We start from the raw sequence: 54,538 nt of genomic DNA on the forward strand, positions 1-54,538 counted from the left end.
TCGGGCTCATGCTCGCGTTCGAGCCCAAGGAGCCCGGGATCATGGCCCGGCCGCCCCGGGCACCGGACCGCCCGCTCCTGACCGGTCCGCTGCTGCGGCGCACGGCCCTCGTCTCGGCGCTCCTGCTCGGGGCGACGTGGGCGGCGTTCCACTGGTCGCTCGGCCAGGGCGCGTCCGAGGCCGAGGCCAGGACGCTCGCGGTGAACCTCTTCGTGGCGGTCGAGGCCGTGTACCTGTTCGGGTGCCGGTCGCTGCGGGGGCCGGGGCAGCCGGGCGGGCTGTTCGGGAACCGCTGGCTCATCCTCGGGGTGGGGATCCAGGCTCTCGCCCAGCTCGTGCTCACCTATGTCCCGGCGATGAACCACGTCTTCGAGACCGCGCCCCTCAGCGGAGCCGAGTGGCTCGTGGTCCTAGCCGCCGCCGCCGCGGCCGGCCTCCTCGTCGCGGCGGACAAGAGGCTGGGCTCCACGGCGTTCTGAGGCGTGCGCCGCCAACGCTTGAACCTTCATCCATCGGCGTCTAGTATTGGTTGAAGCTTCAATCAATTTGGCGGACCGGACGGTCCGCCCCCACCGTCCAGCACTGGAGGGACCATGAACACTCCGGCCACCGTCCGCACCAGGGTCCGCGTGCCGCTGCGCTTCCCCGACGGCTACGAGACCACCGCGGACGTCTTCACGTTCCACGGCCTCGCCGACGGCCGCGAGCACCTCCTGCTCGGCCTCGGCGACTGGGAGCAGGCGCCGGCGGGCCAGCGCGATGCCGGCCAGCGCGGCCGCGTGCCGCTCGTCCGACCGCACAGCGAGTGCCTCACGGGGGACGTGTTCGGCTCCCAGCGCTGCGACTGCGGCCCCCAGCTCCGCGAGGCCGCCGAGCGGATCACCGAAGCCGGCGGCTTCCTCCTCTACCTGCGCCAGGAGGGCCGCGGGATCGGCCTCTACGCCAAGCTGGACGCCTACGCGCTCCAGGACGCGGGCCTGGACACCTACGAGGCCAACACGGCCCTCGGCCACGGCGAGGACGAACGCGACTACACGCCCGCCGCGCAGATGCTCGCCGCGCTCGGAGTGGACCGGATCCGGCTCCTGAGCAACAACCCGGACAAGGCCGCACAGCTCGAGGGCCTCGGCGTCTCGGTCGCCGAGCGCGTCCCGACCGGCGTGCACGCCTCGCCCGCGAACATCCGCTACGTCGAGGCCAAACGTGACCGCACCGCCCACAGCATCGATCTCGACGCTGTGCATGCCAGTTCCTCCGAGGGCCCGGCCGCCGCATCCCGCGGCGGCGCGCTTTCCCTGGCGGTGACGGCGTGACGGAGGTCCTTGCCGCTCCCGCTGAGACTGTTCGCGCCGACTCCGTGCACGCCGAACCCCCGACCGCCGGCGGGCCGACCACCGCCGCGGCCCTCGGCGTCGTGCGCTACACCGCACCTGAGGCGATGCGCCGCGCCCTCGCGCTCGCTGCGACCCCCGGCGTGCCGCTGGGGCCGAACCCGCGCGTGGGCTGCGTGATCCTCGCGGACGACGGCGGGCTGGTCGCCGAGGGCTTCCATCGCGGCGCCGGGACCGCGCACGCCGAGGTGGACGCGCTCGCCCGTGCCGGGGACGCCGCGCGGGGAATGACAGCGTTCGTGACGCTCGAGCCGTGCAACCACACCGGGCGGGCCGGACCATGCGCGCAGGCGCTCATTGCGGCCGAGGTGCGGCGGGTGGTGTACGCGCTCGCGGACCCCAACCCGCTCGCGCGCGGCGGTGCGGAGACGCTGCGCGAGGCCGGGATCGAGGTCGAGGGCGGGCTGCTCGAGGCCGAGGCCCGCGAGCTCAATGCCGGCTGGCTTGCGGGGATCCGCGGGACTGCAGCCGTCGCGCCGCAGCCCGCATAGGGGTTCTGGCCGTTCCTATGGGGGGTGGCCAGACTCGAGGACGGCCGGACCCTTCGCCGGCAGTCCACAGGCCTGGCTGGCGCCTCTGGGGGGAGCGGCCATCCATGGGGGAGATGGGGCCGCCCGGCCGGTGGCAGGGCGGCCCGATCTCTGTGGCCCGCAGGGCGTTCGATGCCGCAGCCCGCGCGCCCAGGTGATGCCGTGCCGGGTGAGTCCGATCAGTGGTGGGTGGGTTCTTCGAGGAGCCGGAGGGCAAGCGCGCAGGTCGCCAGAGCCTCTCCATCCGTGAGGTCGAGTCCGAGGGCCTGCTCAATCCGCCTCAGGCGGTACGAGAGCGTGTTCCTGTGGATGTAGAGCTCCTCGCAGACCGCTCGAGTGCTGCCCGCGTGGCGGAGGTATGACCGGAAGGTGGGCAGGAGAGCGCCGTTCGAATCATTGGGGCCGAGGGGGGCGAGGAGTTTGCGCGCCATGGCAGTCAGGCCTGCGCTGGGAAGGCCTTGGACGATTGCGGTCAGATCGACCGCCGGCGCGGAAAGCACGCCTGGGGGCCCGATCTGGCGTCTCGCGACTTTGAGGGAGAGCGGGAGCTCGTCCATCTCGCCGGATTCGGCCACGACGATCGAAAGCTCGTCGGTGTTCGGGAAGAGGGACCGGGCCACGTCCAGGAGCGGCGCTTCGCCGAGGGGGGACTGCACGAGCAGGGTCGTGAGATCCGGCTCTTCGAGGAACCGCACCGTTTCGAACGAGTCCTCCAGCCGGACCCGCGCACGCCATGCCAGGGCGCGCAGGGTGAAGCGGTCGATGCCCCCGATCCTGTGCAGCAGGAGGGCTCCCCAGGGCGCCGCGGGGTCGAACCCGGTCTCGGCGGCCAACCGCTCCAAGACGGCCGTCGGCGCGGGGCGTTCTTCGTAGAGGGCGTCCATGAACCGGGCGGCCTCCCGGGAGTGCATCGGGCTCCGCGATCCCAGCGTGTAGCTCAGCTGAACCGCGAGCACAGCGCCGACCGGACCGAGCAGGGGCTGCAGGAGGACGTCGCTCCCGACTCCCTGCACTTGGAGGCGGAAGGAACGGGCACCGCCGCTAGGGAGCCGCAGCGTCGATCGGGCACTGGCCGCTGGGGCTGTCCCTGCATAGACGAGCTCGAACCCGCTCTCGTCCAGTACGGCGACCCGTGCCCGGATCGTCTCGGCGACCTTGGCGAGGACACTGTGCAGCGAGCGCCCTTCGGTCGCGAGCCGTGTGCATTCGTCTGCGAGATCCCACCCGCGCCGGAGCTCGTCGTAGCGTTCGGCGGCGAGGCTCTGCTCCACCTGGCGCATGACGAGCACGAAAGGAATGTCCGGCGGGAGCTCGAAGAGGGGAAGACCGTGGTGCTCACAGGCCCGCAGGAGCCCCTCGGGGAGTTCGCGGTGGGCGCTCCCGGTGCTGAACACGAGACCCGCCACGGGCACGTCGACGAGCCGCTCCACATAGGCGTCCCAGATCCGGTAGTCCCGGACGTTCAGGCCCATTCCGCTGGTGAGGACGAGGGCGTTCACGCTCAGGAAGGGGCTCGGATCCATGTGCTCGGTGGGGGCGCACCACGCGATGGGACGGTTCAGGCGTTCGGGAGGTCCGGGCACCCGCAGGCGCAGGTCTACTCCCGGGAGGGCGGTCAGGTCGTGAAGTCGCATGCGGGCCTTGCTCATCGCGGAGACAGTGCACTCAGCATAGTCACCGCCGTTCGATTTGGCGGGATGCACGATTCCGAGGGGGCAATCGATTGGTCTAGCGTGATCGGCATGACAGAGACTGTGACCCGAAGCACTCGATCCCGTGTGCTTCTGAACTCGGATATGGGTGAGGGCGTGGGCCTTCACGAGTTCGGCAACGACGTTGAGCTGATGCGCTTGATCGACGTCGCGAACGTCGCCTGCGGCTACCACGCGGGGGATCCGGACGTCATGAACCGCACGGTCGGACTGGCCGCCGAACACGGGGTCGCAGTAGGCGCTCACCCAGGGCTTCCGGACCCGGTCGGCTTCGGCCGCCGCCGCATGGCACTCCAGCCGGAGGAAGTGGAGTCGATCATCCTGTACCAGGTGGGCGCGCTCACAGCGTTCCTGGCCAAGCACGGCCTCGAGCTGAACCACATCAAGCCCCACGGCGCCCTCTACGGCATGCTCGCCGGCGACGAGGAGCTCATGGCGGCTGCGGCGTCGACTGCGAAGCAGTTCGGGGTTCCGTTCTACGGCCTCGCCGGCACCCAGCACGAAGCGGTCTGCCGGGACCTCGGCGTCGAATTCGTCCCCGAGCTCTACGTCGACCTCAACTACGGTCCTGAGGGCCAGCTCCTCATCCAGCGCCGGCCGGAGCCCACGGATCCGGCCTCCGCCGCGGAAAGGGTAAGGCGAGCCGTCGCCGGGCAGCCCGTCCTCGCCGTCGACGGCACCGAACTGGACATCACCTTCGCGAGCATCTGCGTCCACTCGGATGCGCCGAACTCCGTCGCGGTGGCCTCCGCCGTCCGCGACGTCCTCACCGACCGCTGATCCACACAGCAGGAAGCAGGAAGCACAGACCCATGGGAAACGTCATCTCGCCGCTCCCCGGCATCTTCTACCGCAAGCCGGGACCGGGCAAGGAACCCTTCGCCGAGGTCGGCGACCCCGTCGAGGCGGGCCAGACGATCGGCATCGTCGAGATCATGAAGCAGTTCACCGAGGTCCAGTCCGATGTGGCTGGAACGATCGCCTCCTTCGAGGTGGCCGACGGGGACATGGTGAACCCCGGCGACACACTCGTCGTCGTCAGCGAGGTATGAGCATGAGGAAGCTCTTCATCGCGAACCGCGGCGAGATCGCGGTCCGAATCATCAGGACCGCCCGGGAGATGGGCATCGGGACCGTTGTGGGGATCAGCGAGGCCGACCGCGGTTCGCTCGCCGCCAGCGCAGCGGACGGGTTCGCCGTGCTGGGGCCCGCCCCCGCGCCGGCCAGCTACCTCAACCAGGAGGCCGTCATTGCCGCCGCGCTCGAGCACGGGTGCGATGCCGTCCATCCGGGCTACGGCTTCCTCTCCGAGAACGCCACCTTCGCCCGCAAGGTCGCCGAGGCGGGCCTCATCTGGGTAGGACCGGCTGCCGAGGCCATCGACATGATGGGCAACAAGTCGCTTGCCCGTGAGTCCGCCCGCCGTGCCGGAGTCCCGGTGCTCAAGGGCACGGACGGGCCTCTGGCCCCGGAGGCCGACGCCCTCGCCCTGGCCCGGGAGATCGGCTACCCGCTCGTGGTCAAGGCGTCGGCCGGGGGCGGCGGCCGCGGCATCCGGTTCGTGCACGAAGAGTCCGAGCTGCTGTCCACCATCGAGATGGCGCGCGGGGAAGCCGGCGCGGTCTTCGGGGACTCGACCGTCTATCTCGAGCGCTTCGTGGATCACGCACGGCATGTCGAGGTGCAGATCCTCGGTGACGGCGTCAACTTCATCCACCTCGGGGACCGCGACTGCTCGATGCAGCGCCGCTCCCAGAAGGTCATCGAGGAGGCGCCCGCGCCGGACCTGCCTGATGCGGTGCGCAGAGAGATCCGCGAGTCCTCGGTCGAACTGGCACGCCAATGCGGCTATCGGGGCGCCGGCACGGTGGAGTTCCTCTATGACCCGGACCGGCACGAGGCCGCCTTCATCGAGATGAACACCCGTATCCAGGTCGAGCACCCCATCACTGAGCAGATCACCGGCGTCGATCTGGTCCGGGAACAGCTGCTGATCGCCTACGAGGGCGCCATGTCCGTCAGCCAGGAGGACGTGGCCTTCACCGGTCACGCGATCGAGTGCCGCATCAACGCAGAGGACCCCGACAACAACTTCTTCCCCAGCCCCGGCCGCCTCACCCGGCTCGTCTGGCCGGAGGGCGAGGGAGTGCGGATCGACAGCGGCGTCGACGAAGGCTCCGTGGTCACTCCCTACTACGACTCGATGCTGGCCAAGCTCATCGTCCATGCGCCCGACCGTGCCGCAGCCATCGAGGGGACACTCCGGGCTCTGGAAGCGATCGAGGTCGAAGGCGTCAAGACCACCATCCCGATGCACCGGATGCTCCTGTCCCGGCCCGAGTTCGCCGACGTCGCCCACCATTCAAAGTTCATCGAAACGGTTCCTGACCTCCTGGAGGCTCCATGAGTACGTCTGCCCCCGAGCTCGGAGAAGCCCGCTACACGTGGGGCGGCGACGAGTTCCTGTTCGTCGAAGTCGACGAGGCCATGAGCCTCGCGGCCAATTTCAAGGTCATGACCCTTGCGTCCCGGCTCGCCGAGGCCAGACTCGACGGCGTCGTCGACATCTGCCCAGCCAACGCCTCTCTCCTGATCCGGTTCGATCCGGACATCGTTGCGCCGGGCGTGCTGGAGTCCACCGTGCGGCGGCTGGAACAGGAGGCCTCCAGTGCCGGCGCGGACACGCTCGAGACCCGCATCATCGAGGTGCCCGTCTGGTACGACGACCCGTTCACCGCCGAGGTCGCCGAGCGCTTCCGTGAGGGCTTCCACCAGCAGCCGGAGGGCACCGACCTGGACTACGCGGCCAGGGTCAATGGCCTCCAGGACGCCGCGGAATTCATCCGCCGGCACCACGAGCAGCCGTGGCTGGTCTCCATGGTGGGCTTCGTCGCCGGGCTTCCCTTCCTGTTCCAGCTCGTGGACAGGGAGAAGCAGCTCGAGGTGCCGAAGTACCTCAGCCCGCGGACGGACACCCCGAAGCTGACGGTAGGGCACGGCGGCTGCTTCGGCGCCATCTACTCAGTGCGGGGAGCGGGCGGATACCAGATGTTCGGCGTCGCCGCCGCGCCGATCTACGACCCGCAGCAGTCCCTGGCGGACTTCGCTGACTTCATGGTCTTCTTCCGGCCGGGCGACGTTGTGAAGTTCCGGCCCGTCGACGAGCGGGAGTACAACGCGATCCAGGAACAGGTCGAGGACGGGACCTTCCGCTACAGGCAGGCGCCTGTCGTCTTCGAGCTGCACCGGGCGCTCGAGGATCCCGAGCGCTACAACCGAGAACTCATGGAGGCCCTCAATGGCATTTGAGGTCAAGAGCCCTGGCCTGTCCACCACGGTCCAGGACCGTGGGCGTGTCGGGCACTACAACGTGGGGATCCCGCAGAGCGGATCCATGGACCAGTACTCCGCAGAGATGGCGAATGCCCTTGTCGGCAACGCGCCCGACCTGGCAGTGCTTGAGTGCACCTACCTCGGCCCGGTCCTGGTGGCTTCCGAGGCCACCCAGATCGCGGTGACCGGGGCGCCGGTCACCGTGAAGGTCAACGGTGAGCCCCGCCCGGAGTGGGCCCGTCTGGACCTTGCGGCGGGCGACGAGCTGAGCTTCGGCCCGCTCCAGGGCGGCACCCGCTTCTACATCGCGGTGGCGGGCGGGATCGACGTGCCCTCGGTGTTGGGCAGCCGGTCCACATACCTCCTGGGCGGAATCGGGGGGCTGAACGGGCGCAAGCTCGAGTCAGGCGACATCGTCCCCGTTGGTGCGGCCGTGGACGGCGCCAGCGGAGGGATCGGTCGGGAGCTCCCCGAGGAGTTCCGGCCGGAGTTCAGCCGGGAGCAGAGCGTCCGAGTGGTCCTCGGCCTGTATGACCACCGGCTCACCGAGGCGGGGTTGGACAGCCTCCTGAACGGCGAGTGGAAGGTCACTCCTGTGGCAGACCGCATGGGCATCCGCTATTCCGGCCCCGGAGTCGAGTGGAAGGAGCGGCAGCAGCCGTTCGGCGCGGGCTCGGACCCGTCCAACATCGTTGACGCCGGATACGCCGTCGGCTCGATCCAGATCCCGGGTGGCACCCAGCCGATCATCCTCCACCGGGACGCCGTCTCCGGCGGTGGGTATGCGATGGTCGCGACGGTCATCAGCGCGGACATGGACCTCCTGGCCCGTGCGGCCCCAGGGACCTCCACGCGGTTCGTGGCCGTGACCCAGGAGGAGGCTCTGGCTGCGCGCAAGGAGAGAGCGGCCTTCCTGGGCAGGGCGCTGGCCTCCCTCCAGGCCTAGTCCGCGCTCCGCCGCCGCGGTGCGAGGAGGCGCGGTGGCGGCGGGGCCGGAGGACCGGAGCCTCAGGCGCTGCTCTCGCGGACCTGGAGGGTCGGCTGGAGCAGGACGGGCTCGACCGTCTCTCCACGGAGCACCCGCGTGAGCAGCCGGACGGCAACCCGCCCTATCTCGGCCATGGGTGAACGCACCGAGGAGAGCGGGATGGGGAGCTCGGCTGCCAAGGAGGTGTCGTTGAAGCCGACCACCGCGCAGTCCTGTCCCGCGGTCATCCCGCGGGAGCGCAGGGCGCCCATGGCGCCGATGGCAGCGAAGTCATTGACGGCGAACAGCGCGGTGGGGTCTACGCCGGAGGCGAGGATCTTCTCCGCGGCTTCCCGGCCTCCTTGGGTGTCGAAGCGGGACCACACGATCGCCTCCTCCGGCATCGAACCTCCGAGGGCTCGCCATCGCTCGGAGAACCCGCTGGTCCGGTCGACGGCGGTGCTCGCGTAGGGTTCGCCGGCGATCACTGCGACCTTGCGGTGTCCCTGCGCCCACAGGTGTTCGGCCACGAGCTCACCGCCTCGCACGTCGTCGCACGTGGCGGAGGGAAACCCGGGATGCCGGCGGTTCATGAGGACGAACGGAATGGCTCTGCGATGCAGTTCTGGAAGGAGGTCTCCATCGAGATGGGAGTCGCCGATGATCAGTCCGTCGACACGGCGGGCCAGCATGAGCTCGACCTTCCGGCGCTGCTCGCCCGCATCGTCGCGGGAGTTGGTGACGAAGGCGGAATAGCCGATCCCGGCCGCTTCCTGCTCGACACCCTCGTACATGATGGCGAGCACCAGGTCGGAGAGGCGCGGCACGACGACGCCGAGGAGATGCGTCCGGCGGGTCCGCAGGCTCGTTGCCTGGGGATCCGGCGAATAGCCGAGCTCTGCGGCGAGTTCGCGCACGCGCCTGGCGGTCGACTCCGATGCTGCTCCGCGGGCGACCACGGGGTCCGAATGGAGCACTCGGGAGACCGTCGAGGGATGGATGCCCAACTGGCGTGCCAGGTCCTTGAGGGTCACCGCCCTCTCGCTCGTGTGATTGTCCATCGGCTCTTCCTCCCCTTGCGGAATCCCATTCTGCACCGTCCGACCGCAATGTCCGACAAGGAGGGTTGACGGTGATTCAGACCACACCCTAGAGTTTCCACCAACCAACCCAATCGATTGGGTTGGTGTGGCCGGAAGATGCTGGACGCAGTCCTGGACCGTAACCGGCCGGAAGCCGAAACTCGCCCTTCCTTGAAACGCAGCCCGCTTACGCTCGGGCTACCCAATCGATTGGGCGCCGCCCGTCGAAGACGTCAGGAGCAAGACATGACCACGAGCCACAGGGAGCCGCACGTTGTGCTGCTCGCGACCGGTGGCACCATCTCGTCCCGGGCACGGCCTGACCTCGGTGGGGCTGCCCTGGCCTCCGATGGAGCCTCAGAGCTGCTCGAGAGCAGCGGCGCATCAGCGTTCCCTGTGCGGGTCATCGACGTGCTCAAGGCCGGCTCCTACGCCCTGCGCTTCGAGGACATGCTGCTCGTCTGCGCACGGATCCGGCAGGCGCTCGCGGACCCAGCGGTCCTCGGAGTCGTTGTCACCCACGGCACGGACACGATGGAGGAGACCGCCTTCCTCGCAGACCTCGTCCATGACGACCGCAGACCGGTGGTCTTCACGGGTGCCCAGAGGTCTGCGGACGCTGCCGATCCGGACGGTCCGGACAACCTCGGCCGCGCCATCGCCCTGGCAGGCGACCCGGCGGCCGCCGGCCGTGGTGTCCTGCTCTGCTTCGCCGGTGATGTGCTCCCGGCCCGCGGCGTGCGGAAGACCGAGACGGAGCGCCAGCAGGCCTTCGGGAACCCCGACTTCGGCGTCGTCGGCGCTGTGGCCGCCGACGGGGTCGTAGCGCTCTCGGATGACCGGCCGTCCCGGGCTGAGCCGCTCCCGCTTCCCGAGCCGCTCCAGGACGCTGGCTGCAGGGTCGACCTCGTGGCCTCGTATCCCGGTGCCGACGCCGCTCTCCTGCACGCCTCCCTCAAGGCCGGGGCCGCAGGCATCGTGCTGCAGGGCACCGGGATCGGCAATGCGAACCCCGCGCTGTGCGCAGCCGTCGCCGAGGCAACCGAGCTGGGCGCCGTCGTCGTCACGAGCACGCGGGTGCACGCCGGCCCAGTCGTCCCGGTCTACGGAGCCGGCGGTGGCGCAGACCTCCTCACGGCCGGTGCAATCCCCTCCGGGCTGCTGCGTCCCTCGCAGTCCCTGATCCTGCTCTCCCTCCTCCTGCGGCTCGGCAGAACCCGTTCCGAGATCTCCGAGAGCTTCGCAGCGAGAGGGGGCTGCCCCTGACCTTCCTCCCGCAGCACCTCCGTTCCCCCAACCCCAGAAAGGCACAGAAAATGACGAAAGACATCCAGGTCGCCTTCGGCGTCGACGTCGACGCCGTGGCCGGCATGCTCGGCTCCTACGGCGGCGAGGACTCGCCGTGTGACATCTCGCGCGGCCTCTTCGCCGGCGAGGTGGGCGGCCCACGGCTGCTCCGCCTGTTCGAGAAGTACTCGCTTCCCTCGACGTGGTTCGTCCCTGGCCACTCGATCGAGACCTTCCCCGACCTCACCCGGATGATCGTGGACGCCGGGCACGAGATCGGCGTGCACGGCTACTCGCACGAGAACCCGATTGCCATGACCCGCAAGCAGGAGACTGCGATCCTCGACCGGTCCATCGACCTCATCGAGAAGGTCTCGGGCAAGCGTCCCACTGGCTACGTCGCACCGTGGTGGGAGTTCTCCCCGGTGACCAACGAGATCCTCCTCGAGCGGGGGATCAAGTACGACCACTCGCTCATGCACCGCGACTTCGAGCCCTACTACGTCCGCGTCGGCGACAGCTGGAAGAAGATCGACTACAGCGAGCCGGCCGAGACCTGGATGGAGCCCTTGGTCCGCGGCGAGGAGACCGACCTCGTCGAGATCCCCGCCAACTGGTACCTCGACGACCTGCCTCCCATGATGTTCATCAAGGCAGCGCCCAACTCCCACGGCTTCGTCAGCCCACGGGACATCGAGCAGATGTGGCGGGACCAGTTCGACTGGGTCTACCGCGAAATGGACCAGGCCGTCTTCACCATGACCATCCATCCCGACGTCTCGGGACGCCCGCAGGTCCTCCTCATGCTCGAGCGCCTGATCGAGCACATCAACAGCCACGAAGGCGTCACCTGGATGCAGTTCGACCAGATCGCCGACTCGTTCCTCGCCCGCAACCCCCGGAAGGACAGCAAGTGAGCACTCACCCGACGAGCGTCGACCTCTCGACGCCGGATACCAACGAGAAGCGGCGCTTCCCGCAGTTCAGCAAGCGGGACACCCGCGTGGCGACAGTGCTCGCACTTCTCGCGTGGACCGTCGCGGTCTTCGACTACGGCCTGTTCGGCACCCTGCTGCCGGCCATGCAGGAGTCCTTCGGATGGACCGAGTCTGAGGCCTACGCGATCAACACATGGATCGCCGTCGGCACAGCAGTGGTCTGCTTCGGCATCGGTCCAATCATCGACCGCCTCGGTCGCCGCAAGGGCATGATGACGACCATTGGCGGCACGGCAGTCGTCTCAGGCCTCACCGCCATCCTCCCGGCCGGGCTGGGTGCCATCAGCAACGGCCTGATGGTGGCTGTGCGCTCGTTCGGCGGTCTGGGCTTCTCCGAGCAGGCCGTGAACGCCACCTACATGAACGAGGTCTACCAGGTCACCGAGGACGAGGAGAAGCGCAGGCGCCCCGGGTTCCACTACTCCTTCATCCAGGGCGGCTGGCCGCTCGGCTTCCTGCTCGCCAGCGCACTCGCCCTGGCATTCCTGCCCACCTTCGGCTGGCGCGCGCTCTACGTCATGGCTGCCGTTCCCGCGGCGATCATCGTCTGGCTCATCGCCAAGAAGCTCAGGGAGACGCCTCAGTTCGAGCTCCACGCCAAGCTCACCCAGCTCGAGAAGCACGGCAGGCCCGAGGAGGCACACGCACTGGCCGCCTCCTACGGCGTCGAGCACTCCTCCGCCGCGCCGCTCAAGCGCATCTGGGAGTCCCACCTGCGGCGCAACACCATCGTCTTCTCGCTCGCATGGATCGTGAACTTCTTCGGCATCATGATCTTCAGCGTCCTGGGCAGCTCGGTGCTGAAGAACGCCAAGGGTGTGGAGCTCTCCGATGCCTTCTGGATGCTGATCGTCATCAACCTGCTCGCGTACTTCGGCTACGTCTTCCACGGCTGGATGGGCGACCGGATCGGCCGCAAGAAGACCATCATCGGCGGCTGGATCATCTCCGGCATCTCCTTCGCGATCATGCTCAGCCCCCTGGCGCAGACCCCGTTCCTCATCATCCTCACCTACGGTGCGGGCCTCTTCTTCCTCGTGGGTCCCTACGCGGCGATCCAGTACTTCATGGCCGAGTGCTACCCGGTGAGCTGCCGCGCAACGGGCACCACCTTCATCGGTGCGATGAGCCAGCCGGGCGTGATCCTCGGCGGCGCGCTCTTCACGGCAGTGGCCGCCAACGCGGGCACGGGCACCGCGGCTCTCTGGATCGGTGCCCTCGGGACTCTCGTGTCGGGACTGCTGATGATCGCCGCCAAGCCCCCCGTCGAAGCACTCCTGGAGGACCACCCCCGTGCCTGAGTTCGAAGTCGCCATCGTCACCGGCGCTGCGAGCGGGATCGGCCGGGCGCTCTCTGTCCACTACGCCCAGCGCGGCGTGCGGACAGTCATCGGCACCTTCCCCGGCGACCCCCATGACCCCGAGGAGACCCTCCGTCGGGTCAAGGACGCAGGCGGAGCCGGCGTGATCCACGAGGTCGACGTCCGGAGCACCGAGTCTGTCGATGCCTTCGCCCGCCGGGCGGTCGACGAGTACGGTCGCCTGGACTACGCCGTCGCCAACGCGGGCATCCTCCGCAACGCTCCGCTGCACGAGCTCTTCGACGAGCGGTGGAACGACATGCTCGACGTGGACCTCACCGGCGTCCTCCGCACGCTCCGTGCAGGTGCCGCCCACATGTCGGAAGGTGGATCCATGGTCGCGGTGTCATCCATCGCCGGAGGAGTCTACGGCTGGGAGGAGCACGCCCACTACGCGGCAGCCAAGGCCGGGGTCCTCGGCCTGGTCCGGAGCGTCGCCGTGGAGCTCGGCCCGCGGCAGGTCCGCGCGAACGCCGTGATCCCCGGTCTGATCGAGACGCCGCAGTCCCTGGACCCGGTCAACTCACTCGGCCCAGAGGGCCTCGAGCGGGCCGGCCGGGACATTCCGTGGGGCCGCGTCGGGCGGCCGGAGGAGGTAGCGGAGGTCATCGGCTTCCTCACCTCTCCGGCTGCGAACTACGTCACCGGGCAGGCGCTGGTGGTCGACGGCGGCCTGACGGTCAAGATGCGGGCATAGGAGGCTGACGACGTGAGCACGAGCAGCGAGCGCAGATGGGCGACCGCGAGGACGATCGCGGTGACCGGCGGCGCCAGCGGCATAGGCCGCGCCATCGCCGAGGCGTTCCGGGACAACGGGGACAAGGTGGTGGTGCTCGACCGTGCCGACGGGCCGGACGTGATCGGCGTCGACGTGGCCGTCGAGGAGAGCGTCCGGCGGGCCTTCGGGACTGTCCGTCAGCAGTTCGGCACGGTCGACGTCCTCGTCAACTCGGCAGGACTGCTGACCGAGTCGGCAGTGGAGGACATGAGCCTTGAGCAGTGGAACGAGACGGTCAATGTGGACCTGACCGGCGTGTTCCTCTGCTGCCGCGAGGTGATCGGGCCGATGCGTGCCCAGCGGTGGGGGAGGATCATCAATGTGGCCTCCCAGCTGGGGATCAAGGGCGGTCTGGGGCTCGGGCACTACAGTGCGGCCAAAGCCGGGGTCATCGGCTTCACGAAGTCGCTCGCGCTCGAGCTCGCGCCGGACAACGTCCTGGCCAACAGCATTGCTCCCGGGCCGATCGAGACACCCCTTGTCGAGGGGATCTCGGAGGACTGGAAGAAGGCCAAGCGGGCCGAGCTGCCCCTCGGGCGGTTCGGCACGCCGGAGGAGGTCGCCCCCTCGGCCCTGCTCCTGGCGAGTGACCCGGGTGGGAACCTCTTCGTCGGCCAGACTCTGGGCCCCAATTCCGGGGACGTCATGCCGTGAGGGAGAGGTCAGGCCATGAGCGAAAGGAGTCGGCCGGGTGTGTGGTGCATGCGGACGGGCGGTGGCAGCAGACCCTGTGTTTCCCTCCGGCAGGACCACTCGGGGGAGCCTCGTCGTAGCGGGCATCCTGCAAGGACTCTGCCCGCAGCCGGGAACCGTGCGGATCACCGCCCACGCTTCGGGGTGGTCCGTGCGGTCGGCCGGCGGAAGGCATCGGGTGTGTGCGACCGTCACGGAGATCTGGGACGAACTGCTCGCGGTGTTCCCGGCGCTGCCCGAAGCTCTCGACGCAGCCTCCGGGGGACTGGCACAACGGTATGACGACCCCGGGGACCGCGCACTCCTCGAGAGGGTGCTCGACTTGGGCCGCGACCTGCGGCAGACCTGACTGCCGGAGGCGGGAGGGGCCGGAGCGGGCTGCTGTCCGAAGCTGAGGCGGGAGGGGCCTCGAGCAAGGGGTTTCTGGCCCGCGGCCCGCGGCGAGACTGTTCAGGAAAGGGGAGGCATCCCTCAACCGCATGTTGAGAGGTGCCTCCCCTGCTCCTTGGCCACGCGTTGGGTGAGATCTGGCCACGCGTTGGGTGAGATCTGGCCACGCGTTGGGGAACGCGTGGCCAGACCCTCCCTACTTGCTCCCGTGCACCGGGTTGCCGAGCTCGTGGATCGGCGTGCGGTAGGTTTCCTTGGCCCACAGGGCGCCGATGACGGCGAGGACCGTGGAGCCGGCCACGATCCAGGCCGCGGGGCCCCAGTTCGCCGGGACCCCGCCGACGAGGGCGGTGCCGAGCAGCGGGGTGAAGCCGGCGCAGAGGATGCCGATCTGCAGGCCGAACGCCATGCCGGAGTAGCGGACGCGGACGTTGAACAGCTCCGAGAACCAGGCCGGGTAGATGGCGTTGGACATCGCGTAGGTGCCGGCCGTGATGAGGGTGGAGACCACGAACACGAGGGGGATGTTCGCCGTCGAGATCGCCCAGAAGTACACGAAGATCAGCGCGGTGGAGCCGAACACCCCGGCGAGGAACACGGGCTTGCGGCCGAACCGGTCAGAGAGCCACGCGGCGAGCGGCTGGGTGGCGATCGCGAGGACGTTTCCGAGGATGCTGACCCACAGCATGGTCTGGGCGGGGATGCCCACGGAGACGGCGTACGCGAGGCCGAACGACTGCATGAACGTGTTCGTCACGGTCTCGAAGGACATGAGCGCGACCTGGAAGAACTGCGCGGGGTGGGTCTTGAGCATGTCCATGAAGGGCAGCTTCACGAGGTCCTTGTGCTGGGCCTTCTCCTCGAACACCTCGGGCTCCTCGAGCGAGCGGCGCACGAGGTACGCGACGACGAGGACGACGAGGGAGGACCAGAACGGGATGCGCCAGCCCCACGAGAGGCGGGCGGCCTCGTCCATCGCCGCGACGGGCAGGAACACGAGGGAGGCCAGGACGATTCCGGCGGAGATGCCGCTCATGGCGAAGGAGGGGAAGAACGCGCGCCGCCCCACGGGGGACTCCTCCATGGTCAGGGCGGAGGCGCCCGCGGTCTCGGCGCCGGCCGAGAGGCCCTGCATGAGGCGCAGCACCACGAGCAGGATCGGCGCGAGGTACCCGGCGGTGTTGAAGTCCGGCAGGAGGCCGATGAGGAACGTCGCCGCGCCCATGAGCACGAGGGTCAGGACGAGCGTGTTCTTGCGCCCGATCCGGTCGCCGAGGTGGCCGAAGAAGATCGCGCCGAACGGGCGGGCCACGTAGGCGACGCCGAACGTCGCGAAGGAGGCGATGAGCGCCACCGTCGGGTCACCGGAGGGGAAGAAGATCTTGGAGAAGATGAGCGAGGCCGCGGTCGCGTACACGAAGAAGTCGTAGTACTCGAGGGCGCCGCCCAGGAAGGCGGCGAGGGCGGCCTTCTTCGCGCGCCGGAGGCGGCGCTGCTGGTCCTCGGGCGAGGTGAAGTCGGGATCGACGGCGTTGTCGAGCGGGCCGCTCGCGGCACCGGGAATCGTGGTCATGGTCTCGCCTTTCGGGGGACACGGAGGGTGGTCCGGGGGACACGGAGGGTAGGGGCAGGGGACGGACGACGCCGGCATTCCGGCCGTGCGGCAGGGGCGCCGCGCGCTCGGGGAGCCCGCGCAGGCGGCGGGGCCGGGTCAGTCCAGCGTGGCCGGCGCGGGGCCGGTGCTGTTGCGGACCGTGAGGTCGCCTGAGAGGTGGATCGTGGCGGCGGGGCGGTCCCGGTCGCCGATCCGTTCGGTGAGCAGGCGGAGGGCGACGGCGCCTCCGCGGTCGTACGGGGTGGTCACCGTCGTGAGGGTGGGACGGGAGGCGGAGGCGAGCCAGATGTCGTCGAAGCCGATGACGCTCACATCCTTGCCGACCTCGACCCCGCGGTCCACGAGCCGGTTGAGGCAGCCGAGGGCCATGAGGTCGTTGTGCGCGATCACGGCCGTGACAGGCTCGGCGAGCACGAGGTCGGCCCCGCGCACGCCCGACTCGTAGGTCGGGCTGGCGTGGGTGAGGACGCGGAGGGTGACCCCGAGGTGGTCGGCGGCCTCCTCCGCTGCGGCGAGGCGCACGCGGCTCGAGTAGTTGTCCTCGAGGCTCGCGAGGTAGGAGATGCTGCGGTGGCCCAGGGCCACGAGGTGCTCCACGGCCTGCCGTGCCCCCTCGGGGGCCGAGAGGATCACGGACGGCAGCCCGTCCGCGGCGTGGTTGATGAGCACCACGGGGGAGACGGCGTCGAGCGCGCGGAGGCGCCCGGCGTCGAGCCTCGGGGCGAACACGAGCGCGCCGTCGACGTGCCCGATGATCCGCTCGAGTTCCTCGGCGTCCGCCTCGGGGTCGCCCTCGCCATCGACGACGATGAGCGAGAGCGACTGCCGCCGGCAGGCCGCCTGGACGGCCTTGACGAGCGGCGGGTAGTACGGGTTCGCGATGTCCGGGATGAACAGCGCGATGGTCCCGGTGGTCTCCGCCTTGGCGGGCGCGGGGGTGTAGCCCAGCTGTGCTGCAACGGCGAGGATGCGCTCCCGGGTCTCGGCGTTGACCGAGTCCGGGCGCGTGAACGAGCGGGACACGGTGGACTTCGAGACCCCCGCCGCCTGGGCGATGTCTGCGATCGTTGCCATCCGAACCTCCTCGTTGAGCTGGTGAGCCGGCGCTGCCGGCCGGACGCTGTGTCCGCCATCACAGCGACTATCCCAGAGTGGCACCGTTTCTGCAACACGTCAACAAGTTGCAGAAACGGGTGTACTGTGGATCACATGAGCCTGACATCGGAGTCGTTCCTGATCGGCCTGATCGGCGACGGCGTGACCCCCTCCCTCACCCCCGCGATGCACGAGGCCGAGGGTTCCGCCCACGGGCTGCGCTACCTCTACCGGCCGATCGACCTGGCCGTGCTCGGCCTGCCCCCGGAGAGCGTGGGCGAGCTGGTCCGCGCCGCCCGGAGCCTCGGCTTCAACGGCCTGAACATCACCCACCCGTGCAAGCAGCTCGTCATGGAGCACCTCGACGCGATCGACGAGGACGCCGCCCGCCTCGGCGCCGTCAACACGGTCCTGATCCGCCCCGACGGCACCACGCTGGGGCGCAACACGGACTTCTCCGGCTTCCTCTCCGCGTTCCGCGCGGGCCTGCCCGGCGCCGCGTTGGGCAGCGCCGTCCAGGTCGGCGCGGGCGGGGCCGGCTCCGCCGTCGCGTACGCCCTCCTCACCGCCGGCGTCGAGCGGCTCTCGGTGGTCGACGTCGACCCCTCCCGCGCGGGCGCGCTCGCCGCCGAGCTGGGCCGGCACTTCCCCGCCGCGTCCGTCGAGGTGCGCACGACGGCGCAGATCGCCTCGCTGCTCGAGGCCGCGGACGGCGTCGTGAACTGCACCCCGCTCGGGATGGCCGCCCACCCGGGCACCCCGTTCGACACGTCCCTGCTCGAGGCGCGGCACTGGGTCGCGGACATCGTGTACCGGCCGATCGAGACGCAGCTGCTCGCCGACGCCCGCGCCGCCGGCTGCCGCGTGCTCGACGGTGGGCGCATGGCCGTGGGCCAGGCCGTTGACGCGTTCCGCATGTTCACCGGCCTCGAGCCGGACGCCGAGCGCATGCGGGCCCACTTCCTGGCGATGGTCGAGGCGGAGGCGCGGGATTCCGGGGAGTCGCTCGGGGCCGGGCAGGGTTCCGGCGAGGCCGTCGGGATCCTCCCGGCGAAGGCGTCCTGATGCGCACCGGCATCGCGACCGTGTGCCTCTCGGGCACGCTTGAGGAGAAGCTCCGGGCCGCCGCGAAGGCGGGGTTCGATGGCGTGGAGGTCTTCGAGACGGACCTCGTCACCTCGCCCTTGAGCCCTGAGGACGTGCGCGCGCTCGCGGCCGACCTCGCCCTGGGCCTGGACCTCTACCAGCCGTTCCGTGATCTCGACTCCGTGCCGGACGGGCTATACCGGGCCAACCTGCGCCGCGCCGAGGCCAAGTTCCGGCTCATGGGCCGGCTCGGGATCGAGACCATTCTGGTCTGCAGCAACGTCGCGACCGCGTCCATCGACGACGACGCCCTCCGCGCCGAGCAGCTGCACGGGCTCGCGCAGCTCGCCGCGGACCACGGGGTCAGGGTCGCGTACGAGGCCCTCGCGTGGGGCACGTACGTGAACGACTTCGAGCACGCGTGGCGGCTCGTCGAGGCCGCGGACCACCCGAGCCTCGGCGCGTGCCTGGACACCTTCCACATCCTCTCGCGCCTCTCGTCGGGCGGGCCGGACGCGGCCGGGATCGAGGCGATCCCGGGGGAGAAGGTCTTCTTCGTCCAGGTCGCGGACGCCCCCAAGCTCTCCCTCGACGTCCTGTCCTGGAGCCGCCACCACCGCGTCTTCCCGGGGGAGGGGCAGTTCGACCTGCCGGGCTTCCTCGGCCATGTGGCACGGACGGGCTACAACGGGCCGGTGTCACTCGAGGTCTTCAACGACACGTTCCGGCAGTCCGACCCCGAGCGCACGGCCGTGGACGCGATCCGCTCGCTCGTCTCGCTCGAGGAGCGCACCGCGCAGCGCCTGGCACTCTCCGGCGGGACGGGCGCGCCCGATGCGGGGGCATGTCCCCCTGCGGGCTCACATCCCAGTGCGGGGTCATATCCCGTCGCGATGCGCCTGCGCACGCTCCCCGAGGTCGCGCCGCCCACGGGCGTGAACTTCGTCGAGGTCATGTCCGAGGGTGGGGCGCCGCTCACCCGCAGCCTCGAGCGGCTCCTCGCCCAGCTCGGCTTCGCCTCGCGCGGCGAGCACCGCACCAAGCCCGTCTCGCTGTGGACGCTCGGCGGGGCGCGGGTCGTGCTCAACGGGCAGGGCGCCCGCGGGGTGGCCCCGGCCGTCTCGGCGCTGGCCTTCGACGTCGAGGACGCCGTCACCGCCGTCGCCCGGGCCGTGCAGCTCAAGGCAACGCCCGTGCCGCGCGCGTCGCAGGCCGGGGAAGAAGTCCTCCAGGCCGTCTGGGCGCCGGACGGCTCCGCCGTGTTCCTGTGCCAGGACGCCCGCTGGATGCGGGAGTTCGGCGAGGGCGTGCACGACGACGCCTCCCGCACTCCGGCGGGCAGCTCCACCCCGGCCGCCCACGCCCGGGGCGAGGCGCCCGCTGGCGGTGCGGGCCCGGCGTCGTCCGCTCACGCTGCCCGGATCGACCACATCAACCTCGCCCAGCCATGGCAGCACTACGACGAGGCCGTGCTGTTCTACTCGTCGGTCCTCGCGCTCACGCCGCAGCCCTCCCTGGACGTTTCGAGCCCGGCGGGGCTCGTGCGCTCGCAGGTCATGCAGACAGGGGACCAAGCCGTCCGGCTCGCGCTCAACCTTGCCCCGTGGGGCCAGGCCGACTCGGTGCGCGGGACCGTGCAGGACACGTTCGCAGAGCACATCGCGATCGAGGTCCCAGACCTCGTGACGCACGCGCGTGCCTGCCGGCGCCGCGGCCTGCCCTTCCTGCCCATCCCGGCGAACTACTACGAGGACCTCGACGCGCGCTTCGGCCTCGCTCCCGAGTTCCTCGGCACCCTGCGCGAGCTGGACCTGCTCTACGACCGGGACGCCGAGGGCGAGTTCCTGCACTTCTACACGGCCACGGTGGGGAGCGTGTTCTTCGAGGTCGTGCAGAGGGTCGGTGGGTACGACGGCTACGGGGCCCCGAACGCCCCCGTCCGACACGCGGCTCAGCACCTGGCCCGGACCGAACAGGCCGCCCGCCGCTGACCCTCCGCCCCAACACCCGGGGTCACCTCTCAACGACCCGGGGTCACCTCCCTGCGATGCGGGGTCACGTCCCCAATGACCCGGAGTCACTTCTCTGCGATGCGGGGTCACGTCCCCAATGACCCGGGGTCACTTCTCTGCGATGCGGGGTCACGTCCCCAATGACCCGGGGTCACTTCTCTGCGATGCGGGGTCACGTCTCAACGATCCGGGGTCACCTCCCAACGGCCCGGGGTCACTTCTCTGCGATGCGGGGTCCCCGGATTGCCTCGCCCGCGGCCGGGTAACCGTCCAGCGCATGGCGAGTGCCGGCGTCGTGCGCGAGGAGGAGACCATGACTGTGAAGCTCAACCGCGAGGCCTACGACCACGCGAAGAAACTGGTGCGCGAGGGCAAGGTGGTCCGCGACGTGCGCGACGACTGGAGCGAGCACGCACCCTCGACCGACGACCTCAGCCGCTACCTCGAGGGCGAGGGCGAGGCGGAGTACTCGCGCTGGTTCCTCGGCGTGGACGACGACGCCGACGGCGAAGTCAAGGCTCGCTACAAGTTCCCCTTCAGCGACCTGGAGAAGGTGCACCGCTGCGCCGTGATCTCCGGCGAGAGCCGGGCGTCGCAGTACAACCACGATGAGATTCGCGACGCCCTGGGCGACCTGCTCAAGCGGATTGACGATTCGGACTGATTGACCCCGGGTCGTTGAGACGTGACCCCGGGTCGTTGGGAGGTGACCCCGGATCGTTGGGGGGTGACCCCGGGTTGTTGGGGGGTGACCCCGGGTTGTTGGGGGGTGACCCCGGGTTGTTGGGGGGTGACCCCGGGTTGTTGGGGGGTGACCCCGGGTTGTTGGGGGGTGACCCCGGGTTGTTGGGAGGTGACCCCGGGTTGTTGGGAGGTGACCCCGGGTCGTTGGGAGGTGACCCCGGGTTGTTGGGAGGTGACCCCGGGTTGTCGGGAGGGCTGGGGGTGGCGCGCGCGGGCTAGACTGTGATTCCCAGCACATGAAGAGGTGGGTTGGCGTGCGCGCAGAACGGCTGCAGTCGGCGGGGCCGGACCCCACGGGCTCTCCCGCGCGTTCGCAGGTCGTCGAGGAGTCCTGGCGGCGCTCCCTTGCCGTGCACCCGCGCCGCGAGGACGCCGCGGTGACGAGCATCCTCGCCGAGGAGGAGCTCGCGGACTACCGCGAGGCCCACCCTCTGGCCCGCATCATGCCGGTCATCGACGATCTGCTCATCCGCCCCGCGCAGGACTCGGGCGTTCTGGTCGCGGTGGGCGACGCCGACGGGCGGCTCCTGTGGCTCGGCGGCGACCGGACGGTGCGCCGCCGCGCGGAGGAGATGGCGTTCCTCGAGGGGGCGGACTGGTCGGAGGCCAGCGTGGGCACCTCGGCCCCCGGCACCGCGCTCGCGACCGGCGCGCCGGTCCAGATCCGCGGGCCCGAGCACTTCAGCCCCCTCGCCGAGCCGTTCTCGTGCACGGCGATCCCGATCCGGGACCCGCGCACGGGCGGGCCGATCGGCGTCGTGGACCTCACCGGCGGGGAGCAGGCGGTGGGCGGGCATGCCATGCCGTGGCTGCGCGCAACGGCGGCCGCGGTGGAGGAGCGCCTCCGCGCCCTCGGCCCTGCCGGCGTGCCCCAGCGGCCCCGCCGCGAGGGCCCGCCCGCGCGGGGCCCCGGCGCGGTGCTGTCCGTGACGGGCCGCGACCAGGGCGTGCTGCGCGGCGGGGGCCGCGAGCTGACGGTGAGCGCGCGGCACTCGGAGATCCTCGTGCTGCTCGCCGCGCACCCGCGCGGGCTCAGCGCGGAGGAGCTCGCCGAGCGCCTCTACGCCGAGCCGGTGCCGGCGGTGACGCTGCGCGCGGAGCTCGTGCGCCTGCGCAGGGCCCTCGATTCCTCCGGCATGGGCGTCACGCTGCTCTCGCGGCCGTACCGGGTGGAGGGCCTCGAGGTCGACTCGATGACCGCCCTCGCCCTCCTCGTCCGCGGCTCGCACCGCCAGGCGCTCGGCGCCTACAGCGGGCAGCTCCTGCCGCGCTCGGAGGCGCCGGCCATCGCCGAGCTGCGCGACGAGCTCTCCGCCACGCTCCGCGAGGCCGTCGTGGGGAGTGCGGCAGTCGACGTCGTGCTCAGCTACCTCGCGCTCCCGGAGGCGACGGACGACGACGAGGCGTGGCGCACCGCTCTCCGCCTCCTGCCGCCGCGGTCGCCCAGGCGGGCAGCCGTCGTCGCGCATCTGGAGAAGCTCGGGGGCTGAGGCGCGCCGGGCCTCCCGCCCGCGCCCCGCCCGTCAGCGGAACGAGAAGAGCTTCGCGAGGAAGCTCGTCGAGCGCGGGGCGTTGCCGTGGCCGGGGCAGCGGCGGCTCTCAGGGACGTTCGCGAGCACCTTGTCGACGTGCTGGCCGCAGCCAGTCCACGTCACCTTGCCGCAGGTCGAGCACGTTGCGGGGCTGCACATGGGATTCTCCTTGCTGGACATTCACGAAATACCCCTGGGGGTATTTCAACTGTAGGCGATCCCCGGCCCCTCGGGCAAGCCGCGCAGTCCCGCCAGCACGAGGTCCACGGCGCGCGCCGCCCACCCGGGGTCCCCCGAGCGCCCGGCCATGTAGTCCGCGTAGAACGGCCCGAGGAGCGCGGAGACGAGCGGTTCGAGGTCCTCGGCCTCGAACTCGCCGGCGGCCCGAGCTCGCTCGAGCGCCTCGCGCAGCAGGGCCCGCCGCGGGAGGACCGTGCGCTGGCGGAGCAGCGCGAGGAGCTCGGGCGTGTGCGCCTCCTCGGCCAGGCAGGTCCCGATGAGGGCCATGCCGTTGACCCTCTCGATCGTCGCCGAGAAGTCGACCAGGATCGCGATGAGGTCCGTCCTGAGGTCTCCGCTGGCCGGGGGGGCATCGGCCATCCGGGCCGAGGCCAGCGCCGCGGTGACCAGGTCCGCCTTCGTCTTCCAGCGAAGGTGGATGGTGGACGTGCTGACCCCGGCCGTGGCGGCCACCTGGCCCAGGCTCATGCGCGTGTAGCCCTGGGAGGCCAGCAGCCCGAGCGCCGCGCTGAGGATGGCCGCCTCCTTCTCCGCCGAGCGGGGGCGCCCGGCGCTGTGGGGATTCCGCGTCCCGGCCACGGCTCAGGCCGCCAGGAGCGCGAGGCAGCGCTCGGCGTGGAGGCCCAGCTCTTCGTCGGAGGCCGTGCGGGCCCCGAACAGGACGAGCGGCTCGGCGAGCCGCATTCCCGTGAGGTTCGCCGTGGCCGCGATCGGCGCGAGCAGCTCGCCCATGGTGAAGCCGTTGTGCCCGTCCGGTGCGTACGAGCTCTCGGGGCCGCCCGTCGAGGTGACCAGCTGGAGCTCCTTGCCGTGCAGCGCGGTGCCTCCCGCGCCGTAGGCGAAGCCGTAGACGAGCACTTGGTCCATCCAGGCCTTGAGCGCACTGGGCACCGAGTACCAGTGCCACGGGAACAGCCACACGATCCTGTCGTGCTCCACCAGCAGGCGCTGCTCGTCCGTGACGCTGATCCGGCCGTCCGGGTAGGCCGCGGCGAGATCATGGACGGTGGTGTCCTCCAGCGCCCCGGCTGCCTCCGCGAGGTGCGCCGTGACCCGGGACGCGGGGAGGTCTGGATGGGCGACGAGGACGAGTGTGCGGCGGCGCGGCGCGGGCTCCATGGCTCATGCCACCGCGATGTGGAAGTTGAAGTCCGCGTGCCCGAGCGCGCCCCACAGTCGGAGCCAGACGGGCAGGAGCATCTCGGTGCCGCGCGCGGTGCTGATGTCGCCGAGGTCGATGACGGCCTCCCGCGGCCACCCGAACTCCACGAGCCGCTCGACCACGAACGCCTTGGCCTCGGCGTCGTTGCCCGAGACGAACGCGTTGTGCTGCCCGGGCACCAGGGAGGGGTCAACCATGATGGCCGCGTTCATCGTGTTGAGGGTCTTGACCACGCGGGTCTCGGGGAAGGCGCGCTGGATCTGCTCGCCCAGGCTGTCCGTGTTGACCGGGTTGAGGGCCGGGGGCATGCCCTGGGAGAAGTCAAGGGGGTTGGCGATGTCGATGAGGACCTTGCCGGCGAGGTTCCCGGCGCCCGCCGCCTCGAGGGCCTGGAGCGAGCCGTTGCCCGCCGTGGTGTTCACGGCCGCCTCGCCGAAGGCGGCGGCGTCTGCGTACGCCATGAGCTGGACCGAGGGGCGTTCGGCGAGCCACTGGCTCAGGGGCGGGTTGCCGTAGCCGTCCGGCTCGGTGCGGGCGAGGGTCGCCTCGGGGTCCCTCGTGCCCATGGCCACCTCGTGGCCGAGGCTGACGAGCTTGTGGGCGATGGTCTGTCCGACGATTCCGGTGCCGAAGACTGCGAAGCGCATGGTCTGTCCTTTGCTTGGATGGGGGGCCGGCGGGGTGCCGCCATCGTGAATAACCGAATGGCACCACTCGGTATTCCCCGTCCGAGGAGAAACTTGCCCGGCGCCGTCTCATCCGCGCCGGGCCGGGCCCTCATTCGGTGCTCGTCACTCGTTGACGAGCACCGGCACGCCCACGGCGGCCGACACTGCATTGCCCGCGGCAGCCGGCGCAGCGATGCTGAACTCCTCCACCTCGCTCGGGGGGCCAGCGTGCTGGTGGCCCTCGCTCTCGTCGAGGTGGTGTTCGAACCGGGCGGTCCCGAGGAGCGTGCCGTCGGCGTCGTAGAAGCCGGCGAGGACCTGGAGTTCGAGCAGGTCGCTGACGTCGGAGGTGATGCGGATGGTTCCCTTGACGTCCTTGCCGTCGAAGGCGAGCCCTTCGATCTCGAAGCGGTCGTCGAAAGGCCCTGCCGCCTGAATGGCCTGGCCGGGCTTCGGGTGGGCCTCGTGGAGGGACGGGAGGCCGGGCTCGCCGGTGGGCGCCGTGAGGCCGGGCAGGGCCGTCTGGACGGAGACGGGCTGGGGTGCCGCCGTGTCCGGCTGGCCCGGCGCTGCGCATCCTGCGAGGAGGGCGGCGCTGGCGAGGGCGAGGGTGGCGAAGGTCTTCATGGCGATCCTTGGTGCTCGGGTGCTCGGGTGCTTGGGGTGCTGATGCCCGGGAGGGCGGCTGGAGGCCGTCCCGGGCATCAGCGGAGGAGGTGATCAGCGGAGGCGGAGGGAATCCGCCATGATGCCGAACAGGTCGATGTTGTCCACCGTGCCCTGCAGCTTCTCGGAGCCGGCACCGTAGGCGTAGACGGGAACGTCAGCGCCGGTGTGGTTGCCGGAGAGGTACGTCAGCCACAGGCTGGCCTCCGGGCTGCCGTCCTTGACGCTGGTCGGGTCGTCGGCGGTGCGGAAGGTGGCTGGCGCGAAGTTGTGCGGGTCGTTCGAGCCGGCGCCGTTGACGATCCCGGTCGAGCGCGAGGCGTCCTTCGTGTTGGCGCTGTAGGGACGGCTCGGCGTCGAGTTGTTGGCAGGGTTGCCCCCGTCGATGTTCCCCGGCGGGTTGGCGGCCTCAGCATTCGTGAAGGAGCCCTTCTCGATGATGTTGAAGCCAGCGCACTCGTGGTCCGCGGTCACGATGACGAGCGTGTGCCCGTCCTTCTTGGCGAAGTCGAGGGCTGCGGCAACAGCGTCGTCGAATGCCTTGATCTCCTCGAGGGTCTGCGCGGCGTCGTTGGCATGGGAGCGCTTGTCGATCAGCGCGCCCTCGACCTGCAGGTAGAAGCCGTTGCCCTTCTCACCGCCCTGGCCGAGCAACTCGATGGACTTCTTGGTCATCTCCGCGAGCGTGGGCTCGAGCGCCTGCGGCGAGGACGGGTTGTCCTGCTTCGACTTCTCGATCGTGAGGTTGCCCTTGTTGAAAAGGCCGAAGACCTTGCCGCTCTGAGCCTTCGCGAGGTCGTCCTTGGTCGCGACCTTCTGCGACGCCGGCGAGCTGAGCACGTCGTAGCCCTGGTCGCGCAGCGCCTTCTCATCTTCGGCGTCGAAGCGGCTCAGGCCGCCGCCGAGGATTACGTCGGCCGTGCCGTTGCGCGCAATCTGCTTCGCAATCGGCGTCACGCGCAGGTCGCTCGTGGGCACGGCGGACCCCGTGACGTCGGGCTTCTGGCAGGACTTGGCCGAGTACACCGGACCCTGGCAGCCGCGGGCGAGCGCGTGGCTCATCTGGCCCGCCGGCGTCGCGTCCGTGATCTCGGCGGTACTGACGTTGCCCGTGCGGTAGCCGGCCTGTTTGGCCATCTCCATCGCGGTCGGGACGACGGCGCCCTTGGCGTCGACGCCCAGGGCAGCGTTGTACGTCTTCACTCCGGAGGACCAGGCGGTCGCGGAGGAGGCGGAGTCGGTCACGAGGTTGGGGGCGAAGCCGGGCTGGCCTGGCTGCGCGGAACCTTCCTCCACGGCGTAGGTGCTCACGAAGCCGTGGGACGGCATCGTCTCCATGGCCATGCGGCCGTTGGCGCCGTAGAACCGCTCGCGGCCTGCCGTGACATGGGTGCGGCCCATGCCGTCGCCGACCATGTAGATGACGTTCTTGATGCGACCGTCGGGGGCCGGGGCTGCCGTGGCCGGCGCGGCCGCGCCGGCGCCGAGCGAGCCGGTGATGATCGCTCCGACCGCGCAGGCCGAGGCGAGCGCCGCAATCGTGCGCTTCATAGTGGATTCCTCCTGATGGGGTGCGGCGACGGATTGCGCCGCGGCAAGGACGCTAGTTCGCATCTGCAACAAAGGAGGGGCCGAGGGGGAAACGCGGGGCGAACTCAAGCCCAATGGGGAGGGCCCGCTCATGGGCCCAGCAACCCGGGGCGGGCACCCTGTGACCCGCGCCACATCGTTGCAACGCCCCCGCAACCCCCACGCTCCTACGCTCGAGCCAGCACCGGCCCCGACGGCGGGACCGGCCGAGGGCTGGCACCACCTGCCCCAGAGACAAAGGAGTTTCGCCATGACCGTCTACGCTTTCCCCGGGACCGAGGGCGCCAAGGTCACCTTCAAGGACCGGTACGAGAACTTCATCGGCGGCGAGTGGGTCGCCCCGGTCGGCGGCCAGTACTTCGAGAACATCACCCCCGTCACGGGCAAGGTCTTCACCGAGGTCGCGCGCTCGCAGGCCGAGGACATCGAGCTCGCCCTCGACGCCGCGCACAAGGCCGCCCCCGGCTGGGGCAAGACCTCCGCCGCCGAGCGTGCCCTCGTCCTGCACCGGATCGCGGACCGGATCGAGGAGAACCTCGAAATGCTCGCCGTGGCGGAGACGTGGGACAACGGCAAGCCCGTCCGGGAGACCCTCGCCGCGGACCTGCCGCTCGCCGTGGACCACTTCCGCTACTACGCCGGCGCGATCCGCGCCCAGGAGGGCTCGCTCTCGCAGATCGACGAGCACACCACCGCGTACCACTTCCACGAGCCGCTCGGCGTCGTCGGCCAGATCATCCCGTGGAACTTCCCGCTCCTCATGGCCGTGTGGAAGCTCGCCCCCGCCCTCGCCGCGGGCAACGCCGTCGTGCTCAAGCCCGCCGAGCAGACCCCGGCGAGCGTCCTCGTCCTCGCCGAGCTCATCGCGGACCTCCTCCCGGCCGGCGTGCTGAACATCGTCAACGGGTTCGGCGTCGAGGCCGGCAAGCCGCTCGCCTCGAGCCCGCGCATCCGCAAGATCGCGTTCACGGGGGAGACGACGACGGGCCGGCTCATCATGCAGTACGCCTCGCAGAACCTCATCCCGGTCACGCTCGAGCTCGGCGGGAAGAGCCCGAACATCTTCTTCGAGGACATCGCCGCCGCGGACGACGCCTTCTACGACAAGGCCCAGGAGGGCTTCACGCTCTTCGCGCTCAACCAGGGCGAGGTCTGCACGTGCCCGTCCCGCGCGCTCATCCAGGAGGGCATCTACGAGAAGTTCCTGGGCGACGTCGTCGAGCGCACCAAGGCCATCAAGCAGGGCAACCCGCTCGACACCGAGACGATGATCGGCGCGCAGGCCTCCAACGACCAGCTCGAGAAGATCCTGAGCTACATCGAGATCGGCAGGGCCGAGGGCGCGAAGGTCCTCACCGGCGGCAAGCGCGCCGCCCTCGAGGGCGAGCTCGCCGGCGGCTACTACGTCGAGCCCACCATCTTCGAGGGCCACAACGGCATGCGCATCTTCCAGGAGGAGATTTTCGGCCCGGTCGTCTCGGTCACGAAGTTCTCCGACTACGAGGAGGCCCTCGAGATCGCCAACGACACCCTCTACGGCCTCGGCGCCGGCGTGTGGAGCCGCAACGGCAACGTGGCCTACCGCGCGGGCCGCGAGATCGAGGCGGGGCGCGTGTGGGTGAACAACTACCACGCCTACCCCGCGCACGCCGCGTTCGGAGGGTACAAGTCCTCCGGGATCGGCCGCGAGACGCACCTCATGATGCTCGAGCACTACCAGCAGACCAAGAACATGCTCGTCTCGTACGCAGAGTCGAAGCTCGGCTTCTTCTAGGCCGTCCCCTCCCAGCCCGCTCACCAGCGAGGCGAGGCGCACGACGCCGGTGACCCGCCGCCGTCGTGCGCCTCGCCTACCGCCCCCAACCCGCCATGCAAAGGAGCATGACCATGACCAGCCAGCTTCGCTCAACCTACACAGCAGCAGTCGTCCACGGCTTCGGCCAGGAGCTCTCCGTCGACGAGCTCGAGGTCCCCGCGCCCGGCCCGGGCCAGGCGCTCGTGAAGCTCGTCTCGAGCGGCGTCTGCCACACCGACCTCCACGCCGCCCAGGGCGACTGGCCCGTCAAGCCCAAGCTCCCGCTCGTGCCGGGCCACGAGGGAGTCGGGACCGTCGTCGCGGTCGGCGAGGGCGTCACCGACCTCGCCGTGGGCGACCTTGTGGGCAACGCCTGGCTGTGGAGCGCGTGCGGCGCGTGCGAGTACTGCCGCACCGGCTGGGAGACGCTGTGCGAGTCCCAGCAGAACGGCGGCTACGGGGTGGACGGGTCCTTCGGCGAGTACATGCTCGTCGACACCAAGTTTGCCGCCCGCATCCCCGAGGGCTCCGACCCGTACGAGGTCGCGCCGGTCCTGTGCGCGGGCGTCACCGTGTACAAGGGCCTCAAGCAGACCGAGGTGAAGCCGGGCCAGTGGGTCGTCATCTCCGGCATCGGCGGGCTCGGGCACATCGCGGTGCAGTACGCGGTCGCGATGGGCATGCGCGTCGCCGCCGTGGACGTCGCGGACGAGAAGCTCGCGCTCGCGAAGAAGCACGGCGCCGAGGTGACGGTGAACGCGTTCGCCGAGGACCCGGCGTCGGCCATCCAGGAGGCCACCGGCGGCGCGCACGGCGTCCTCGTCACGGCCGTCCACCCGGCCGCGTTCGGGCAGGCGATCGGCATGGCCCGCCGCGGCGGGACGATCGTGTTCAACGGCCTGCCCCCCGGCGACTTCCCGGCGCCGATCTTCGACATCGTGCTCAAGGGGCTCACGATCCGCGGCTCGATCGTCGGCACGCGCCAGGACCTCGAGGAGGCGCTCGACTTCTACGCGCGCGGCCTCATCCACCCCACGTTCCACACCCGGGACCTGACCGAGATCAACCAGGTCTTCGACGAGATGCACCACGCCAAGATCGACGGCCGCGTGGTCATCAAGTTCTGATGGGAGCACTCTGATGGACGCTGTTCCTGCCGGGGCGGCGCTCGCGGCACGGCCGGTGCGGCCCGGGGAGGACTTCTCCCGGGTCGCGCTGACCGCGCCCGCGCTGGCGCTGCTGCACTCGCTCTGGGAGCGCCACGGCCCGCTCATGTTCCACCAGTCCGGAGGCTGCTGCGACGGGTCCGCGCCCATGTGCTTCCCCGCCGGGGAGTTCCTCACGGGCGACGCCGACGTGCAGCTCGGGCTCTTCGACCTCCCCGGGCGCGGGGAGGTGGGCTTCTGGATGTCCCGGGAGCAGTTCGGGTACTGGTCCCACACGCACCTCACGGTCGACGTCGTCGCGGGCCGGGGGAGCGGCTTCTCCCTCGAGGCCCCGGAGGGGAAGCGCTTCCTCATCCGGAGCGAGATCCTGGACGTGCCCTAGGGACATGACCCCGCAACGGGAAGAGGGGACATGACCCCGCAACGCCCCACAGCATTTGCGGGGTCATGTCCCCTCAGCTCTGCGACGTGCCGTCGCTGCTGGTGCTGGCGTCGGCCCCGTCGCTGCTCGCGCCCGCGTCCTGGCCGTCGTCGCTGTGCCCGCCGCAGTGCCCGCCGCCGTGCCCCCCGGGACCGCGGCCGCCGCCCTCGTTCACGGTCACTGTCGCGTAGTCGGCGCTGACCTCGTAGTGGACGCGGTTGCCGTTGCTCGTGCCGATCGCGTCGAACGAGCCGTCCGGGTCCTTGCGGACCTCGGTCACCTCCGCGTTGGCGTCCTTGGCCTTGACGGCCTCGGTGACCTTGGCCGTCTCCTCCGCGCTCGCCGCCGTGTGCTCGTGGCCGCCGCGGTGCTGGCCCCCGGCGCCGTGCCCGCCAGTGGACTGGCCGCCAGTGGACGGGCTCGCCGAGCTGGACGCGCTCGGGGAGGGGCTCGGCGTCGCGGCCGCGTTGGCGGCCACCACGCCGGCGCCCATGAGGCCGGCTGCCGCGACGGCGGACGCCGTCAGATAGGCCATGCGCTGGGTGATCTTCATGCTTGCCTCCAGTGGTGTGCGGGCGGCGGTGATGCGCGCCTGACCCAACAGTCGCGGGTGAACCTGTCAGGAGGCTTTGGCCCGCCTGTGGTCCGGGTACGCGTTCACGGACGACGCCGGCCTGCCGCCTCCGCCGCCCGGCTCGCGCGGCTGGGCGGGGTCGCCAGAAAATTGTTTGCATCGGCAACTTCACGGGCTCTGGTCTGAGAGCGGCCGGCCCGGGTAGAAACGAGGCCATGGCGGCGAACAGTGGATCGCAGGACAGGATCGGCCAGGACAGGATCGGCCAGGACAGGATCGGGCAGGGCAGGATTGGCCGGGACAGGATCGGCCAGCCGTGGGGCGAGCGCACCCCTTTCGGGCCGGGCGGGGAATGGCCCGTGCGCGTGGACGAGTATCTCGAGGAGGGCCTCGAGCCGGGCGCGGTGGACCGATGGGTGCAGACCGCCTCCATCCTCCACTCCAACGGCGACGCGATGGACATTGCGGTCAAGGACGGCCGCATCGCGGGAGTGCGGGGCCGCGCCGTGGACCGCGTCAACCGCGGCCGCCTCGGGGTGAAGGACCTGTACGGGTGGCAGGCCAACGCCTCCCCGGACCGGCTCACCCGCCCGCTCGTGCGCGAGGGCGGCCGCCTCGTGGAGACCGACTGGGACACCGCGATGGACCGGGTCGCCGGGAGGGCCAGGGAGCTCCTCGAGGAGCAGGGCCCCAGCGCCCTCGGCTTCTATACGACCGGCCAGCTCTTCGCCGAGGAGTACTACACCCTCGGCGTGATCGCCCACGGCGGCATCGGCACGAACCATGTGGACGGCAACACGAGGCTCTGCACCGCCACCGCTGCCGAGGCCCTCAAGGAGTCCTTCGCCTGCGACGGCCAGCCCGGGTCCTACACGGACGTGGACCACGCCGACGCGATCGCCCTCTTCGGGCACAACGTGGCGGAGACGCAGAGCGTGCTGTGGATGCGCATCCTGGACCGGCTCGCGGGACCGAACCCGCCGAAGGTGGTGTGCGTCGATCCGCGGCCCACCCAGGTGGCCGTCCACGCGACCGTCCACCTCGCGCCCCTGCCCGGCACGAATGTGGCCCTCATGAACGGGATCCTGCACGAGATCATCGCCAACGGGTGGGTGGACCAGGCGTACATCGACGCGCACACGCTGGGCTACGAGGACCTGGTCGCACAGGTCAAGGGGTACACGCCCGAGACCGCGGCCCGCATCTGCGACGTGCCGGCCGAGAAGATCCGTGAGGCCGCCGCCGTCCTGGGCCGCGCCGAGAGGCTCCTGAGCACGGTGCTCCAGGGCTTCTACCAGTCCCACCAGGCCACGGCCGCGGCCGTCCAGGTGAACAACATCCACATCATCCGCGGCATGCTCGGCCGGCCGGGCTGCGGGATCCTGCAGATGAACGGCCAGCCCACGGCCCAGAACACCCGCGAATGCGGGGCGGACGGCGACCTGGCCGCCTTCCGCAACTGGAGCAACGACGCGCACATCCAGGACTTGGCCCGCGTGTGGAACATCGACCCGATGGACATCCCGCACTACTCGCCGCCCACGCACGTCATGCAGATGATGCGCTACGCCGAGGAGGGCTCCATCAGGATGCTCTGGGTGAGCGGCACCAACCCCGCCGTCTCACTGCCCGAGCTCCACCGGGTCCGTTCGATCCTGGGGCAGGAGCGGCTGTTCCTCGTGGTCCAGGACATCTTCCTGTCCGAGACGGCCCAGTTCGCCGACGTCGTCCTCCCCGCCGCGACCTGGGGCGAGAAGACCGGGACCTTCACCAATGTGGACCGGACGGTGCACCTCTCGGAGAAGGCCGTCGACCCGCCGGGGGAGGCGCGTGCGGATCTGGAGATCTTCATCGACTTCGCCCACCGGCTGGGCCTGACGGACAAGGACGGCGCGCCGCTCGTGAAGTGGACGGCCGCCGAGTCGGCGTTCGAGGCCTGGAAGGAGTGCAGCCGGGGCCGGCCCTGCGACTACTCGGGGCTCACGTACGGGAAGCTCCGCGGCGGCTCGGGCATCCAGTGGCCCTGCACCGAGGACAGCCCCGACGGCACGGAGCGCCTCTATGCGGACGGGAAGTTCTGGGCCGCGCCCGAGTACTGCGAGAGCTACGGCCGCGACCTCGTGACGGGCGCGCCGCTCGAGCCGACCGAGTACAAGGCCATGAACCCGTCCGGCCGCGCCATGGTCAAGGCCGCCGAGTACCTGCCCCCGCACGAGGGCCCCAGCGTGGACTATCCCTTCATGCTCACCACTGGCCGGACGCTCTACCACTTCCACACCCGCACCAAGACGGGCCGGGTACCGGAGCTCCAGGCCGCGGCGCCGGAGGTCTGGGTGGAGGTCTCCGAGCAGGACGCCGCCGCGGCCGGCATCGCCGAGGGCGACCTCGTGGAGGTCGCCAGCCCCCGCGGCTCCGTCCGTGCGCAGGCCCGCGTCTCCGGCATCCGTCCCGGCGTGCTGTTCCTGCCCTTCCACTACGGCTACTGGGACACCGAGGGCGGGCGCGCGCCCGACGGCGACGGCTCGCCCGGGCGCGCGGCGAACGAGCTCACCATCACGGACTGGGACGCGTGCTCCAAGCAGCCGATCTTCAAGACGGCGGCGGCGCGCCTCACCCGGCTCGGCCCGGGGGAGGGCCCGGCACCCGCGCCGACGACGACGGCGTCCGCCCCGGCGGCGTCAGCCCAGCAGGGAGGAACGCGATGAAGATCGGACTCGCCCTCGAGGAGCTGCACCGCTCCGAGGCGGAGCTCGCCCACGAGCTGCTCAAGATTTCGGAGCGCCACAAGACGGACCACGAGATCTTCTACCTCGCCCAGGATCTGGCCCGCTGGTCCCAGCAGCATGTCCGCGAGCTCTCCGAGATCGCACAGCGGTACGGGCAGCGGCTCGACCCCGAGGCGGGGGAGGACCGAGGCGCTGTCCGGGCGCTCGTGGAGAAGGGCACCGAGCTCGTAGGCCGCCGCCGGGCCCCGGCGCTGCTCCTGCTCCGGGACCTGCGCGAGGTCTACCTCAAGGCGGCCGGCGTCTCTGTGGACTGGGAGCTCGTGGCCCAGGCGGCCCAGGGCATCAAGCACCGGGACCTGCTGGAGGTCGCCCAGCGCTGCCACCCCCAGACGCTCCGGCAGATGAAGTGGGCCAACGGCAAGCTCAAGGAGAGCGCCACCCAGGCCCTCGTGACCTGAGGGTCCGGCCGGCCCTCAGGTCCGCCCGGCGCTCTGGTCCGCCCGGCGCTCTGGTCCGCCCGGCGCCCTGGTCGCTACTCGGCCTTCGCGTAGGTCGCCGCGCTGAGGAACTCGAGCCCGACGAACTTCTCGCTGCCGTTGACCCATGCGTCGTGGCCCGGGGGGATCGTGTAGGAGTCGCCCGCGTTCACGGTGGCTTCTTCGCCGCTGGCGAGCCGGACGGTGAGGGAGCCCGAGACGCAGTAGCCGACGTGGTTGTTCTGGCAGCTCTCGGTCCCCACCACGGGCTTGATGCACTCGGACCAGCGCCAGCCGGGTTCGAAGGAGAACCGGCCGATCGTGTAGTCCCCCACATGGACCACGTCGATCTGGGACTTCTCGGGGGTCCGCCGCTCGTCGGGATCGTCGTGGGACTTCCTGTCCAGGGTCCGGACGACGTTCGGGGTGCTGGTCGGGTTCGTGGACATGGGGCGCTCCTTCGGCATTGATTCCGCCTCGCCGGGCCCCAGAGTCCTGCGGGCGATTCACTCGGGACGGGTACAGGGTACGTCCGGCGTCTTCAGGACAGAAGGCCTGCGCAGAAGGGAGGCCTGGCCTCTAGGAGGGGTCAGTGTTCGGGCGCGTGCCGAGCAGCATGTTCAGCCCCCAGCCGAGGGCGGTCACGAGGAGGATGGCCCCTGCCATCGAGAGGAGGGCCATCGGCCCGCTCAGGATGCCGAGGCTCACGATCAGCGTCGTCGCTCCGGCGGGCGGGTGCGGGGTCTTGAGCCAGGTGAGCGCGAGGGTCGTCACCGCGACTGACAGCGCGCCCGCCCAGAGGTGGGCCACGGTGAGCCCTCCGGCCGCGGCCGACTCGGCATTGTGCAGGCCGAACCCGTGGTAGGCGGCGATCCCCGCGAGGAGGGCCACGCCGTGGCCGACGAGGGAATTGAGCGGCCGGGAGGCCTTCTGCTCGGGGGATTCGAAGAAGAGCATGACTGTCGGCCCCAGGCTCGGGAACAGCCAGGGCTGGTGCAGCGCGAGGCCTACGGCGCCGCTCACGGCGAGCACCACCAGGCACAGGAGCGCAGCGTACGCCGCCGCGCCTCCTGGCCCTGCCTTGTCCTTGAGCCATGACAGCATGCTTCTCCTCCTTTGCGCGGGGATTCTTGGCGCCTACTGGTCCTTGCCCTGGCCCGGGTCCTGGCGTTGGCCCCGGTCTTCCGCCGGAGCCGAGGGCTGCTGCGCCCCGGTGCCCTCGGCTCCTAGGTCCCGGTCGACGGCGGCCCGGGTCTCGATGTCGTCCGTCTCGTCCGGGAACGGCTCCTTGTCCTTCCACTCCTCCGCGTGCGCCGGGCGTCCGCCCTGGATGTCGCCTTCGGATTCGTGCTTCATCTGGTCGTCCAGATGCGGCCCGTGCTTGTCGCTGCCGCGCTCGATCATGATGCGCTCCTTCGGCTCATGGCCCGACCCCTGCGGTCGCGCGCCTGGATGGCTGGCGGAGAGCGCAGGCCTCCGCTCGGCTTCCCGTTACCCGGCGCTGCCCCCCCGAATCCGCAGGATCCGCCACCCGATCTGACTCTTCCGGGCTTCCCCGCTACACTGGACGGCGCATGACCGATCCAGAGAGCTCTCCGCGGCGCGCTGCGCGCCGGAAGAATTCCGACCGGGCCGGCATGGGGGACGGGCCGGTCTTTGTCGACTCCTCAGGACGCCGCCTCCGCCGCGTCCGCCACGTCTGGACCCTCGCGGGGATCCTCGTGGCCGGGTACCTCGTCCTCCTGATGGTGGCCCTGTTCGGCGGCCCCAACGTCGCGGCACCCTACCTTCCACGGCCGGTCGCGGAAGCCCCGCGCGGGGCCCCGGAGCCCCGGCCTGCCCCCTCCGGCGCGTCTCCGGCCCCCACCCCGACGGGCCCGGTGGTTCCCGCTCCCGCAGTGGCCGCGGCTGTGGCCCCCGCCCCGCAGGCCCCGGCGCCCACCGCCACGACGCCCGCGCCAGCTCCCACGGCTGAGCCCGTGCCCGCCCAGCCGGCCCCCACAGAGGCGCCGGGCCAAGGCTCCGGCGCCACGGCCGCCCCCGGCCAGGCGGACACCCCACCCGGCCAGATCGACCGCCCCACGCGCCCATGAGCCCGCGCCGCAGCAACCGGGCCGCGCCGCGGGTCCGGGCGCACTGGGTTGTCCTCGCGACCACCCTCATCGCGCTCGCAGTCGCCCTCACCATCCAGGGCTACGTGGGCCGTCTTTCGCACCTCGGTGCGGTGGGCGCGCTCGGCGACTCCCCGGCGTCGTCCGCCCAGACCCAGCAGACCCAGAGCCAGCCCGTCCCCGCCGAGGTGAGCGCTGGCGGTCCCGTGGTCGACGCGCGCGGCGGCGACGTGCGCACCGCGGCCCCGCCCGCGGGCACGATCGCCCTGACGTTCGACGACGGCCCCGACCCCGAGTGGACCCCGCGCGTCCTCGACGTCCTCGCGCGCCACGGCGTCCACGCAACGTTCTTCGTGGTCGGCTCCGAGGCGATCGAGCATCCGGACCTCATGCGCCGGATCGTGGACGAGGGCCACGAGGTCGCCGTCCACACCCTCACCCACGCCGACCTCGGCTCGGTTCCCGAATGGCAGCGGCAGCTCGAGCTGCGCGGCAGCCAGCAGGCCATCGCCGGCACCACGGGACGCACCGCCGCCCTCCTGCGCCCGCCCTTCAGCTCCGTCCCCGAGGAGATGACCGGCAGCGCGTGGTCTGCTGTCCGCACAGCCGCCGACGACGGCTACCTCACGGTCCTCAGCACCCTGGACAGCAAGGACTGGCAGAACCCGGGCGTGGACGCCATCCGGCGCAGCCTCGAAGTGCCCGCGGCAGCGGGTGCTGGTACGGGTGCTGGCGCGGCGGGGCAGGGGCAGGCGGGTCCGTCCGCCCGGCCCGGCCCGGCTGGCGAGGTGGTCCTGATGCACGACGGCGGGGGAGACAGGGCGCAGACCGTCGCCGCGCTCGGCGGTCTCCTCGAGCGCTACGAGGCCCAGGGCTACCGGGTCACCGCTGTTGGTGACGCGCTCGGGATCGACGCGACGCGCCCGGCCACCCTTGCGGAGCAGGTCAGCGGCACGGCGTTCGTGTGGGGCGTGCGGCTCAGCGACTGGCTCGTCACAGCCATCTCATGGGCCCTCGTCGCCGCCGGCGCCGTGACGTTCATCCGCGCAGCCCTCGTGCTCGGGTTCGCCGCGCGGCACAGCCGCCAGTCCCGCAGGGCCCGCGCGGCCAGGGCGGCAATGGCCGGCCAAGCGTCCCTGGCCGGCGCGGGTTCTTTGGCCGGCGCGGGTTCCCAGGCTATCCCGGCATCCCAGACCAGCCCGGCCTCGCGGGGCCGGCGGCGCTCCGGGGTGCCGACCCAGCCGGAGGTGCTGGACCCCGTGACCGTGGTCGTGCCCGCGTACAACGAGTCGGCGGGCATCGAGGCCGCGGTCCGCTCGATCGCCGCGTCGACGCATCCGGTGGAGATCATCGTCGTCGACGACGGCTCGACCGACGGCACCGGCGACATCGTCGAGGCACTGGGGATGCCCGGCGTCGTGCTCATCCGGAAGGAGAACGGCGGCAAGCCCTCCGCGCTCAACGCGGGGATCGCGGCGGCGAGCCACGAGATCATCGTCATGGTGGACGGGGACACCGTGTTCGAACCGGACACGGTCCGCGCCCTCATCCAGCCCTTCGCGGACCCGCGCGTGGGGGCCATCTCCGGCAACACGAAGGTGGCGAACCGGGGCGGGATCCTCGGGGCGTGGCAGCACATCGAGTACGTGGTGGGCTTCAACCTGGACCGCCGCCTCTTCGACCTGGCCGAATGCATGCCCACGGTGCCTGGAGCGATCGGCGCGTTCCGCCGCGGCGCCCTCCTCGCCGTCGGCGGCGTCAGCAGCGACACCCTCGCCGAGGACACCGACCTCACCATGGCGCTGTGCCGCGACGGCTGGCGCGTGGTCTACGAGGAGACCGCACTCGCCTGGACCGAGGCGCCCGCGACCCTCGGGGCGCTGTGGAAGCAGCGCTACCGCTGGTGCTACGGCACGCTCCAGGCCATGTGGAAGCATCGCGGGGCCGTGGTCCAGGGCGGCCAGGCCGGCAAGCTGGGCCGGCGCGGGCTCGGCTACCTGCTCGTGCTCCAGGTGCTCCTGCCGCTGTTCTCGCCCGTGGTGGACGTCTTCGCCGTGTACGGGCTGTTCTTCCTCGACCCCGTGCGGATCGGTGCCGTGTGGCTGGGCTTCCTGCTCGTGCAGGTGCTCATGGCCGCGTACGCGTTCCGGCTCGACGGCGAGCGGCTCGGCCCGCTGTGGACCCTCCCGCTGCAGCAGTTCGTGTACCGCCAGCTCATGTACCTCGTGGTGATCCAGTCCGTCGTGACCGCGTTCGCGGGCGTCCACCTCAGGTGGCACCGCATGGAGCGGTACGGGAGCCTCAAGGTCCCGCCGCAGGCGGCGGCCCGGCCTTAGCCGGGCGGCGCGAGGTGCGCAGAGCCCCTGTTCAGAATCTCCGCGCTCGGGTATGCCTGTGGGAGGGCCGGCGCCCCCGCCGCCCCACCGGATCCGACAGGAGTCTCGAGATGACGGACGAAGTGCCTGAGGCAGACGCAGTGGAGCAGAGCATCCCGGCCGGGCCCGGTGGCCCCGACGAGCCCGTAGCGGGGACGCCGCTGGAGGCGTCGGAGGCGGACGTGCTCGAGCAGCGGACCTCGGCGCTGCCCGGAGGCGGCGGGCCGCTCTCCGAGGCCGGGGCCGAGGCGAACGAGGCGGACCTTCTCGAGCAGGCCGAAGGGCTGCCCGGAGACGACGAGGACTACCCGCCCGCAGGAACTGCCGAGTACGAGGACTAGGCCTCTTCAGACAGCATCTCCCTGAGACAAGGAGCACTATGGAATACCGCACCCTCGGCCGCAGCGGCGCAGTCGTCTCGGCCTTCGCCCTCGGCACCATGACCTTCGGGGCGGAGGCCGACGAGCCGACCTCCCACGCCCTCCTCGACGACTACGCGGCCGCGGGCGGAAACCTCCTCGACACCGCGGACGTCTACAGCCGCGGTGTCTCGGAGGAGATCATCGGCCGCTGGCTCGCGGCCAACCCCGACCACCGGGACCAGATGGTCATCGCGTCCAAGGGCCGCTTCCCCATGGGAGAGGGGCCGAACGACCTCGGCACCTCCCGCCGCCACCTCCGCACCGCCCTCGACGCGTCCCTGCGGCGGCTCGGCGTGGACCACATCGACCTGTACCAGATGCACGCGTGGGACCCGCACACGCCCATCGAGGAGACCCTCCGCTTCCTCGACGACGCCGTGGGCGCCGGGAAGATCGGCTACTACGGCTTCTCCAACTTCCTCGGCTGGCAGATCACCAAGGCCGCCTACGAGGCCAAGGCCCGCGGCTGGGCCGCGCCCGTGACGCTCCAGCCGCAGTACAGCCTCCTCATGCGGGGGATCGAGTCGGAGATCGTGCCCGCGGCGCTCGACGCCGGCCTCGGCCTCCTTCCCTGGTCTCCTCTCGGCGGGGGCTGGCTGAGCGGCAAGTACCAGAGGAACACGCCGCCGACGGGCGCGACCCGGCTCGGCGAGAACCCGCAGCGCGGCATGGAGGCGTGGGAGCCGCGCAATGCGCGCGAGAAGACGTGGGAGATCATCGACGCCGTCGCCTCCGCAGCGGACGCGCACGGTGTCTCGCAGGCGCAGGTCGCGCTGCGCTGGGTCGCCGACCAGCCCGCTGTCACCTCCGTGATCCTCGGCGCCCGCACCCGCGAGCAGCTCGCCGACAACCTCCGGGCCGCGGACCTGCGCCTCGACCCCGAGCAGTCCGCCGAGCTCACCCGCGTCAGCGAGCCCGATCTGGACGTGTACCCGTACGGAGCCCAGGCGGTGCAGCAGCGCAGCCGGAAGATCGACGGCGGGCGGTAGCAGACGCGCTGGAGTCGCGGCCGGGCTGGGTTGAGCGCCGCTGGGTCGGGTACCTCCCCTGAGACCGAGTGCCAGAATCGATCGACTGCCAGAATCGATCGACTGCCAGAACGATCGACTGCCATAACCGACTGCAGAGGAGAGGCGTCATGAGCGAAGAGCGCAGCGAAGGCTTCCAGCCCGAGCACTTCCAGCCCGAGGAGGTCCAGCCGGACCAGGAGCGGCTGGATGGCTTCCAGCACGACACCGGCATCGCCTCCGACAAGGGCGACGAGAAGGCCAGGGACCTCGAGGAGAGGGCCTACGGCGACGAGGACGACGCCCCGGACGTTCCGCTCCCCGGATAGGGGTAGGGCTGCCCGGACAGGGCTCCCGGGAGACCGTCCGGCCGAAAAACCGCCCGGCCGAAAGGGGTACTGGCAGGGACTCTCACGCCCCTGCCCCTCGGCCTAGGCTCGTGGAGGGAAATCACCAGACACGAGACCCTGACACGCGATCACCTGACACGCGATCACCAGACACGCGATCACCAGAAACAAGGAGAACCCGTTGCTGACTGTCAACGCCTACGCAGCCCCATTTTCGGACGCGCCGCTGGAGCCGGTGACCATCACCCGCAGGGACCTCGGCCCCAAGGACGTCCTGATCGAGATCAGGTACGCGGGGATCTGCCATTCGGACATCCACACGGTCCGCGAGGACTGGGGCCCCGTCAAGCACCCGCTCGTCGTGGGCCACGAGATTGTGGGCGTCGTCGCGGAGGTCGGCGCCGAGGCGCGCAAGCACGCGGTCGGCGACCGGGTCGGCGTCGGCTGCCTCGTGAACTCGTGCCGTGAGTGCGAGAACTGCCGGGCCGGCGAGGAGCAGTACTGCCTCAACGGCAACGTCGGCACCTACGGCAGCGTGGACGCGGACGGCACCATCACGCAGGGCGGCTACTCCACCCACATCGTGGTGGACGAGGACTTCGTGCTCCGCGTCCCCGAGGCGCTCGACTTCGCCGCCGCCGCGCCGCTGCTGTGCGCGGGCATCACCACGTACTCGCCGCTGCGGCACTGGGAGGCCGGCCCGGGCAAGAAGGTCGCGGTGGTCGGGATGGGCGGGCTCGGCCACATGGCCGTCAAGCTCGCCGTCGCGATGGGCGCCGAGGTGACCGTGCTCTCGCGGACCCTCTCCAAGAAGGAGGACGGCCTGGCCCTCGGCGCGCAGCACTACCACGCCACCGAGGACGCCCAGACGTTCGAGACGCTCAAGAACAGCTTCGACCTGGTCCTCAACACGGTCTCCGCCCCGATCGACCTCGACGCGTACCTCTCGCTCCTGCGCCGCAACGGCACCATGGTCAACGTCGGCGCCCCCGCCGAGCCGCTGCCGCTCACGGTCTTCACCCTGTTCCGGAACCGCCGCTCCTTCGCCGGCTCGAGCATCGGCGGCATCCGGGAGACCCAGGAGATGCTCGACTTCTGCGCTGAGCACGGCATCCTCCCGGACACCGAGCTGGTCGAGGCCACCTACATCAACGAGGCCTGGAAGCGCGTCCTCTCCTCGGACGTCCGCTACCGGTTCGTCATCGACGCCTCGACGTTCGCATAGCCAGCCTTCTCGAGCGGCGCGCAGGCCGCGCCGCTCGGGCGGCACCTACGGCGGCCCCCGGCACCCAAACCGGGGGCCGCCGTCGTGCGCCGGAGCTGACCAGTACTGCCAGTGCCTCCCTCGCCGCCGCGTGGCTCGCGTAGCGTGGATGCATGCCGAACGCCGAACACCGCGCCCAGGTGCGAGACTTCCTCGTGAGCCGCCGTGCCAGGATCACGCCCGAGCAGGCCGGCCTGTCCGTGTACGGCGGCAACCGCCGCGTGCCCGGCCTGCGCCGCGAGGAGGCCGCGCTCCTGGCGGGGGTGAGCGTGGACTACTACACGCGCCTCGAGCGGGGGAACCTGGCAGGCGCGTCGGAGTCGGTCCTCGAGTCGTTGGCCCGCGCGCTCCGGTTGGACGACGCCGAACGGGACCACCTCTTCGACCTCGCCCGCACCGCGAACGCCTCGCCCAACGCCCGCCAGCGCCCGTCCCGCCAGGCCCTGCGGCCGAGCGTGCAGTTCATGCTGGACGCGATCACGGCAGCCCCCGCGTTCGTGCGCAACGGGCGCATGGACATCCTCGCCGCGAACCGCCTCGGCTATGCGCTCTACTCGCCGCTGTACACCCCGCCGCCGGCCTCGGACACTCCGGTCCAGGCTGGTTCGCTGCAGCGGGAGGGTGCGCACGCCGTGGGTTCCAGCGCTGTGGGCGCGCACGCATCGGCGCACGACGCCGGGACTCACCCGCCGCTCGACGCGCATCCCCCGCTCGACCCCTCCGGCCGCCCCGCGAACCATTCGCGGTTCCTGTTCCTCGATCCGCGCGCGCGGGAGTTCTACCCGGACTGGGCCACGGCGGCCAACAACAACGTGGCGCTCCTGCGCACGGAGTCGGGGCGGCATCCGTACGACAAGGGCCTCGCGGACCTCGTGGGCGAGCTGAGCACGCGCAGCGACGAGTTCGCCCGCCTCTGGGCTGCCCACAACGTGCGCCGGCACTACTCGGGGAACAAGGTGTTCCGGCACCCGGTGGTGGGGGAGATCGAGCTCATGTTCGAGGCCCTCGTGCCGTCCGAGGACCCTGCCCTGACCCTCACCGTGTACCCGGCCGTCCCCGGCTCGCGCGCCGAGGAGCAGCTCAAGCTCCTCGCGAGCTGGGCCGTGACCGAGGGGATCGGCGAGCCCGCGCGGGCCTGACGCGGCGCCTCGTCCGCGGGCCCCGCGGATCCGGGCCCCCCGCTCCCACCCCGGCAGCCGGATTCTTCCCATTGAACGGAAGTCCTCTGGGGATGCTGTGACGCGCGTCCTACGCTGATCGGAGTCCCCGTGAGCCTGTCGCGACCCTGCATTTCGTTCGCATCGCGAACACTTGTGCATCATGCGAACGTGCGGCTACTCTGGCAGAGGTCCGGTCGGAGTGCGGGGCAGACCAGCAGAGACGCTAGAGCCAGAGGAGGAGGACCCATGGGCGAGCCCGTCAAGTCGTCGGACGCAGCGGCGGACAATCAGGCGATTGTCAGCGCGGAGATCCGGGACATTGAGGAGTCGTACAAGGCCTCACGCGCAGAGGGCGCGTCCGCAGAGACGCAGCCCCGCATCGACTACCCGCCGTACCGCAGCTCGATCCTGCGGCACCCCACCAAGAGCCTGCACCACGCGGACCCCGAGACGATCGAGCTGCACAGCCCGGCGTTCGGCCATCAGGACGTGCACGCACTCGAGTCCAACCTCACCATCCAGCACAACGGCGAGCCGCTCGGCGAGCGCATGGTGCTGCGCGGCAAGGTGCTCGACGGCGATGGCCGCCCGGTCGCGGGCCAGCTCGTGGAGATCTGGCAGGCCAACTCGGCCGGCCGCTACATCCACAAGCGGGACCAGCACCCGGCCCCGATCGACCCGAACTTCACCGGCGTGGGCCGCTGCATCACGGGCCCGGACGGCTCCTATGAGTTCCTCACCGTCAAGCCCGGCGCGTACCCGTGGAAGAACCACCTCAACGCGTGGCGCCCCGCGCACATCCACTTCAGCCTCTTCGGCACGGAGTTCACCCAGCGCATCATCACGCAGATGTACTTCCCCGGCGACCAGCTCTTCCCGCTTGACCCGATCTACCAGTCGATCGTCGACCAGGACGCCCGCGACCGCCTCGTCGCGAAGTACAACCACGACCTCACCTCGCCCGAATGGGCCCTGGGCTACGAGTGGGACATCGTCCTCTCCGGCCCGGAGCGTACCTGGACTGAGAACGAAGCGTACGGAGAGCAGGGCGACGATGAGCACTGAACTGCCGATGAGCACTGAACTGCCGATGAGCACTGAGAAGCAGGCCAGCGCCCTGGTCCCCACCCCCGGCCAGACGATCGGCCCGTTCTACGGCTACGCGCTGCCGTTCGAGAAGGGCGGCGAGCTCGTCCCGCCGGGCTCGCCGAACAGCGTCCAGCTGCACGGGACGGTCACGGACGGCCACGGCGACCCGATCCCGGACGCGCTCCTCGAGATCTGGCAGCCCGACGCGCAGGGCAACGTCCCGCAGCGCACCGGCTCCCTGGTCCGGGACGGCTATGCGTTCACCGGCTGGGGCCGCGTCCCGGTGGGGAACACAGGCACGTTCGTCTTCACCACGGTCAACCCGGGCCCCACGGAGCCGGGCAAGGCGCCGTTCATCTCGGTGGTCGTGTTCGCGCGCGGCCTCCTGAACCGCCTCTTCACCCGCGTGTACCTTCCCGAGGACACCGAGGCCCTCGCCAACGACCCCCTCCTGGCCTCCCTCGAGCCGGCCCGCCGCAAGACCCTCATCGCCGAGCGCCTCGCGGACGGCTCGCTCCACTGGGACATCCGGCTGCAGGGCGAGGACGAGACCGTGTTCCTCGACTACCAGGGCCAGGCGTAGGGCAGGCTCGGGACCATGACCAGCAACGCCGCACCTGACCCCTCGCCCCTCACGCGCGCCGACCTCGGCCTCCTCTCCCCGGTCTGGGCCGCCCCGGCCCTCTCCGACGCGACCGGCGACGCCGCGGTCGTGGCCGCGATGCTCGAGCTCGAGGCCTCTTGGGCCGAGGCGCTCGAGGACGCGGACCTCGCGGGGCCCGGGGCAGGCGGGGCGGTGCGGCACGCCGCCGAGCGCCTCGCCGGGGGTGCGCGCGACGCCGGCCGCGTTGCCTCAGGTGCGCGCGATGCTGGTCTGGTCGCCGGGGGTGCGCACGACGCTGGCCGCGTTGCCTCAGGTGCGCACGACGCCGGTCTGGTCGCCCTCGCGGCCCGCCTCGCCGTCGCCGGCCAAGGCGGCGGGAACCCGGTCATCCCGCTCGTGAAGGAACTCAGGACGGCAGTCGAGGCTGGTGCCGAAGGGGACGGGAGTGCCCACAGTGCCTCCGTGCACCGCGGCCTCACAAGCCAGGATGTGCTCGACTCGGCGCTCATGCTCGTGGCCCGCCGCGCCGTCGTGGGCATCCTCGCGGACCTCCGGGCCGCGGGCCACGCGCTCGCGGACCTCGCCGCCAAGCACCGCACGACCCCCCAGGTCGCCCGGACCCTCGCCCAGCATTCGCTGCCCTCGAGCTTCGGGCTCAAGGCGGCGAACTGGCTCCAGGGGGTCGCCCACGCCGAGGACAGGCTCTCCGCCCTCCGCTTCCCGGTCCAGTGCGGGGGAGCGGCCTCCACGAACGCCTCGCTCGTGGCGCTCGGCGCGGAGCCGGCTGCCCTCGCGGCGGACTGGGCCCACCGGTCCGGCCTCGACCCGGCCGTGGCCCCGTGGCAGTCCTTCCGCGGCCCGGTCGCGGACCTCGGCCACGCGCTCGCCGTCGCCACGGCGGCCGCTGGCCACGTTGCCAACGACGTCATGCTGCTCTCCCGCCCCGAGATCGCCGAGCTCGGCGAGCCGATCGCGGAGGGCCGCGGCGTCTCGTCTGCGATGCCGCAGAAGCAGAACCCCGCGCTCTCGGCCCTCATCCGCTCCGCGGCGCTCCAGGCCCCGGGGCACGTCTCCCAGCTCGCCCTCGCCTCGGCCCTGTCCGAGGACGAGCGAACGGGCGGCGCCTGGCACACCGAATGGCCCGCCCTGCGCGCGCTGCTCCGGCTCGCCGCCGGCTCCGCGGCCGCGCTGCGCGAGCTCGCCGAAGGCCTGCGGGTCTTCCCTGGGCGCATGCGCGCCAACCTCGCCCTGTCGGGCCCGCTCCTGGTCAGCGAACGCATCATGCTCGAGCTCGCACCCCTCGCCGAAGGCGGCCGCGACGCGATCCAGTCCGCCGTGGACCAGGCTCTCGCTGCCGCCGCCGGGGGTACCGCCGCCGCAGATGTCGGTGTGCCCGATGCCGGCGCGCCCGGAGCAGCCCAGCGCCAGGCGCGCGTGCTGCGCGAGGGGCTGCGCGCCGTCGTGCGCGAGGACCAGCTGGACGACGCCGGCCTCGACGCGATCCTCGACCCCGCCGGCTACCAGGGCGACGCGGCGGGGATCGTGGACCGCATCCTCCTCGCCTACGAGACCCGCCCCCAGACCCCACCGAAGACGCAAGGGAAGTGATGCGCGCATGAGCGTGCCCGTGATCAAGGCCGTGCGGCTGAGCCCGCGCGAGCAGTTCGGACAGAAGGAGCTCGTGGTGCTCGGGCCGTCGCTCGGGACGTCCACCGTCATGTGGGAGACGGCCGCCCGGCTCCTCGGCGAGGACTACGACCTCCTCGGCTGGGACCTCCCCGGGCACGGGATCTCCCCGGGAGTCGCGCCGGAGGACGCCGCCGCGCCCGGGGCGTTCACGCTCGCCGAGCTCGCGGAGGCCGTCGTGGCGCTCGTGGACTCGATCATCCCTCCGGCTGGCGTTTCGGGTACAGCGGGCGTTCCGGGTACAGCTGGCGTTTCCGGCACAGGCTCCCAGACCGGCCAGCCCGTCCGCTTCCACTACGCCGGCGACTCCGTGGGCGGGGCCGTGGGCGCAGAGCTCGCGCTCTCGCACCCGGACCGGCTCCTGAGCCTTGCGATGCTGTGCTCCTCGCCGAAGTTCGGCGCTGCCGAGGCGTGGAACGAGCGGGCCGACGCCGTTGCCGCCCAGGGCACCGCGATCCGCATCCAGGCCTCGGCCGAGGCGTGGTTCGCCCCCGGCTTCCTCGGCGAGCACCCGGCCGAGGGGTCGCGCCTCCTGCACGCCCTGCGCGACGCCGACCGCTTCGGCTACGCGGCCGTGTGCCGCGCCCTCGCGCGCTACGACGTGCGGGGCCGCTTCGGCGGGATCGCCGTCCCGTTCCTCGCCATCGCCGGCGAGCACGACACCGTGAGCCCCTACGCCGACGCCCGCTGGATGGCCGACGCCGTCCCGTCCGGCACCGCGGTGGAGCTTCCGGGGGTTGCCCACATCGCACCTGCCGAGGATCCGGCCACGGTGGCGGGCCTCCTGCGCGACCACTTCCGCGCGGCGGTGTCCGCGCGCGCTGCCGACGTTCAGGAGGGTGCGCGATGAGCCTCCAGCAGCCTGGCCAGGAGAAGCGAGGCACCTTCCAGCAGGCCGGCGCGAACTGGGTCGACGAGCCCCGCGCGGGCGCCGTCCAGCCGGATGCGACCCAGCGCGAGCTGTACGACGGCGGGATGGCAGTGCGGCGCGAGGTGCTCTCCGATGAGCACGTGGACCGCGCCAACGCGAACACGACCGAGTTCACCGCCGAGTTCCAGAACATGATCACGCGCATCGCGTGGGGCAGCATCTGGACCCGCCCCGGCCTGTCCCGGCAGATGCGCTCGGTCGCCGTCCTGACAGCGATGATCGCGCACGGCCACTGGGACGAGTTCGCGATGCACGTCCGCGCGGCCCTGCGGAACGGGCTCACGCGGGACGAGATCAAGGAGGTGATCCTGCAGAGCGCCATCTACTGCGGGGTGCCCTCCGCCAACACCGCCTTCAAGGTCGCCCAGGAGACCCTGGCGCAGATCGACGCAGATACCGATGAAGACGCAGACACCGATACAGATGCAGACACCGAGGACAATCCATGACCGAAGCATTCGTCTATGACGCCATCCGCACGCCGTTCGGGAAGTTCGGCGGCGGCCTCGCCGGGGTCCGCCCGGACGACCTCGCCGCGCACGTGGTCCGCTCGATCGTGGACCGCGCCCCGGGCCTCACCGCCGAGGCCCTCGAGTCCGGCGGCTCCTCCGCGGGCGCCGACGGCCAGCGCAGCGCGATCGACGAGGTCGTCTTCGGCAACGCCAACGGCGCCGGCGAGGAGAACCGCAACGTGGCCCGCATGGCCACGCTGCTCGCGGGCCTGCCCGTCTCGATCCCCGGCACGACCGTGAACCGCCTGTGCGGCTCGTCCCTCGACGCCGCGATGATCGCCTCCCGCCAGATCGCGGTGGGCGACGCCGAAATCGTCCTCGTGGGCGGCGTCGAGTCGATGTCCCGCGCGCCGTGGGTCCTGCCCAAGACCGAGAAGCCCTACCCGGCCGGGGACATGACCCTCGCCTCGACCACACTCGGCTGGCGCCTCGTGAACCCGGACATGCCCAAGGAGTGGACGGTGTCCCTCGGCGAGGCGACCGAGCAGCTGCGCGAGCGCCACGCGATCGGCCGCGACCGCCAGGACGAGTTCGCCGCGAACTCCCACAACCTCGCCGACGCCGCGTGGAACGAGGGCTTCTACGACAACCTCGTGGTCCCGGTCCCGGGCACGGACCTTTCCCGCGACGAGGGCATCCGCCCCGGCTCCTCCGCCGAGAAGCTCGCCGGCCTCAAGACCGTGTTCCGCAAGGACAACGGCGACCGCTCTGGCACGACGGCGGGCGGCACCGTGACCGCCGGCAACGCCTCCCCCCTCTCCGACGGCGCCTCCGCCGTGCTGCTGGGCTCCGAGGCCGCCGCCGGGACGCTCGGCCTCGAGCCGATCGCCCGCATCGCCGGCCGCGGCGCGGCGGGCAACGAGCCGCAGTACTTCGGGTTCGCCCCCGTCGAGGCCGCGAACCGCGCCCTCGCGAAGGCGGGCATCACGTGGGCGGAGGTCGGCGCCGTCGAGCTCAACGAGGCCTTCGCCGCGCAGTCCCTCGCGTGCCTCGATGCGTGGAAGATCGATCCGGCGATCGTCAACCGCCACGGCGGCGCGATCGCGATGGGCCACCCGCTCGGCGCGTCCGGCGGGCGCATCCTCGGCACGCTCGCGCGATCGCTCCAGGCCAGCGGCGAGCGCTGGGGCGTCGCGGCCATCTGCATCGGCGTGGGCCAGGGCCTCGCCGTCGTGCTCGAGAACGTCACCGCTCGCAGCGGGCAGAAGTAAGGACAGGGACCAGGAATGCTGGAATTCAAGGACACCGTCGCGGACGCCGTGGCGGGGATCGAGGACGGCTCGACCGTCATGATCGGCGGGTTCGGCAACGCCGGCCAGCCGTTCGAGCTCATCGACGCGCTGCTCGAGGGCGGCGCCACGGGCCTCACCGTGGTCAACAACAACGCCGGCCAGGCGGACGAGGGCCTCGCGCTCCTGATCAAGGAGGGCCGCGTGGCGAAGATGATCTGCTCGTTCCCGCGGCAGAGCGACTCGTGGCACTTCGACGAGAAGTACCGTGCCGGGCAGATCGAGCTCGAGCTCGTCCCGCAGGGCAACCTCGCCGAGCGCATCCGCGCCGCCGGCGCCGGGATCGGCGGCTTCTTCACCCCGACGGGCTACGGCACCATGCTGGCCGAGGGCAAGGAGACGCGCCTCCTGGACGGCAAGTGGCAGGTCTTCGAGACCCCGATCCACGCCGACGTCGCGCTGATCAAGGCGCTCAAGGCGGACGGCAGGGGCAACCTCGTCTACCGCAAGACCGCGCGGAACTTCGGGCCCATCATGGCTGCCGCCGCGAAGCGGACCATCGCGCAGGTCGCCGAGATCGTGCCCGTGGGCGGCCTCGACCCGGAGAACGTCATTACCCCGGGCATCTACGTCAACACGATCGTGAAGGTGGGCTGAGCGCATGAGCGAGCAGACGACGTCGAACATCACCACGGCGGCGGAAGGCACCCGGGGCGCGCAGGGGGGCCACGGCAGCCAGACGGGCCAGGGCGTGCAGACGGGCCAGGGCGTGCAGGGCATCCATCAGGCCAGCACCGTCCCCCAGACCTCCGACGCGCCGATCGGCCGGGACGACCTCGCGCGGCTCGTCGCGCGGGACATCGCGCCCGGCTCGTTCGTGAACCTCGGGATCGGCCAGCCGACCCTCGTCTCGAACTACCTCACCGACGAGCAGGACATCACCCTGCACACCGAGAACGGCATGCTCGGCATGGGCCCCGTCGCGACCGGCGACCAGATCGACGAGGACCTCATCAATGCGGGCAAGATCCCCGTCACCGAGCTGCCGGGCGCGAGCTACTTCCACCACGCCGACTCGTTCGCGATCATGCGTGGGGGGCACCTCGACGTGTGCGTGCTCGGCGCGTTCCAGGTCTCCGCGACGGGCGACCTCGCGAACTGGCACACGGGCGCGCCCGACGCGATCCCCGCCGTCGGCGGCGCGATGGACCTCGCGACCGGCGCCAAGGACGTCTACGTCATGATGACCCTGCTGACCAAGGACGGGAAGTCCAAGCTCGTGCCCGAGCTGACCTACCCCGTGACCGGCGTGGGCTGCGTGACGCGCGTGTACACGGACAAGGCCGTCTTCCTCATCACGTCCGACGGCGTTCGCGTGCGTGAGACGTTCGGCATCGCCTTCGAGGAGCTCCAGTCGCTCATGGACGTGCCGCTGATCGCCGCGGGCGCATGAGGCCCTAGGCTCTAACCCCGTGTGCCCCATCTGCACGAGCTCTGGAGGAATCGATGACTGAGGCTGTGCCTGCCGGTGCCGTGCCTGCCGGTGCTGTGCCTGCCGGCGCCAGTGACGCGCACGTGCAGTCGCTCGCGCGCGGGCTCGCCGTGATCCGGGCCTTTGACGCCGAGCACCAGGAGATGACCCTCTCCGAGGTCGCGGTCCGGACCGCGCTCACCAGGGCCACGGCCCGCCGCTTCCTCCACACGCTCGTGGCGCTGGGGTACGTGCGCACGGACGGGCGGCTCTTCTCGCTTACGCCGCTCGTGCTCCAGCTGGGGTACGCCTTCCTGTCCGGGCAGCGCCTGCCCGAGCTCGCGCAGCCGATCCTCGAGGACCTCTCGCACCGGCACGGGGAGTCGACGTCCCTCGCCATCCTCGACGGCACCGACATCGTCTACCTCACGCGCATCCACACGCGGCGGATCATGACGGTCGGGATCTCGCCGGGGACCCGGTTCCCCGCGCATGCGACGTCGATGGGCCGGGTGCTGCTCGCGGCGCTCTCGCCGGGGGAGCTCGCGGACTACTTCGCCCACGCCGAGCTCGCTCCCCTCACGCCCCGCACTCTCACCTCACGCGAGGCGATCGAGGCCGAGCTCGCGCGCGTGCGCGAGGCGGGGTACGCCGTCGTCGACCAGGAGCTCGAGGTGGGGCTCCGCTCCGTGGCCGTGCCGGTCATCGGAGCCGAAGGGCGGGCGGTCGCCGCCATCAACGTCGCCCTCCCCGCCCGGCTCGACAGTGCCGGCACGAGCGAGGAGCGGGACGTCGAGGCAGCCCAGCTCGTGCCCGAGCTCCGTGAAGCCGCCCAGCGCATCGCCGAGGCCGCCCGCGCCGTCGGGGCAGCGTAGCCCCGCGGCGTTCCGGCCCCGGGCCCCCTCTCATACGGGGTCACGTCTCAAGACTGCTGGGTCGCCTCTTGCGGCCGTGCCGGCTCATTGTATTCGCCGCCCGTGCGGGAAATTTGGCAGGCGATGTCGCTTTGGAGGCTTGCGCTGCTGCCATGAAGTTTGTACTTTATGCCTGCAATACAACTGCCGAGGAAATGGCAGGAATCGGGGATGCGCGTAGAGCCGTCATCTCCCGCACGGAGAAGGACTCCACAGTCGAGGTTCTTCCTCTCGCGCGCGCCTCTGGATCCGAGGGCAATTCGCCTTCTGGCTTGATTCGACGTCTCATTCCGAACTCGGGGGGAAGCATGAAAAGGATTTCGACAATCTTCTCATTGGTGGCGACGGCGGGCCTTCTGGGCTTGTCGGCAACACCTGCGGCGGCCGTGGTCGCGGCCTATCCCAGCTGCGGTGCGGCAGCTGCGGTGGGCGTGTACAACATTCCTGCGGGCGCTCCCGGTTATGGCCCGCATCTCGACGCTGACAATGACGGAATCGGATGCGAGAACGCCGCATTCGCCTACCGGCCGGAACCGGGACCGGGCAATCAGGTTGTCCAGATGCCCGTGGGTGGGGCGGCTACCGGAGTGACTGTGGAAAGCCCGAATCCGTTGGGTGCAGCAGCTCTCGGTGGGGGCCTCATCCTCGCAGCAGTGGCAGGCGGCACCTACGTGGTCCGGCGGGCCAACGCCGGAAGGGGATAGCCCCGGCGGCACATCTCGGATCGGCTGCTCCACCGATGATCCTCCGAGGACCTTGCCACCGCAGTCGTCTGGCGGCTGCGGTGCCCGCTCTGCTGATTCTCACCGGCTGCAGCAGCGCGGCCGGGCCTCAGGCCGCGGCGATCTCGCCCGCCACTGCGCAGGCGACCTCGCCCGCGCACGCTATGCCGGGCCCATCCGCGGGATCTTCTGCACCCACGGTGTCCTCCGCGAGGACGTCTCTGGTCCCGTCGAAGGGGGCGTCCAGTCCGTCACGCGGGACGATTGCGCCGGAGGCCGCGGCCCCCGAGTCGCCGGTGATGGCAGCGTCGACGCCGGTGTCTGTGGCCATTCCTTCGATCGGCACCTGGTCGGCGCTGATCCGACTCGGGCTGCAGGACGACGGTTCGCTCGAGGTGCCGCCTGCAGACCCCGGTGCGCCGGCCGGTTGGTACAAGGAATCCCCGACCCCTGGAGAACGCGGACCTGCCATTCTCCTGGGACACGTCAATGCCTATGGCGGTGGACCCGGCGTCTTCGCCCACGTGCGGAACCTTGCAGTCGGAGACATTGTCGAGGTCGCGCGGGAAGACGGTACGCGAGCCGTCTTCGCGGTCTATCGCGGCGAACAGTATGCGAAGGATGCCTTCCCCACCCTCACCGTCTATGGCAATACAGAAGGCCCAGAACTTCGCCTGATCACGTGCGATGGCTACAACTTGGCAACCGGCGAATTCGACGACAATTTTGTGGTGTACGCGAGGCTGCTCCGCTGAACTCCGAAGAGTCCGCCCAGCCCAGCGGGCTCAGCCCACCGGCTGCGGGGCCTGGGGCGAGGTCAGGCGCGTGATCGCGTCGACGTCCCGCACGGCGCCCTTGTCCGCCGAGGTCGCCATCGCCGCGTAGGCGCGAAGGGCCGCGGAGACGGGACGCTCGCGGTTCACGGGGTGGTACCCGGTCGTGGCCTCGAGCCGAGCTCGGCGCGCGTCGAGCTCGGCGGCGTCCACGACGAGCTCCATCGAGCGGTTCGGGATATCGATGCGGATGAGGTCGCCGTTCTCGACGAGCGCAATGGTGCCGCCGGAGGCCGCCTCGGGGGAGATGTGCCCGATCGAGAGGCCCGAGGTGCCGCCCGAGAAGCGTCCGTCGGTGATGAGCGCGCACTTCTTGCCCAGGCCGCGGCCCTTGAGGAACGAGGTCGGGTACAGCATCTCCTGCATGCCCGGCCCGCCCTTCGGCCCCTCGTAGCGGATGACGACGACGTCGCCCTCCTTGACCGTCTTGTTCAGGATCTTCTCGACCGCCTCGTCCTGCGACTCGCACACCACGGCCGGGCCCTCGAACGTCCAGATCGACTCGTCCACCCCCGCCGTCTTCACGACCGCGCCGTCGATAGCGATGTTGCCGCGCAGCACCGCGAGGCCGCCGTCCTTCGAGTACGCGTGCTCCACGGAGCGGATGCAGCCGCCCTCGGCGTCGGTGTCGAGGGAGGTCCACTCGTTCGACTGCGAGAACGCGGTCGAGGAGCGCTGCCCGCCCGGCGCCGCGTGCCAGAGCCGCTGGGCCTCCTCGGTGGCCTTGCCGCCGCGGAGGTCCCACGCGTCGAGCCACGAGGTGAGGTCGGGGGAGTGCACCGAGTGGACGTCGGTGTGGAGGTGGCCGCCGCGGTTGAGCTCCCCGAGCAGCGCGGGGATGCCGCCGGCGCGGTGCACGTCCTCCATGTAGTACGTCTTGTCCTTGGCCACGTTCGGCGCGACCTTCGCGAGGCACGGCACGGTGCGGGACTTGGCGTCGATCTCGGCGAGGCCGTACTCGACGCCGGCCTCCTGCGCCGCGGCGAGGAGGTGCAGGATCGTGTTGGTCGACCCGCCCATTGCGATATCGAGGGCCATCGCGTTGTCGAAGGCCTTCGCGGTGGCGATCGAGCGCGGGAGGACGGAGTCGTCGTCGTGCTCGTAGTAGCGCTTGGCGAGCTCGACGGCGGTCGCCCCCGCCCGCTCGTAGAGCGCCTTGCGCGCGGTGTGCGTGGCGAGGACCGAGCCGTTGCCGGGGAGGGAGAGGCCGATGGCCTCGGTGAGGCAGTTCATCGAGTTGGCCGTGAACATGCCCGAGCACGAGCCGCACGTGGGGCACGCGTTCTGCTCGATGAGGTCGATGTCCTCGTCCGAGATCGTCTCGTCCACGGCGTCCGCGATCGCGTTGACCAAGTCGAGCGAGCGGACCGAGCCGTCCGTGAGCGTCACCCGGCCGGCCTCCATGGGCCCGCCAGAGACGAACACGGTCGGGATGTTCAGGCGCAGGGCGGCCATGAGCATGCCTGGCGTGATCTTGTCGCAATTGGAGATGCAGACGAGGACGTCGGCGCAGTGCGCGTTGACCATGTACTCGACCGAGTCCGCGATCAGGTCGCGCGAGGGCAGCGAGTAGAGCATGCCGCCGTGGCCCATGGCGATGCCGTCGTCGACGGCGATCGTGTTGAATTCGCGGGCGACCGCGCCCGCCGCGTGGATCGCCTCGGAGACGATCCTGCCCACCGGAGCGAGGTGCGTGTGGCCGGGGACGAACTCCGTGAACGAGTTCGCGACGGCGACGATCGGCTTGCCGATGTCCGAGTTGGCGACG

57 protein-coding genes (2 of these 57 running past the window's edge) are annotated in these 54,538 nt (G+C 70.9%); 41 read left to right on the plus strand and 16 right to left on the minus strand.

The window, feature by feature from the left end:
- The 3 genes from ABCQ75_RS07375 to ribD all read left to right on the plus strand — a co-directional run.
- On the plus strand, positions 1–479 hold the end of the coding sequence (locus tag ABCQ75_RS07375; RefSeq protein WP_345884330.1) for an HAD-IC family P-type ATPase. It extends 2,206 nt beyond the left edge of the window; only the last 479 of its 2,685 coding nucleotides appear in the window; its start codon lies off the left edge, out of view; its stop codon occupies positions 477–479.
- A gap of 114 nt (positions 480–593) precedes the next feature.
- Positions 594–1,313, plus strand: coding sequence for a GTP cyclohydrolase II (locus ABCQ75_RS07380; RefSeq protein ID WP_345884331.1), 720 nt, complete (start codon positions 594–596; stop codon positions 1,311–1,313).
- The gene (gene ribD, locus ABCQ75_RS07385; protein WP_427916064.1) at positions 1,310–1,882 is read left to right on the plus strand and encodes a bifunctional diaminohydroxyphosphoribosylaminopyrimidine deaminase/5-amino-6-(5-phosphoribosylamino)uracil reductase RibD; all 573 of its coding nucleotides are present in this window, start codon (positions 1,310–1,312) and stop codon (positions 1,880–1,882) included. The genes ABCQ75_RS07380 and ribD overlap by 4 nt, the downstream gene beginning before the upstream one ends.
- A gap of 218 nt (positions 1,883–2,100) precedes the next feature.
- Here the strand turns inward: ribD and ABCQ75_RS07390 are convergent, their stop codons facing one another.
- The gene (locus ABCQ75_RS07390; RefSeq protein WP_345884333.1) at positions 2,101–3,555 is read right to left on the minus strand and encodes a PucR family transcriptional regulator; all 1,455 of its coding nucleotides are present in this window, start codon (positions 3,553–3,555) and stop codon (positions 2,101–2,103) included.
- A gap of 108 nt (positions 3,556–3,663) precedes the next feature.
- Between ABCQ75_RS07390 and pxpA the strand changes: the two genes are divergently transcribed.
- From pxpA to ABCQ75_RS07415, 5 genes are read left to right on the plus strand one after another with little or no spacing between them, the layout of a single operon-like run.
- Positions 3,664–4,413 (plus strand): 5-oxoprolinase subunit PxpA, encoded by a 750-nt coding sequence (gene pxpA, locus ABCQ75_RS07395; protein WP_345884335.1) that lies wholly within the window; start codon positions 3,664–3,666, stop codon positions 4,411–4,413.
- Positions 4,414–4,445: 32 nt separating this feature from the next.
- Positions 4,446–4,685: an acetyl-CoA carboxylase gene (locus tag ABCQ75_RS07400; protein ID WP_345884336.1), complete on the plus strand. Its 240-nt coding sequence runs from the start codon at positions 4,446–4,448 to the stop codon at positions 4,683–4,685.
- Between the two features lie 2 nt (positions 4,686–4,687).
- Positions 4,688–6,040 (plus strand): acetyl-CoA carboxylase biotin carboxylase subunit, encoded by a 1,353-nt coding sequence (locus ABCQ75_RS07405; RefSeq protein WP_345884338.1) that lies wholly within the window; start codon positions 4,688–4,690, stop codon positions 6,038–6,040.
- A complete protein-coding gene (locus ABCQ75_RS07410) occupies positions 6,037–6,942 on the plus strand; it encodes a 5-oxoprolinase subunit B family protein (RefSeq protein WP_345884339.1) in 906 nt (301 codons plus the stop codon). Before ABCQ75_RS07405 ends, ABCQ75_RS07410 begins: the two co-directional genes overlap by 4 nt.
- Complete coding sequence (locus ABCQ75_RS07415; protein WP_345884340.1) at positions 6,932–7,912, plus strand: 5-oxoprolinase subunit C family protein; 981 nt, start codon at positions 6,932–6,934, stop codon at positions 7,910–7,912. The genes ABCQ75_RS07410 and ABCQ75_RS07415 overlap by 11 nt, the downstream gene beginning before the upstream one ends.
- 62 nt (positions 7,913–7,974) lie before the next feature.
- On the opposite strand, the gene ABCQ75_RS07420 is transcribed toward ABCQ75_RS07415, so the two are convergent.
- Entirely contained in the window at positions 7,975–8,994 is a 1,020-nt protein-coding gene (locus ABCQ75_RS07420; RefSeq protein WP_345884343.1) for a LacI family DNA-binding transcriptional regulator, read from the minus strand.
- Between the two features lie 267 nt (positions 8,995–9,261).
- Between ABCQ75_RS07420 and ABCQ75_RS07425 the strand changes: the two genes are divergently transcribed.
- The 6 genes from ABCQ75_RS07425 to ABCQ75_RS07450 all read left to right on the plus strand — a co-directional run bounded on the left by ABCQ75_RS07425 (position 9,262) and on the right by ABCQ75_RS07450 (position 14,481).
- Positions 9,262–10,281 (plus strand): asparaginase, encoded by a 1,020-nt coding sequence (locus tag ABCQ75_RS07425; RefSeq protein ID WP_345884345.1) that lies wholly within the window; start codon positions 9,262–9,264, stop codon positions 10,279–10,281.
- Positions 10,282–10,331: 50 nt separating this feature from the next.
- Positions 10,332–11,219 carry a polysaccharide deacetylase family protein gene (locus tag ABCQ75_RS07430; RefSeq protein ID WP_345884346.1) on the plus strand — a complete coding sequence of 296 codons (888 nt, stop codon included), beginning with the start codon at positions 10,332–10,334 and terminating at the stop codon, positions 11,217–11,219.
- Complete coding sequence (locus ABCQ75_RS07435; protein ID WP_345884347.1) at positions 11,216–12,601, plus strand: MFS transporter; 1,386 nt, start codon at positions 11,216–11,218, stop codon at positions 12,599–12,601. The genes ABCQ75_RS07430 and ABCQ75_RS07435 overlap by 4 nt, the downstream gene beginning before the upstream one ends.
- Positions 12,594–13,358, plus strand: a complete 765-nt coding sequence (locus ABCQ75_RS07440; protein ID WP_345884350.1) for an SDR family NAD(P)-dependent oxidoreductase — start codon at positions 12,594–12,596, stop codon at positions 13,356–13,358. The genes ABCQ75_RS07435 and ABCQ75_RS07440 overlap by 8 nt, the downstream gene beginning before the upstream one ends.
- A 12-nt stretch (positions 13,359–13,370) precedes the next feature.
- Complete coding sequence (locus tag ABCQ75_RS07445) at positions 13,371–14,093, plus strand: SDR family NAD(P)-dependent oxidoreductase (protein WP_345884352.1); 723 nt, start codon at positions 13,371–13,373, stop codon at positions 14,091–14,093.
- A 217-nt stretch (positions 14,094–14,310) separates the two neighbouring features.
- Positions 14,311–14,481, plus strand: a complete 171-nt coding sequence (locus ABCQ75_RS07450; RefSeq protein ID WP_345884353.1) for a hypothetical protein — start codon at positions 14,311–14,313, stop codon at positions 14,479–14,481.
- Positions 14,482–14,718: 237 nt separating this feature from the next.
- Here the strand turns inward: ABCQ75_RS07450 and ABCQ75_RS07455 are convergent, their stop codons facing one another.
- Together ABCQ75_RS07455 and ABCQ75_RS07460 are read right to left on the minus strand one after the other, a co-directional pair.
- Positions 14,719–16,095: an MFS transporter gene (locus ABCQ75_RS07455; RefSeq protein WP_345884355.1), complete on the minus strand. Its 1,377-nt coding sequence runs from the start codon at positions 16,093–16,095 to the stop codon at positions 14,719–14,721.
- A gap of 138 nt (positions 16,096–16,233) precedes the next feature.
- Positions 16,234–17,211 carry a LacI family DNA-binding transcriptional regulator gene (locus tag ABCQ75_RS07460; protein ID WP_345884356.1) on the minus strand — a complete coding sequence of 326 codons (978 nt, stop codon included), beginning with the start codon at positions 17,209–17,211 and terminating at the stop codon, positions 16,234–16,236.
- 135 nt (positions 17,212–17,346) lie between these two features.
- On the opposite strand from ABCQ75_RS07460, the gene ABCQ75_RS07465 reads away from it, so the two are divergent.
- From ABCQ75_RS07465 to ABCQ75_RS07480, 4 genes are all read left to right on the plus strand, one after another.
- A complete protein-coding gene (locus tag ABCQ75_RS07465; protein WP_345884359.1) occupies positions 17,347–18,297 on the plus strand; it encodes a shikimate dehydrogenase in 951 nt (316 codons plus the stop codon).
- Entirely contained in the window at positions 18,297–20,309 is a 2,013-nt protein-coding gene (locus tag ABCQ75_RS07470) for a bifunctional sugar phosphate isomerase/epimerase/4-hydroxyphenylpyruvate dioxygenase family protein (protein WP_345884360.1), read from the plus strand. The genes ABCQ75_RS07465 and ABCQ75_RS07470 overlap by 1 nt, the downstream gene beginning before the upstream one ends.
- A gap of 334 nt (positions 20,310–20,643) precedes the next feature.
- Positions 20,644–20,994 carry a hypothetical protein gene (locus ABCQ75_RS07475; protein ID WP_345884676.1) on the plus strand — a complete coding sequence of 117 codons (351 nt, stop codon included), beginning with the start codon at positions 20,644–20,646 and terminating at the stop codon, positions 20,992–20,994.
- A 316-nt stretch (positions 20,995–21,310) separates the two neighbouring features.
- Positions 21,311–22,564 carry a transcriptional regulator gene (locus ABCQ75_RS07480; RefSeq protein WP_345884362.1) on the plus strand — a complete coding sequence of 418 codons (1,254 nt, stop codon included), beginning with the start codon at positions 21,311–21,313 and terminating at the stop codon, positions 22,562–22,564.
- A 33-nt stretch (positions 22,565–22,597) separates the two neighbouring features.
- On the opposite strand, the gene ABCQ75_RS07485 is transcribed toward ABCQ75_RS07480, so the two are convergent.
- The 6 genes from ABCQ75_RS07485 to ABCQ75_RS07510 form a co-directional block, all read right to left on the minus strand.
- Complete coding sequence (locus tag ABCQ75_RS07485) at positions 22,598–22,765, minus strand: hypothetical protein (protein ID WP_345884363.1); 168 nt, start codon at positions 22,763–22,765, stop codon at positions 22,598–22,600.
- Positions 22,766–22,810: 45 nt separating this feature from the next.
- Positions 22,811–23,425, minus strand: a complete 615-nt coding sequence (locus ABCQ75_RS07490) for a TetR/AcrR family transcriptional regulator (RefSeq protein ID WP_345884365.1) — start codon at positions 23,423–23,425, stop codon at positions 22,811–22,813.
- 3 nt (positions 23,426–23,428) lie between these two features.
- Positions 23,429–23,965, minus strand: a complete 537-nt coding sequence (locus tag ABCQ75_RS07495) for an NAD(P)H-dependent oxidoreductase (RefSeq protein WP_345884367.1) — start codon at positions 23,963–23,965, stop codon at positions 23,429–23,431.
- A 3-nt stretch (positions 23,966–23,968) separates the two neighbouring features.
- On the minus strand, positions 23,969–24,655 hold the full coding sequence (locus tag ABCQ75_RS07500; protein ID WP_345884368.1) for an NADPH-dependent F420 reductase: 687 nt from the start codon (positions 24,653–24,655) through the stop codon (positions 23,969–23,971).
- Between the two features lie 144 nt (positions 24,656–24,799).
- On the minus strand, positions 24,800–25,303 hold the full coding sequence (locus tag ABCQ75_RS07505; RefSeq protein ID WP_345884369.1) for a hypothetical protein: 504 nt from the start codon (positions 25,301–25,303) through the stop codon (positions 24,800–24,802).
- Between the two features lie 93 nt (positions 25,304–25,396).
- Positions 25,397–26,893 carry an alkaline phosphatase gene (locus tag ABCQ75_RS07510; protein ID WP_345884371.1) on the minus strand — a complete coding sequence of 499 codons (1,497 nt, stop codon included), beginning with the start codon at positions 26,891–26,893 and terminating at the stop codon, positions 25,397–25,399.
- A 289-nt stretch (positions 26,894–27,182) separates the two neighbouring features.
- Between ABCQ75_RS07510 and adh the strand changes: the two genes are divergently transcribed.
- The 3 genes from adh (at position 27,183) to ABCQ75_RS07525 (ending at position 30,275) form a co-directional block, all read left to right on the plus strand.
- Positions 27,183–28,706 (plus strand): aldehyde dehydrogenase, encoded by a 1,524-nt coding sequence (gene adh / locus ABCQ75_RS07515; protein ID WP_345884373.1) that lies wholly within the window; start codon positions 27,183–27,185, stop codon positions 28,704–28,706.
- Positions 28,707–28,819: 113 nt separating this feature from the next.
- Complete coding sequence (gene adhP, locus ABCQ75_RS07520) at positions 28,820–29,854, plus strand: alcohol dehydrogenase AdhP (protein ID WP_345884374.1); 1,035 nt, start codon at positions 28,820–28,822, stop codon at positions 29,852–29,854.
- Positions 29,855–29,867: 13 nt separating this feature from the next.
- Entirely contained in the window at positions 29,868–30,275 is a 408-nt protein-coding gene (locus ABCQ75_RS07525) for a DUF779 domain-containing protein (protein ID WP_345884376.1), read from the plus strand.
- A 73-nt stretch (positions 30,276–30,348) separates the two neighbouring features.
- On the opposite strand, the gene ABCQ75_RS07530 is transcribed toward ABCQ75_RS07525, so the two are convergent.
- Positions 30,349–30,867 carry a hypothetical protein gene (locus tag ABCQ75_RS07530; protein ID WP_345884377.1) on the minus strand — a complete coding sequence of 173 codons (519 nt, stop codon included), beginning with the start codon at positions 30,865–30,867 and terminating at the stop codon, positions 30,349–30,351.
- 236 nt (positions 30,868–31,103) lie between these two features.
- Here ABCQ75_RS07530 and ABCQ75_RS07535 point away from each other — a divergent pair, with 236 nt between their 5' ends.
- Both ABCQ75_RS07535 and ABCQ75_RS07540 read left to right on the plus strand, forming a co-directional pair.
- Positions 31,104–33,593: a molybdopterin oxidoreductase family protein gene (locus ABCQ75_RS07535; RefSeq protein ID WP_345884379.1), complete on the plus strand. Its 2,490-nt coding sequence runs from the start codon at positions 31,104–31,106 to the stop codon at positions 33,591–33,593.
- Complete coding sequence (locus tag ABCQ75_RS07540) at positions 33,590–34,072, plus strand: hypothetical protein (RefSeq protein ID WP_345884381.1); 483 nt, start codon at positions 33,590–33,592, stop codon at positions 34,070–34,072. Before ABCQ75_RS07535 ends, ABCQ75_RS07540 begins: the two co-directional genes overlap by 4 nt.
- Before the next feature lie 74 nt (positions 34,073–34,146).
- On the opposite strand, the gene ABCQ75_RS07545 is transcribed toward ABCQ75_RS07540, so the two are convergent.
- The 3 genes from ABCQ75_RS07545 to ABCQ75_RS07555 form a co-directional block, all read right to left on the minus strand.
- Positions 34,147–34,539: a cupin domain-containing protein gene (locus ABCQ75_RS07545; RefSeq protein WP_345884382.1), complete on the minus strand. Its 393-nt coding sequence runs from the start codon at positions 34,537–34,539 to the stop codon at positions 34,147–34,149.
- Between the two features lie 130 nt (positions 34,540–34,669).
- Positions 34,670–35,194 (minus strand): HPP family protein, encoded by a 525-nt coding sequence (locus ABCQ75_RS07550; protein ID WP_345884383.1) that lies wholly within the window; start codon positions 35,192–35,194, stop codon positions 34,670–34,672.
- 33 nt (positions 35,195–35,227) lie between these two features.
- A complete protein-coding gene (locus ABCQ75_RS07555; RefSeq protein WP_345884386.1) occupies positions 35,228–35,494 on the minus strand; it encodes a hypothetical protein in 267 nt (88 codons plus the stop codon).
- 170 nt (positions 35,495–35,664) lie between these two features.
- Here ABCQ75_RS07555 and ABCQ75_RS07560 point away from each other — a divergent pair, with 170 nt between their 5' ends.
- The 17 genes from ABCQ75_RS07560 to ABCQ75_RS07640 all read left to right on the plus strand — a co-directional run bounded on the left by ABCQ75_RS07560 (position 35,665) and on the right by ABCQ75_RS07640 (position 51,919).
- Complete coding sequence (locus ABCQ75_RS07560) at positions 35,665–36,183, plus strand: hypothetical protein (RefSeq protein WP_345884388.1); 519 nt, start codon at positions 35,665–35,667, stop codon at positions 36,181–36,183.
- Positions 36,180–38,537, plus strand: a complete 2,358-nt coding sequence (locus ABCQ75_RS07565) for a bifunctional polysaccharide deacetylase/glycosyltransferase family 2 protein (RefSeq protein ID WP_345884390.1) — start codon at positions 36,180–36,182, stop codon at positions 38,535–38,537. The genes ABCQ75_RS07560 and ABCQ75_RS07565 overlap by 4 nt, the downstream gene beginning before the upstream one ends.
- A gap of 110 nt (positions 38,538–38,647) precedes the next feature.
- Positions 38,648–38,917 (plus strand): hypothetical protein, encoded by a 270-nt coding sequence (locus ABCQ75_RS07570; protein WP_345884391.1) that lies wholly within the window; start codon positions 38,648–38,650, stop codon positions 38,915–38,917.
- 38 nt (positions 38,918–38,955) lie between these two features.
- Complete coding sequence (locus ABCQ75_RS07575; RefSeq protein ID WP_345884393.1) at positions 38,956–39,987, plus strand: aldo/keto reductase; 1,032 nt, start codon at positions 38,956–38,958, stop codon at positions 39,985–39,987.
- 149 nt (positions 39,988–40,136) lie between these two features.
- Entirely contained in the window at positions 40,137–40,334 is a 198-nt protein-coding gene (locus ABCQ75_RS07580; protein WP_345884394.1) for a hypothetical protein, read from the plus strand.
- Between the two features lie 202 nt (positions 40,335–40,536).
- Positions 40,537–41,580, plus strand: coding sequence for an NAD(P)-dependent alcohol dehydrogenase (locus tag ABCQ75_RS07585; RefSeq protein ID WP_345884395.1), 1,044 nt, complete (start codon positions 40,537–40,539; stop codon positions 41,578–41,580).
- Between the two features lie 152 nt (positions 41,581–41,732).
- Positions 41,733–42,758, plus strand: a complete 1,026-nt coding sequence (locus tag ABCQ75_RS07590; RefSeq protein WP_345884396.1) for a helix-turn-helix transcriptional regulator — start codon at positions 41,733–41,735, stop codon at positions 42,756–42,758.
- 267 nt (positions 42,759–43,025) lie between these two features.
- The gene (gene pcaH / locus ABCQ75_RS07595) at positions 43,026–43,844 is read left to right on the plus strand and encodes a protocatechuate 3,4-dioxygenase subunit beta (RefSeq protein ID WP_345884397.1); all 819 of its coding nucleotides are present in this window, start codon (positions 43,026–43,028) and stop codon (positions 43,842–43,844) included.
- 25 nt (positions 43,845–43,869) lie between these two features.
- Positions 43,870–44,451 (plus strand): protocatechuate 3,4-dioxygenase subunit alpha, encoded by a 582-nt coding sequence (pcaG, locus tag ABCQ75_RS07600; protein WP_427916067.1) that lies wholly within the window; start codon positions 43,870–43,872, stop codon positions 44,449–44,451.
- A 15-nt stretch (positions 44,452–44,466) separates the two neighbouring features.
- Positions 44,467–46,080, plus strand: coding sequence for a lyase family protein (locus tag ABCQ75_RS07605; protein WP_345884399.1), 1,614 nt, complete (start codon positions 44,467–44,469; stop codon positions 46,078–46,080).
- Between the two features lie 7 nt (positions 46,081–46,087).
- Positions 46,088–47,008, plus strand: coding sequence for an alpha/beta fold hydrolase (locus ABCQ75_RS07610; protein WP_345884401.1), 921 nt, complete (start codon positions 46,088–46,090; stop codon positions 47,006–47,008).
- Positions 47,005–47,538, plus strand: coding sequence for a 4-carboxymuconolactone decarboxylase (pcaC, locus tag ABCQ75_RS07615; protein WP_345884402.1), 534 nt, complete (start codon positions 47,005–47,007; stop codon positions 47,536–47,538). Before ABCQ75_RS07610 ends, pcaC begins: the two co-directional genes overlap by 4 nt.
- Positions 47,535–48,812 (plus strand): thiolase family protein, encoded by a 1,278-nt coding sequence (locus ABCQ75_RS07620; protein ID WP_345884404.1) that lies wholly within the window; start codon positions 47,535–47,537, stop codon positions 48,810–48,812. Before pcaC ends, ABCQ75_RS07620 begins: the two co-directional genes overlap by 4 nt.
- Before the next feature lie 15 nt (positions 48,813–48,827).
- Positions 48,828–49,487 carry a 3-oxoacid CoA-transferase subunit A gene (locus tag ABCQ75_RS07625; RefSeq protein WP_345884406.1) on the plus strand — a complete coding sequence of 220 codons (660 nt, stop codon included), beginning with the start codon at positions 48,828–48,830 and terminating at the stop codon, positions 49,485–49,487.
- Positions 49,488–49,491: 4 nt separating this feature from the next.
- Positions 49,492–50,283 (plus strand): 3-oxoacid CoA-transferase subunit B, encoded by a 792-nt coding sequence (locus tag ABCQ75_RS07630; RefSeq protein WP_345884408.1) that lies wholly within the window; start codon positions 49,492–49,494, stop codon positions 50,281–50,283.
- Between the two features lie 53 nt (positions 50,284–50,336).
- On the plus strand, positions 50,337–51,176 hold the full coding sequence (locus tag ABCQ75_RS07635; RefSeq protein ID WP_345884409.1) for an IclR family transcriptional regulator domain-containing protein: 840 nt from the start codon (positions 50,337–50,339) through the stop codon (positions 51,174–51,176).
- A gap of 152 nt (positions 51,177–51,328) precedes the next feature.
- Positions 51,329–51,919: an excalibur calcium-binding domain-containing protein gene (locus tag ABCQ75_RS07640; RefSeq protein ID WP_345884411.1), complete on the plus strand. Its 591-nt coding sequence runs from the start codon at positions 51,329–51,331 to the stop codon at positions 51,917–51,919.
- A gap of 127 nt (positions 51,920–52,046) precedes the next feature.
- On the opposite strand, the gene ABCQ75_RS07645 is transcribed toward ABCQ75_RS07640, so the two are convergent.
- Positions 52,047–52,268 carry a hypothetical protein gene (locus ABCQ75_RS07645; RefSeq protein ID WP_345884412.1) on the minus strand — a complete coding sequence of 74 codons (222 nt, stop codon included), beginning with the start codon at positions 52,266–52,268 and terminating at the stop codon, positions 52,047–52,049.
- Here ABCQ75_RS07645 and ABCQ75_RS07650 point away from each other — a divergent pair.
- Positions 52,261–52,692 carry a class F sortase gene (locus ABCQ75_RS07650; protein WP_345884414.1) on the plus strand — a complete coding sequence of 144 codons (432 nt, stop codon included), beginning with the start codon at positions 52,261–52,263 and terminating at the stop codon, positions 52,690–52,692. The two genes, ABCQ75_RS07645 and ABCQ75_RS07650, sit on opposite strands and share 8 nt — an antisense overlap.
- Positions 52,693–52,722: 30 nt before the next feature.
- Here ABCQ75_RS07650 and ilvD read toward each other — a convergent pair whose 3' ends face one another.
- Positions 52,723–54,538: the 3' portion of a dihydroxy-acid dehydratase gene (ilvD, locus tag ABCQ75_RS07655; RefSeq protein WP_345884416.1), read on the minus strand. The gene runs 77 nt beyond the window's last position; the window shows 1,816 of its 1,893 coding nt (coding positions 78–1,893); its start codon lies beyond the right edge, outside the window — the gene reads right to left on this strand; it ends in the stop codon at positions 52,723–52,725.

This window comes from Sinomonas halotolerans (genome assembly GCF_039615075.1).
In the GTDB taxonomy this organism is placed as follows: Bacteria; Actinomycetota; Actinomycetes; order Actinomycetales; family Micrococcaceae; genus Sinomonas; species Sinomonas halotolerans.

Excerpts from the sequence above, each read along its gene's own strand:
- ABCQ75_RS07380 (WP_345884331.1), top strand. The coding sequence starts at position 594 with ATGAACACTCCGGCCACCGTCCGCACCAGGGTCCGCGTGCCGCTGCGC.
- ABCQ75_RS07390 (WP_345884333.1), bottom strand. The coding sequence starts at position 3,555 with ATGCGACTTCACGACCTGACCGCCCTCCCGGGAGTAGACCTGCGCCTG.
- pxpA (WP_345884335.1), top strand. The coding sequence starts at position 3,664 with ATGACAGAGACTGTGACCCGAAGCACTCGATCCCGTGTGCTTCTGAAC.
- ABCQ75_RS07400 (WP_345884336.1), top strand. The coding sequence starts at position 4,446 with ATGGGAAACGTCATCTCGCCGCTCCCCGGCATCTTCTACCGCAAGCCG.
- ABCQ75_RS07405 (WP_345884338.1), top strand. The coding sequence starts at position 4,688 with ATGAGGAAGCTCTTCATCGCGAACCGCGGCGAGATCGCGGTCCGAATC.
- ABCQ75_RS07410 (WP_345884339.1), top strand. The coding sequence starts at position 6,037 with ATGAGTACGTCTGCCCCCGAGCTCGGAGAAGCCCGCTACACGTGGGGC.
- ABCQ75_RS07415 (WP_345884340.1), top strand. The coding sequence starts at position 6,932 with ATGGCATTTGAGGTCAAGAGCCCTGGCCTGTCCACCACGGTCCAGGAC.
- ABCQ75_RS07420 (WP_345884343.1), bottom strand. The coding sequence starts at position 8,994 with ATGGACAATCACACGAGCGAGAGGGCGGTGACCCTCAAGGACCTGGCA.
- ABCQ75_RS07425 (WP_345884345.1), top strand. The coding sequence starts at position 9,262 with ATGACCACGAGCCACAGGGAGCCGCACGTTGTGCTGCTCGCGACCGGT.
- ABCQ75_RS07430 (WP_345884346.1), top strand. The coding sequence starts at position 10,332 with ATGACGAAAGACATCCAGGTCGCCTTCGGCGTCGACGTCGACGCCGTG.
- ABCQ75_RS07455 (WP_345884355.1), bottom strand. The coding sequence starts at position 16,095 with ATGACCACGATTCCCGGTGCCGCGAGCGGCCCGCTCGACAACGCCGTC.
- ABCQ75_RS07460 (WP_345884356.1), bottom strand. The coding sequence starts at position 17,211 with ATGGCAACGATCGCAGACATCGCCCAGGCGGCGGGGGTCTCGAAGTCC.
- ABCQ75_RS07465 (WP_345884359.1), top strand. The coding sequence starts at position 17,347 with ATGAGCCTGACATCGGAGTCGTTCCTGATCGGCCTGATCGGCGACGGC.
- ABCQ75_RS07470 (WP_345884360.1), top strand. The coding sequence starts at position 18,297 with ATGCGCACCGGCATCGCGACCGTGTGCCTCTCGGGCACGCTTGAGGAG.
- ABCQ75_RS07475 (WP_345884676.1), top strand. The coding sequence starts at position 20,644 with ATGACTGTGAAGCTCAACCGCGAGGCCTACGACCACGCGAAGAAACTG.
- ABCQ75_RS07480 (WP_345884362.1), top strand. The coding sequence starts at position 21,311 with ATGAAGAGGTGGGTTGGCGTGCGCGCAGAACGGCTGCAGTCGGCGGGG.
- ABCQ75_RS07485 (WP_345884363.1), bottom strand. The coding sequence starts at position 22,765 with ATGTGCAGCCCCGCAACGTGCTCGACCTGCGGCAAGGTGACGTGGACT.
- ABCQ75_RS07495 (WP_345884367.1), bottom strand. The coding sequence starts at position 23,965 with ATGGAGCCCGCGCCGCGCCGCCGCACACTCGTCCTCGTCGCCCATCCA.
- ABCQ75_RS07500 (WP_345884368.1), bottom strand. The coding sequence starts at position 24,655 with ATGCGCTTCGCAGTCTTCGGCACCGGAATCGTCGGACAGACCATCGCC.
- ABCQ75_RS07505 (WP_345884369.1), bottom strand. The coding sequence starts at position 25,303 with ATGAAGACCTTCGCCACCCTCGCCCTCGCCAGCGCCGCCCTCCTCGCA.
- ABCQ75_RS07510 (WP_345884371.1), bottom strand. The coding sequence starts at position 26,893 with ATGAAGCGCACGATTGCGGCGCTCGCCTCGGCCTGCGCGGTCGGAGCG.
- adh (WP_345884373.1), top strand. The coding sequence starts at position 27,183 with ATGACCGTCTACGCTTTCCCCGGGACCGAGGGCGCCAAGGTCACCTTC.
- adhP (WP_345884374.1), top strand. The coding sequence starts at position 28,820 with ATGACCAGCCAGCTTCGCTCAACCTACACAGCAGCAGTCGTCCACGGC.
- ABCQ75_RS07525 (WP_345884376.1), top strand. The coding sequence starts at position 29,868 with ATGGACGCTGTTCCTGCCGGGGCGGCGCTCGCGGCACGGCCGGTGCGG.
- ABCQ75_RS07530 (WP_345884377.1), bottom strand. The coding sequence starts at position 30,867 with ATGAAGATCACCCAGCGCATGGCCTATCTGACGGCGTCCGCCGTCGCG.
- ABCQ75_RS07535 (WP_345884379.1), top strand. The coding sequence starts at position 31,104 with ATGGCGGCGAACAGTGGATCGCAGGACAGGATCGGCCAGGACAGGATC.
- ABCQ75_RS07540 (WP_345884381.1), top strand. The coding sequence starts at position 33,590 with ATGAAGATCGGACTCGCCCTCGAGGAGCTGCACCGCTCCGAGGCGGAG.
- ABCQ75_RS07545 (WP_345884382.1), bottom strand. The coding sequence starts at position 34,539 with ATGTCCACGAACCCGACCAGCACCCCGAACGTCGTCCGGACCCTGGAC.
- ABCQ75_RS07550 (WP_345884383.1), bottom strand. The coding sequence starts at position 35,194 with ATGCTGTCATGGCTCAAGGACAAGGCAGGGCCAGGAGGCGCGGCGGCG.
- ABCQ75_RS07555 (WP_345884386.1), bottom strand. The coding sequence starts at position 35,494 with ATGATCGAGCGCGGCAGCGACAAGCACGGGCCGCATCTGGACGACCAG.
- ABCQ75_RS07560 (WP_345884388.1), top strand. The coding sequence starts at position 35,665 with ATGACCGATCCAGAGAGCTCTCCGCGGCGCGCTGCGCGCCGGAAGAAT.
- ABCQ75_RS07565 (WP_345884390.1), top strand. The coding sequence starts at position 36,180 with ATGAGCCCGCGCCGCAGCAACCGGGCCGCGCCGCGGGTCCGGGCGCAC.
- ABCQ75_RS07570 (WP_345884391.1), top strand. The coding sequence starts at position 38,648 with ATGACGGACGAAGTGCCTGAGGCAGACGCAGTGGAGCAGAGCATCCCG.
- ABCQ75_RS07575 (WP_345884393.1), top strand. The coding sequence starts at position 38,956 with ATGGAATACCGCACCCTCGGCCGCAGCGGCGCAGTCGTCTCGGCCTTC.
- ABCQ75_RS07580 (WP_345884394.1), top strand. The coding sequence starts at position 40,137 with ATGAGCGAAGAGCGCAGCGAAGGCTTCCAGCCCGAGCACTTCCAGCCC.
- ABCQ75_RS07590 (WP_345884396.1), top strand. The coding sequence starts at position 41,733 with ATGCCGAACGCCGAACACCGCGCCCAGGTGCGAGACTTCCTCGTGAGC.
- pcaH (WP_345884397.1), top strand. The coding sequence starts at position 43,026 with ATGGGCGAGCCCGTCAAGTCGTCGGACGCAGCGGCGGACAATCAGGCG.
- pcaG (WP_427916067.1), top strand. The coding sequence starts at position 43,870 with ATGAGCACTGAGAAGCAGGCCAGCGCCCTGGTCCCCACCCCCGGCCAG.
- ABCQ75_RS07605 (WP_345884399.1), top strand. The coding sequence starts at position 44,467 with ATGACCAGCAACGCCGCACCTGACCCCTCGCCCCTCACGCGCGCCGAC.
- ABCQ75_RS07610 (WP_345884401.1), top strand. The coding sequence starts at position 46,088 with ATGAGCGTGCCCGTGATCAAGGCCGTGCGGCTGAGCCCGCGCGAGCAG.
- pcaC (WP_345884402.1), top strand. The coding sequence starts at position 47,005 with ATGAGCCTCCAGCAGCCTGGCCAGGAGAAGCGAGGCACCTTCCAGCAG.
- ABCQ75_RS07620 (WP_345884404.1), top strand. The coding sequence starts at position 47,535 with ATGACCGAAGCATTCGTCTATGACGCCATCCGCACGCCGTTCGGGAAG.
- ABCQ75_RS07625 (WP_345884406.1), top strand. The coding sequence starts at position 48,828 with ATGCTGGAATTCAAGGACACCGTCGCGGACGCCGTGGCGGGGATCGAG.
- ABCQ75_RS07630 (WP_345884408.1), top strand. The coding sequence starts at position 49,492 with ATGAGCGAGCAGACGACGTCGAACATCACCACGGCGGCGGAAGGCACC.
- ABCQ75_RS07635 (WP_345884409.1), top strand. The coding sequence starts at position 50,337 with ATGACTGAGGCTGTGCCTGCCGGTGCCGTGCCTGCCGGTGCTGTGCCT.
- ABCQ75_RS07640 (WP_345884411.1), top strand. The coding sequence starts at position 51,329 with ATGAAGTTTGTACTTTATGCCTGCAATACAACTGCCGAGGAAATGGCA.
- ABCQ75_RS07645 (WP_345884412.1), bottom strand. The coding sequence starts at position 52,268 with ATGGCCACAGACACCGGCGTCGACGCTGCCATCACCGGCGACTCGGGG.